The following is a 43,807-nucleotide window of genomic DNA, read 5'->3' on the forward strand; positions in this document are numbered from 1 at the left end:
GAGCTTTGCAACTACGGTGCTATTGCATCATGAAACTGTCTGAACCATTGGTGTAAAATGCAGCGAATAAACGCATAGGTTTAAAGCCTTGTTCACTGCTGGGTAACCCAACACTATCTGAGGTATGGTTTTTTATGCATCTGCATTTTCTGGGTATCTGTGGCACGTTCATGGGTTCCCTCGCGATTCTGGCGCGAGAGATGGGGCATCAGGTCAGTGGTTCGGATCGGCAGGTTTATCCACCGATGAGTGACCAGTTGCAGGCAGCGGGTATTCAGCTGCATGAGGGTTTTGATTATTCACCTGCAGACTTTAAGCCGGATCTGGTGGTGGTGGGTAATGTGATGCGCCGTGGTCTGCCCTGCGTAGAAGCACTGCTTGAATCAGACCTGCCATTTACCTCCGGGCCACAATGGTTGCACGATCATCTGTTGCGTGGCAGTGAACAGCCACCGCGCTGGGTGCTGGCTGTTGCTGGCACCCACGGCAAAACCACCACTGCAAGCCTGCTGGCCTGGTTGCTGGAAGATGCCGGCCTGGCACCGGGTTTTCTGATCGGTGGTGTGCCGGGTAACTTTGGTGTGCCGGCGCGATTGGGTGCCACACCTTTTTTTGTGATAGAAGCGGATGAATATGATACGGCTTTTTTTGACAAGCGCTCCAAGTTTGTCCACTACAGCCCGCGCACCCTGATTCTGAACAACCTTGAATACGATCATGCGGATATTTTCCCTGATCTGGCAGCGATTCAAACCCAGTTTCATCATTTGATGCGGTTATTACCCAGACAGGGGCGAGTGATTTATCCAGCCAGTGATACAGCCCTGAAAGCAGTGCTGGATAAAGGTTGCTGGAGCGAAAAAGAATCCACCACTCTGGATGCAACAGGGAGCGACTGGCGAGCAGAAAAATTGCAGCCGGATGGCTCTGCTTTCAGGGTGTATCTGCAGGATGAATGTCTGGGTGAAGTGCGCTGGTCAATGACTGGAGATCATAACCTGGCTAATGCGCTGGCTGCACTGGCCGCAGCGCGTCATGTCGGTGTGGAGCCACGCAAGGCGCTGGACTCACTGGCAGGTTTTAAAGGTGTAAAGCGCCGGATGGAGTTGCTGGCAGAAGTGCAGGGCGTGAAAATTTATGATGATTTTGCCCATCACCCCACCGCCATTGCCACCACGCTGGAAGGTGCTCGTCCATCCTGCAGCGGACGGTTGCTTGCCGTGATTGAACCAAGATCCAACACCATGAAGCTGGGTACCCTGCGGGATGTGCTGCCACAAAGTGTTGCTGCTGCTGATCAGGTGTTCTGGTATCAGTCGCCCCAGATGGAGTGGTCACCTGATGATCTGAATTGTGGGCAAAACTTCACTGATTTGTTGAAGTTAAAACAGGCACTGATTGACTGGGTGCAACCGGGCGATCAGCTGGTGCTGATGAGTAATGGCAGTTTTGGTGGCCTGCATCAGCAACTGGTACAGGCGCTGCAACATAAGGCTGCAGAAAAGGATGATGTATGAAATCAACCGATCAACGCGTGACTCTGGCGCTGACTGGAGCATCGGGTGTGCAGTATGGTTTGCGTTTGCTGGAATGTTTGCTGGCGCAGGGCTGTGCGGTGGATCTGATGATTTCCAAGGCCGCTCATCTGGTAATAGAAACGGAAAGTGATATCAGCCTGCCTGCCAATGCTGAAAAACTGACGGCCACCTTGCTGCAGCGTTATGAGCACTTGCCGGGACGGGTACAGGCTTATGGGCGGGAAGACTGGTTTGCACCGGCGGCTTCGGGCTCAGGTGCTGCATCCAGTATGGTGATTTGTCCCTGTTCCGCTGGCACCCTGTCGGCTTTGGCAACGGGAGCCAGTAATAATCTGATTGAACGGGCAGGGGATGTGGCTTTAAAAGAGCGGCGTCAGTTGATTCTGGTGACGCGGGAAATGCCGCTGCATCAGGTGCATCTGGAGCATATGCTGACTTTGACCCGGATGGGAGCCGTGATGATGCCCGCCAGCCCCGGATTTTATCATCAGCCCAGGCGGGTGGAGGATCTGGTGGATTTTGTGGTGGCGAGGGTGTTGGATCACCTGGGTCTGGATCAGCAGTTGATTCAGCGCTGGGGTGAATCAGCGCTTTAAATCCGAGTTTTCCAGATTGTCTTCCACGCGTTCACTGAGAGAGTGGTAACAGCTATCACCAATACGCTTCCAGAAGCTTTCAGCAGCTTCAGCGGGTTGTAAAACCAGCGGGGTGATGGTGATATCCAGAGGGCCGGCATCACAAACCAGCTCGCGCAGCAGTTGCTGATAAAGGCGGGCGCGTAGTACAAGTGCACCGTTGATGGTGGTGTTGGGCAGCAATAACAGCAGGGTTTGTTCGTCATAACGGTAGGCTTCATCACCTGCCCGGCAATTCTGACGGTTGATGTGGCTGGCTTCGCGAATAAAACTGTTGGCCGATCTTTGACCCAGCTCTTCCAGTATCTCTGGATACTGATGCAATTCAACCAGCAGTAATGCCAGGGGTTTCTGGGTGGTTCTGGAACGACTGACTTCTGCGTGAATGCGGGTGTACAGATGACGCCCGTTAAAAAATCCAGTGACGAAATCCTGTCCTATCAGTTGTTCCAGTTGTGAGGTTCTGGAGCGGTTATGAATACCATATAACCAGGCTGCACTGGTCAGTAGTAGGTAGTGGGCAATAAAAAGCAGCATTTGTTCGGCGGAGTAGGATTGCAGGCGTAGATTAAGCGCACCGGCCAGTAACAGCAAACTAAAAGCCAGAGAAGTGGAGTTGGGCAGCAGGTAAAAGGCAATCAGCGGATACAGCAGGCCGATAAAATGCCACTGGGCAAAATCAATCAGGCTTTCTGGTTGCAGCAGCAGGAAAACACCAAGGCAGAATAGTGCAATAATCGCTGCGGGATCATGCCTGAATTGGGTTGAGACCTGCCAGCGCCACAAGGCTAGTCCCAGAAAAATGGGTGTCAGCAGTGCAGGCAGTAAAATGGCTTCATAATAACCGGACAGATAAACCTGTGTGGCAAGCAGCGCCAATCCACAACCGATCGCTGCATAGAGTGCTGCGGTGACTTTTCTCAGCTGCTGGCTGAACTCCTTTCTCATGCACTTGCCTCCGCCGCACAGGTAGATCGCAGGTTTTCTTCTGCGCTGAGTTCCTGCATGCAGCGGTGCCCACGAATTGTAAGGTGAGGCAAAGCAGTTTGTAATTGTTTGATCCGGGTATTCAGCTGTTCTGTTGAGGCTAGCGGGATCAGAGCAAAAATTTGATGCTCTTCAGCCAGATACAAACCCTCAAATATAGAAAACTCAACAGCCAGTTGATTACTACTGCTCAGATCAAAAAAAACACCCTGTGGCTGGCAAAGGCAGATCAGACCCAAAAAAGTCTGTTCACGCTGGGCGCGCTCCAGCTCCTTGTGCAAGTCGGCGAGTAGCTGTTGGTAATTCAGCAGTTGGGTGCGCGGATCTCGGTTGAGTTGATCCTGTATTTTTTGCTGACGCAGATGATGCGTAAAGCTGTAAATCGAAGTGAGCAGTATCACCAGCCAGAAAGCAGTGAGAAAAGCAGCACGAAAGGCACCTTCCAGTTGCAGCATCAACAATAGGTTGGCACTGGCTGCAAAGATGACTACAAAACCCAGCCCAATCCGGAAGGGCAGCAGCGCAAAAGCTAAAAAAGGATAAAGAAGATGCAGGCTTAGATAAATTTGTGATTGCAGGTGTTGAGATTCTAATAACAGCAGCAAAGAAAGCAGGGTGTAAAGAGTAAAAACAAAAACGCTGATGCGAAGATGGGTGTGTTTGTTGATGAGCTGGTGTGGGAGAATAAAAAGCGCAACAAGCAATGCACCAGCCAGATACAGGCTGGCAGTCATATGGCTCCCATCATGAAAATGCCAGGCACTGAGCAGCAGAAAAAGACTGCTGGCAAGTAGCTGGCACCAAGTGAGCGTGCGTATGGACTCGAATAGTCCCATAAGCTGGTAAAACCCTAAGTTTAAATTCTCACACCGTTAAGCGGTGCTCCCAGCCTTGGTACGTTGCTGCTGTAAATCTGAGCGTACTGCCAATCCGGCTGACCTGACCATCCCCTGGCGGCGGTATTGTAACACAATGTTAACCCGTAAGGAAACAGGGTTGTAGACAGAATTGATCAAGAGGCTAGGGTAACGCTTTTGCCTTGCGTATAATGTCGGCAGCTTCACAAAACTGAAAAATATTCATCTTTAAAAAGTGGCTTTATGTATTGGATAAAGCTGGATAGATCGATAAAGAGCATAAAAAATGAATATTGCTGAATATATGCAAACTTTGGGGCGTCAAGCACGTGATGCGTCCAGACATCTGGCGCGGGCAGCAACCCGTGTTAAAAATGCCGCACTGCTGGCGACTGCCAATGAGCTGGATGCCAACCGTGATGAGTTGCTGGAGGCCAATGCTGAAGACATGAAGGCCGGTGCAGCACGGCAACTGGATGCGGCACTGTTGGATCGTCTGGAACTAACACCTGCACGTATTGATGCCATGATTGAAGGCTTGCGTCAGGTCGCAGCTCTGCCAGATCCGATTGGTGAAATCACCGATATGAATTTTCGACCCAGCGGCATCCAGGTAGGACGCATGCGAGTGCCACTGGGTGTGATTGGTATCATTTATGAATCCCGCCCCAATGTCACTGCTGAGGCCGCTAGTCTGTGTCTTAAGTCTGGTAATGCTGCGATTCTGCGTGGTGGTTCTGAGGCCATCCGTTCCAATCAGGCGATTGCCCGTTGTCTGATGCAGGGTTTAAAAGCCGCCGGATTGCCGGAAACCGCTGTGCAGGTGGTGGAAACCACCGACCGTGAAGCGGTGGGTCAAATGATTACCCTCAGTGAATATATTGACGTGCTGGTGCCCAGAGGCGGCAAGGGTCTGATTGAGCGCATTTCAGTTGATGCACGCATTCCAGTGATCAAACACCTGGATGGTGTCTGCCATGTTTATCTGGATCAGGACGCTGACCACAACAAGGCGCTGGCTATAGCCATCAATGCCAAAACTCATCGTTATGGCACCTGTAATACCATGGAAACCCTGCTGATCCACGAAAGTCGTGCGGCCAGCCTGTTGCCTGCCTTGGCTGCTGCTTATAAAGACAAGGGTGTGGAGCTGCGCGGTTGTGCCCGCTCCAGACTTTTTGCTGCAGATATGCTGGCTGCCATTGATTCCGACTGGACTACCGAGTATCTGGCTCCGGTGCTGGCGATCAAAATTGTTGATTCGCTGGCTGATGCCATCAGCCATATTAATGTTTATGGTTCTCACCACACGGATGCCATCGTCACGGAAAACTTCACTCGTGCACGGCGGTTTCTGGCAGAGGTTGATTCCAGTTCAGTGATGGTGAACGCATCCACTCGTTTTGCAGATGGGTTTGAATATGGGCTGGGTGCAGAAATTGGCATCTCCACCGACAAAATTCATGCTCGTGGTCCGGTGGGGCTGGAAGGCCTGACCTCGCAGAAATACATCGTGTTGGGTGATGGACACATCCGCCAGTGACCAGCGGGATCACGGCATGAAAAGCTCACTGGTTTTGATGTATGGTGGAACCTTTGATCCGGTGCATCATGGTCATCTGCGCAGTGCGCTGGAGCTGACTCAGGTGTTACCCGTGAGTCGGGTGCATCTGATTGCCTGTCAGCTTCCTCCGCATCGCGATCAGCCGGGTGCCAGTGGGGCTCAGCGTCTTGCTATGTTGCAACTGGCGACTGCCAATGAACCCTTGCTGATTGCTGATGACCGAGAGTTGCAACGCGAAGGACCATCCTGGTCAGCAGATACCCTATTGAGTCTGCGCGAGGAGTATGGCAGCTTACAGCCTTTAGCCATGGTGCTTGGTTGGGATGCTTTTCTGGGTTTGCCTCAATGGTCTCGCCGTGAAAGCCTACTGGAGCTGGCGCACCTGATTGTTGTGGCGCGACCTGGACAGATGCATGAGGCCAGTCCGGAGCTGTTGCAACTATTACAACAACATGAGCTGAAACCCGGTGAACAACTGAATGCCACTCCGGCAGGTCGAATTCTGCGCCTGAGTTTGCCCAGTGCCATGCAGGTATCAGCAACCTACATCCGGCGCTTGCTGGGTCAGCAGGCTTCAGCTCGTTATCTGCTGCCGGACACCGTCATTGAATTTATCCGTACCAACCAGCTGTATCAACCCTGATTGGCTGGTGGCACTCAAAACTCCATGGAGTAACAATGCAGCTTGAAGAAATGAAACAGCGGGTACTAACAGCACTGGATGACCTGAAGGCAAAAGATGTAGTGGTGTTGGATGTTGCCGGTGCAACCAGTGTGACTGATTACATGGTCATTGCCAGTGGTACATCTTCACGGCAGGTTGCTGCCTTGGCTCAACATCTGGTGGATGAAATGAGACAGCAGGGTGTGTCGGTACTGGGTATTGAAGGGAAGGATACTGGTGAGTGGGTGCTGGTGGATCTGGGTGATGTGGTGGTGCATATCATGCAGCCGCAGACCCGAGAGTTTTACGAGTTGGAAAAACTCTGGGGGGCTTTTGCCACCCCCGCAATACATCAGGCCTGAGTTTTGAAAATACGGATTCTGGCAGTAGGCCAAAAAATGCCCAGCTGGGTGGAACAGGGTGTGAGTGAATACACCAAGCGCCTGCCGCCTGATTTTCGGGTGGAATTTGAAGAAATTCCGCTGGGTGCCAGACGGCCAGGCAGTGATCTGAAAAAAGCCCTGGCGCAGGAGTCGGATGCCTTGCTGGCTAGAATTAAAGGCAAAGAAAAAGTCATTGCGCTAGATGTGCTTGGCAAATCCTGGAGCAGCGAAAAACTGGCGGAAGAAGCGGCAGCATGGCGTATGGAAGGACGAGATATTGCACTGTTGATTGGTGGGCCGGATGGTTTGTCGGATGCCTGCCTGCAAAAAGCAGAGCAGCGCTGGTCATTATCCGGCCTGACCTTGCCACATCCACTGGTTCGGGTTTTGCTTGCTGAACAGCTGTATCGAGCCTGGACACTCTTGTCCGGCCATCCCTACCACCGCTGAGATGTCACGATGGAATTTCGTCGCCAGATCAAAGACCCATTAAAGGAAGGTCGGATTTTTCAGTTCCGGGCACGCCTGTTGTTGCTGTTGGCGATGTTGCTGTTGGCTGTATTGCTGGTTCGCATGGCCTACCTGCAGGTGTTTCAATATGACCTGCATGTCAGTCGGTCGGAGCGTAATCGAACCACGGTGGAAGCCATGCCACCCACTCGTGGTCTGATTTATGACCGTCACGGGCAGCTGCTGGCAGAAAACCTTCCTAGCCACAGTTTGACACTGACGCGTGAGCTGGCGGGTGATGTTGGCCTGGTGATTCGGCGCATCTGCCAGATACTGGAGATGGACGAAGCCTGTGAAGCCGCTTTGACTGAACGCAGCCGTCAGCGCCGCCGCCCATTTGAACCAGCACTGCTGGTTGATCAGTTGACGGAAGAACAGATTGCACGAGTTTCGGTCAACCGGCATCTGCTTCCGGGTGTGGAGGTTTCCGCCCAGTTGCTGCGCCATTATCCCGGTGGATTGGCCATGTCTCATGCGTTGGGTTATGTGGGGCGTATCAGTGAAGAAGACATGGAGACACTGGATCGCCGTGCGTACAGTGGCACTCACTATATCGGCAAAACAGGCATTGAACGTTTTTATGAAGACCAGCTGCACGGGCAGGTGGGTTATCGCCGGGTCGAAACCAATGCCCGTGGTCGAGTGATCCGTGTGGTGGATTCCGAACCACCCAGTCCCGGTGTGGATCTAACCTTGCATCTCGATGCAGCCCTGCAGCAGGCGGCTTACCAGCTGCTGCAAAACCACCGTGCCGCGCTGGTTGCCATCGAACCTGCAACAGGGGGCATTCTGGCGCTGGTCAGCACACCCGGATATGACCCTAATGCTTTTATCGGCGCACTGGACTCCCATTCATTTGAGCGGCTGCGCCGGGATACCCAATTGCCTTTGTTTGATCGAGCCAGCCGTGGGCAGTATGCACCGGGTTCCACCATCAAACCTTTTCTGGGTCTTGCTGCACTGGAGCAGGGGACTATCACCCGCGAAACCGAAATTTTTGACCCCGGTTTTTACCAGTTACCCAATGATGATCGTCTTTATCGCAACTGGCGGCGTCAGGGCCATGGGGTGGTTGATCTGAGCCGCTCCATTGCCGTTTCCAACAATACCTTTTTTTATAATCTGGCATTTAATCTGGGGATTGATGAAATTTCTGCTTATATGCAGCAGTTTGGTTTTGGTGAACGAACCGCGCTGGATGTGCATGGTGCACGAGAAGGCTTGATGCCTAGTCGCGAATGGAAACGTGCCACCCAGCGCCAACCCTGGTTTCCGGGCGAAACTCTCAGCACCGGTATTGGCCAGGGGTATTGGTTGACTACACCCTTGCAGTTAGCCACAGCCACGGCGGTACTTGCCAACAAAGGGGAGTGGATTGCACCGCGTTTCCTGCAAAAGTCCGAGCCGGAAAACCGCGTACAACTGCCGCAAATCAGCAAGGACAATATCGAACTAAAGGACCCGGAAAACTGGCCTTACATATTCAAAGGCATGGTTGATGTTATGCATGGCCGGGAAGGAACTGCTCGTGCATCAGGTCAGGGAGCGAGGTATCGAATTGCAGGCAAAACGGGAACAGCTCAGGTTTTCAGTCTCAGTCAGGATGAGGAAAGCCCCAGGGGAGATCTGCCGGAACATCTGCGTGATCATGCCATTTACATGGGGTTTGCGCCGGCTGAAAATCCACAGATTGCTCTGGCGCTGATCATAGAAAATTCCGGGGGTGGCAGCCAGGTTGCGGCACCCGTTGCCCGCCAGATCTTTGACCTGCATCTCACTCCTGAACGTCTGGCTCAACTGGAGAAACCCCATGCCCCGTGATTTTCAGTGGCACCTGCCCGGCGCACAATACCACCTGAAGCGTAAAGAAAACCTGCTGACCCGTATTCATTTGGATGGTTTGCTGTTGCTGGCTCTACTGATGTTGATGGGTGTTGGTCTGCTGGTGTTATACAGTGCCTCCGGTGGCAATATGGATATCACCCTGGCTCAGGGATACCGTTTTGCACTGGCATTACTGGTAATGATAATGGTGGCACAGGTGCCGCCACGTTATATGAAACGCTGGGCGCCTGTCGCTTATGCCATCACATTAATTCTATTGTTGGCGGTGTTGGTACTGGGAACCGATGCCAAGGGTGCACAACGCTGGCTGGTACTGGGGCCAGTGCGTTTTCAGCCATCTGAGCTGATGAAACTGGTGTTGCCTTTAATGCTGGCATCTTATCTGTCCCAGAGGCACCTGCCGCCGGGCTGGAAACATCTGTTTATTGCTGCAGCGCTGCTGGTGGTGCCGGTGCTGCTCATTGCTAACCAGCCAGATCTTGGAACCTCTGTGCTGGTGGCGGCAGCTGGTCTGGTGGTACTGTTTTTGGCGGGTCTGAGCTGGAAACTGATCTTTGCTTTTTTGGCACTGGCTACAGCTGCTCTGCCAGGGCTTTGGTGGATGATGCAGGATTATCAAAAAAACCGCGTGTTAACCTTTTTGAATCCTGAGCGTGATCCGCTGGGAACTGGATGGAATATTATCCAGTCCAAAACAGCTATAGGTTCCGGGGGACTGGAAGGCAAGGGTTGGTTACAGGGCACTCAGTCACGCCTGGAGTTTTTACCGGAGCGGCACACCGATTTTATTATTGCGGTGCTGGCTGAAGAAACTGGTCTGGTGGGTGTCACCCTGCTGTTGTTGCTTTACTTTTTCATCATCTGGAGAGGCATGTTGATTGCCATGTCGGTTGATGGAACTTTCAGTCGCTTGATGGCTTCAGCAGTAATATTAACTTTTTTTGTGTATGTTTTTGTTAACATAGGCATGGTGAGCGGATTATTACCGGTTGTTGGTGTTCCGTTACCGCTTGTTAGCTTTGGAGGCACATCCAGCCTGACGTTAATGGCTGGTTTTGGTATTCTTATGTCGATACATACACAAAAGAGCCTGCTCAATAAGTAACTGGCTCAGGGGGTTCAGATGATCTTGATGCGTTTTATGGGGCTGATGCTACTGAGCCTGTTTGCTTCAACCTTTGCTGTCGCCAGTCTTTATGACCCTGCAAAAAGACAGGATGTTGCTGACTTTATTGAAGAAATGGTACGAGATCAGGGGCTGGAGCGAGATCAGCTACAAAAGCTGTTCAGTGACACACAAAAGCGACAGGATATTCTGGATCTGATAGCGCGTCCTGCCGAGCGGGTGCTGGAGTGGCACGAATACCGTGACATATTTGTCACAACGCAGCGGATCAATGCCGGCAAAAAGTTTATGGAACAATATGCCGATGCTTTGCAACGCGCCGAGCAGGAATATGGTGTATCACCGGAAATTATTACCTCCATTATCGGGGTTGAAACCTTTTATGGTCGTAATAAAGGTCGGCATCGTGTTATTGATGCTTTGGCCACCCTGACTTTTGATTACCCGCCGCGTGCTCCATTTTTCCGCCGTCAGCTGATCGAGTTTCTTAATCTGTCCAACCGTTATGGTTTGAACCCTCGTGTACCGATGGGGTCTTATGCAGGCGCAATGGGCTATCCACAATTCATTCCCACCAGTTATCGTGATTTTGCCGTGGATTTCGATGGTGACGGCTTTGCTGATATCTGGACCAATCCGGTGGATGCCATAGGGTCTGTAGCTAGTTATTTCAAAGCTCACGGCTGGCAATTCGGGCAGCCGGTAGTGATGACAGCACAGCTAAAAAATACCAGTGAACTACCGGAATTACGTATCAACCGATTTAATCTGCAGTCCCTGGCTGATTTGCAAGCTGCAGGTATTGTGCCTGAGAAAAAACTGCCACTGGAAACCAAGGTCTTGCCGATGGCTTTTGCATTAAAGGATGGTGAGTTGCATTTGCTGGGATTACAGAACTTTTACGTGATTACCCGTTATAATCACAGCAGAATGTACGCCCTTGCGGTTACAGAACTTGCCGAGGCTTTACGGAACTAACCCATGCATGCTCGCTCTTTAATGCCCATTTTGTGGTTATTACCTTTTGCTGCGCTGCTCAGTGGCTGCTCTGTGGGTGGTGGCGGTGGGGTTTTTGGTGCCCACAGCCCAGGCAGCGGTGGTGGTTATACCCTGCAGGACAAGATTGTAAGTTCTGGTGGTGGGCGATACACCCAGCGTATTGACAGCAAGCCGGTGAATCCACCTGATGTCTCACGTGTACCTGATGCAGTGCCAATCCCTGAGCCTAAAAGCCGGGGGGGCAACGCACCCATTTATGTGGTGTTTGGGCAGACTTACCGAGTGATGGAGTCCAGTCGGGGATTTACCCAGACAGGGATAGCCTCCTGGTATGGCAGTAAATTTCATGGGCATCAGACCTCCAATGGTGAAATCTACGACATGTACGCCATGACAGCTGCACATACTCGTCTGCCACTGCCGACGTATGTCAGAGTGACCAATCTGGATAATAATCGCCAGGTCATTGTCAGAGTGAATGATCGCGGCCCTTTTGTTGGGAATCGTGTAATAGATTTGTCTTATGCCGCAGCTCATCGACTGGATATGCTAAAAACCGGAACAGCAAGGGTGCGTATTGAAGCCATAGATCCAGTGCAGTGGCAGGCTCAGAATAAACGACGCAGTAATCCATCACCGGTCATGGCATCAACCCGTCAGGCTGATAATGTTTTTCTGCAGGTGGCTGCTCTGGGTAATGCTCAGGCTGCCCAGCGATTACAGCAAAGAGTACAGGACCTGACTCAAGCTCCGGTTCGGGTATTGCAGGATTCAGGCAGTAGCAGCCTCTATCGCGTTCAGGTTGGTCCACTGCAAGGGGCTTCCGTTCAAACTGCCATCCAGCAGCTTGAGGCTACAGATCTTGGGCGTCCCATTTTGGTACGCCAGTAACTTTTGTCATTTATAACGGCTTTAGAAGCTGATAAACATCAACGAGGTTGAACAACCAGATGTCTTTTATTTGTGGTCAAAACCAGCAGAACCAGCGTCAGATCAGGTTATACATTCCATTTTTATTCCTTGTCCTGTTTTTATCCTTGTCTGCCCAGGCACAGGTGATGATACCTGCCCCTCCTCAGATTGCAGCAACGTCTTGGGTGCTGATGGATGCTCATAGTGGAAAAATCATTGCTGAGCACCGAGCTGACGAGCAATTACCCCCTGCCAGCCTAACCAAAATGATGACCAGCTACCTGCTGGAGTATGAAATCAAACGGGGTAATGTACAGTTGGATGACATGGTGCGGGTCAGTGAAAAAGCCTGGCGTATGCCCGGATCGCGGATGTTTATTCAGGAAGGCACTTTTGTATCCATCGAAGACCTGCTAAAAGGCGTCATCATTCAGTCTGGGAATGATGCCTCGGTCGCTGTTGCTGAGTATCTGGCTGGTAGTGAGGCTGCTTTTGCTGACCTGATGAATCAACATGCTCGCTCCATGGGCATGGATAATACCAACTTCAGAAACTCCACTGGCCTGCCGGAAGATAACCACTACAGTTCTGCACGGGATATGGCTATTCTGTCACAGAACAAGATCATTCATTATCCCGATCACTACTCCCTTTATTCCGAGCGTGAGTTCACCTACAACAACATCAGCCAATCCAATCGTAATCGTTTGTTATGGCGCGATTCAACAGTGGATGGATTAAAAACCGGCCATACTAATGAAGCGGGATATTGCCTGGCCGCCTCAGCCGTGCGTAATGACATGCGTCTGATTTCAGTAGTGATGGGTGCACGCAGTGAAGAAGGGCGGGCGCAGGAAAGCCAGAAGCTGCTGAGTTACGGCTTCCGTTATTTTGAAACAGCACGCCTGTATGAACAATATCAGGTGCTGGATAATGCCAGGGTGTGGCAGGGCGTTAGAGATAATATCAAGCTGGGTGTGACCGAAGAAGTGTTTGCCACTATTCCCCGTGGACAGCAGTCAGCATTGCGAGCCGAATTGCAGATCAATGATGTGATCAAAGCCCCTATACGTGCCGGTGACCGGCTTGGTGTTTTAAAGGTTAAGCTGGGTGATGAGCTGATAACAGAGCAACAACTGGTTGCACTGGAAAACCTGGATGAAGCCGGTTTCTTTAAGCGCCTGTGGCATAGCCTGCTGTTGTTTTTCACAGAATTGTTCCGCTGATCGACTGCTGGATTCAGGCTGTACTTGCAGCCTGAACCGGCTATAATTGACAAAATTACTCAGTTTTATGGTGTCGCCATGCAACAAGCTCCAAACAATCCGAATGACAACCCACCCAAAATCGAATTTCCTTGCCACTTTCCCATCAAGGTGATGGGTGAGGCCGCACCGGATTTTAAGGCCTGTGTGCTGGATGTACTGGTGGAATCAGAAACCAGCTACCTGCATGAAACTGTTTCTGTGGTGGACAGCAAAAATGGACGTTTTCAGTCCGTGCGTATCACCATCGAAGCACAAAGTGCAGGGCACCTCTCCAGTTTGCATGAAGCATTAAAGGCAACTGGCCGCGTTCAGATGGTTCTTTGATGTCATCAGAGTCAGCACCTCTGGTGGTGCGATTGCTGGGGCGACAGCCTTATGAACCCCTCTGGCACCAAATGCAGGCCTTCACCAATCAACGTGATGCAACCACCCCGGATGAACTCTGGGTGCTGGAGCATGAACCAGTGTTTACCCAAGGACAGGCTGGTAAAGCGGAGCATCTGCTGAATCCGGGCGATATCCCTGTGGTTAAAGTGGATCGTGGTGGTCAGGTGACCTGGCACGGCCCCGGACAACTGATTATTTACCTGTTGCTGGATGTGCGCCGACTCAGTTATGGCGTGCGGGATCTGGTGAATCTGATTGAAGAAAGCCTGATTGAATACCTGGCATCACTGGGCATTGATGCCCATGCCCGACCGGATGCACCAGGTGTCTACATCCGTGGTGGACAGTGGGATGGTGCCAAAATAGCCGCGCTTGGCCTTAAAATCCGCCGAGGCTGCAGCTTTCACGGTTTAAGCTTTAATATCACTTGTGAGCTGGGTGATTTTCTGCGCATTAACCCCTGTGGTTATGCTGGAATGCGAGTGGTGCGTCTGCTGGATCTGTTGCCCGAAACCCAATTTGAAAAGACACAACAGGATTTACTGAACATTCTTTTACGCCGTCTGGGCGTAACACACGTAACCTATTCGACCACCTTGCAGGAGTTGGCATGAGCGCAAATACCCAGGTAAAAAAAGTAGTACAAGGTGAAAAGCTGCGCGGCGCTGACAAAACGGATCGTATTCCGGTCAAAATTATTCCGACTGAAACCCTGCCAAAAAAACCTGAATGGTTGCGGGTGCGGATGCATGTCTCACCGGAGGTGAACCGCATCAAGGAAACTCTGCGCCGTCATAAGCTGAACACGGTTTGTGAAGAAGCCTCCTGCCCGAATCTGGGTGAGTGTTTTCACGGCGGCACCGCCACTTTTATGATCATGGGTGATATCTGTACCCGTCGTTGTCCCTTCTGTGATGTGGCACATGGTAGACCCAACCCACTCAACGCGGATGAACCTCGCGAAATGGCAGAAGCCATTGCTGAGATGAAACTTAAATACGTAGTTATTACCTCGGTGGATCGGGATGACCTGCGGGATGGTGGTGCAGATCACTTTGCCCAGTGCATCAGTGAACTGCGTCAGCGTATGCCAAAACTGGAAATTGAAGTGTTAGTGCCGGACTTCCGTGGTCGTATGGATGTGGCTGTGGATATTCTGCGTCAGACACCGCCGGATGTGTTTAACCACAATCTTGAAACCGTACCCAGCCTGTACAAAAAAGTACGCCCCGGTGCGGATTACCAGTGGTCACTGGATCTGCTGAAGCGCTACAAAGCAGCTTGCCCGGACGTTAAAACCAAATCCGGCCTGATGCTGGGTGTGGGTGAAACCAATGAGCAGGTGCTGGACGTGATGCGGGATCTGCGTGCCCATGATGTCGACATGCTGACACTGGGACAATACATGCAACCCTCTAAAAACCACCTGCCAATAGACCGCTGGGTGACACCGGATGACTTTGCCTGGTTGGCTGAAGAAGGTTACAAAATGGGCTTTAAACACATCGCATCCGGCCCGTTAGTCAGGTCGTCGTACCATGCAGACAAACAGGCGCATGGCGAAAAAATCAGTTAAGCCGTCTGGGTGTTCAGTCCAGAAAACCGCACCACCAGTTGCAGTAACAGGTCATTCAAGGGTTCACCGGAACCTTTGATGGCCTGATCACACTGGTGTGCCAGTTGCAGCAGCTGGTGAGTGCTGGCTTTGTTCAGATGTTGGGTGGCAGCACGGTAGATGGGTTTGCGTTTATCCCAGATGCGCAGTTGCTGACAAGCGGTATCAAAGGGACGACCGGCATCCAGATGGTGCAGCAGGCTGCTGACCTGGCGGATTTCGCGGGTGAGTGCCCACAGCAGTAGCGGTGCTTCACTGCCTTCACTTTCCAGCCCACGCAACACCTTAACAGCACGGGAGGTTTTGCCTTCCAGGCAAGCATCGGCCAGATCAAACAGACTGTAACGGCTGGCATCTTCGATCAACAGCAGCAGTTTTTCTGCCGTCAGGCGCTCACCCGGTGCTACAAACAAACGCAGCTTTTCAATTTCCTGGGCAGCGGCCAACAGGTTACCTTCAACCTTGTCGGCCAGCAGGCTGGTGGCATCCATATCAGCCTGTACACCGGCACTAGCAAGCCGAGCATTGATCCAGCGAGGTAACTGACTGGTTTCCACCGGCCAAATTTGTACCAGCAAGCCATGTTGTTCCACGGCTTTCATCCAGGCACTTTTTTGCTGTGCTGCATCCAGTTTGTTGCTGATGAACAGCAGGCAGTCATTACCCTGCTCACTCATACGGCATAACTGCTGGATGACTTCACTGCCTTCCTTGCCGGGTTTGCTGCTGCCGAGTCGCACTTCCAGTAGTTTGCTGCCACCAAAGAGTGACAGGCTGGCGGTGGCACCCAGCAGTTGTTTCCACTGGAACTGGGCACCTACATCGTGAACTTCACGTTCTTCCACACCCTGCTGACGTGCACAGGCACGAATCATGTCCGCTGCTTCCTGCATCTGCAAGGGTTCGTCGCCGGTCAGCCAGATGACCTGTGGCAGTTTCTTTTTGAGGGTGTCGGGCAGTTTATTGAACGCGATTTTCATAGGTCAGTGCCTGAGTCTTCAGAGTCAGCTGGCGGATCAGGTCATTTTCCATGCTGCGTAGCAGTTCATTACGTAGACTGTCACGAGCCAGTAGGTTGTCATCACGGGTGTACTGGCGCTGGGTGATAAATACTTCATCACTGAACAGCGGTTCACCCTGTTGATCTCTGGCATCAGCGCTCACCTGCAGGGTTAACTCAAACTCCTCCACCTTACCAAACACCACCTGACGCTCACTGGAACCAAAGTCTCGTAACTCCAGTCTCAGACGACTGGTTGCAGATTGGGTAGTGATCAGTACACCGGATTGTTGCAGCTGGCGGCTTAGGGTAGCCGCCAGATTTCCGGCGCCACCCTGACTGGTGATGTAGAGAGGTTGCAGCTCGGCAGGCAGTTCAATGAACCCGCGCAGGCGAAAACCACAGGCGCTGATCAGTACAACCAGCAGCAGTACCAGACTGATTCTGATCTGTGGTTTCAGCCAGCCACTCATTTAACCGATCACCAGATTGATGAGTTTGCCGGGCACAACAATCACCTTACGCAGTGTTTTGCCTTCCAGATGTTTCTGCACTTTTTCATCAGCCAGTGCCAGTTTCTCAATGGTGGCCTGATCGGCATCCGCAGGCAGTTGCAGCTGAGCACGGGGTTTGCCGTTAATAGAAACACCCATTTCGATGGTGTCACGCGTCAGGGCAGATTCATCCAATTGTGGCCAGGGTGCATCAATGGCTGAGCCGGTATGACCCAGATCCTGCCAGAGTTGGTGGCAGATATGTGGTGTGATGGGTGACAACATCACCACCAGTGCCTGATAAGCTTCACGCGCTACAGCCAGACTGAGTGGATCAACATCATCAAAACGTGACAGCTGATTGGTCAGCTCCATCATGGCAGCAATGGCGGTGTTGAAGGTGACACGGCGAGCCATGTCATCCGTAACCTTGCTGATGGTTTCGTGGGTTTTGCGGCGCAGGTCTTTTTGTTCTTCAGTCAGCTGGTTGAGATCCAGCGTGCCGGGTTGACCAGCCAGCAGATGCTGGTGTACCAGTCGCCACAAACGCTTGAGGTAACGATTGGCACCTTCCACACCAGAATCTGACCATTCCAGCGACTGATCGGGAGGGGAGGCAAACATCATGAACAGACGCACGGTATCCGCACCGTAGAGGTTAATCATCGACTGAGGATCAACACCGTTGTTCTTGGACTTGGCCATTTTTTCCATGCCACCGATCTGCACCGGCTGGCCGTCAGTGATCAGACGGGCGCTGACTGGGCGACCTTTGCTGTCTTTTTCAACTTCGACATCCGCTGGGTTAAACCAGTCTTTGCCACCGTTGGGAGCATCACGGTAGAAGGTTTCTGCAATCACCATGCCTTGAGTCAGCAGGCGCTTGAAGGGTTCATCGGAGTTGACCAGTCCAAAATCACGCATCAGTTTGTGGAAAAAACGCGAATACAACAGGTGCAGGATGGCGTGTTCAATACCACCGATATAAATATCCACCGGCAACCAGTAGTTGGCGCGGTCATCCAGCATGGCTTCGTTGTTGTCGCTGGAGCAGAAACGAGCGTAATACCAGCTGGACTCCATAAAGGTGTCAAAGGTATCGGTTTCACGCTGCCAACCGTTATCCAGCTCGTAGAAGGCCGGCATTTTTTTGATCGGTGAACCACCGGAGGCATCAAACTCTACATCCAGCGGTAAGGCGACGGGCAGGTCTTCATCACGCACCGAACGGGTTTCGCCGTTGGAGCCGTTTTCCACCGGAATCGGAGCGCCCCAGTAGCGCTGACGGGATACACCCCAGTCGCGCAGGCGGAAGTTAATTTTGACCCGACCCTTGCCCTGATTTTGCAGCTCACCAGCGATGGCATTAAAAGCGGCTTCAAACTCCAGTCCGTCATACTGGGCAGAATGCACCAGACGGCCTTTTTCAGTGAAAGCAGCTTGAGTAATGTCACAGGCTTCACCGTTGACTGGCTCAATCACCTGTTCAATGGCAATGTTGTATTTGGTGGCAAATTCCCAGTCGCGCTGGTCGTGCCCCGGAACCGCCATCACGGCACCTGTACCGTATTCCATCAATACAAAGTTGGCAACCCAGACAGGAATTTCACGGCCAGACAAGGGATGTACGGCTTTAAAGCCGGTCGCCATGCCTTTCTTTTCCATCACCGCTAGTTCGGCTTCGGAAGTACCACCCTTGCTGCACTCCACCAGAAAATCAGCCAGTGCCGGGTTGTTTTCAGCAGCGGCTTTGGCCAGCGGATGACCGGCAGCCACAGCAACATAGGTCACACCAAACAGGGTGTCTGGGCGGGTGGTGTAAATTTCCAGACCTTCAGGCATCAGCTCAGCAGCCTGGCCTTTCAGTCCAAAGGTCATTTCCACACCACGGGATTTACCAATCCAGTTGCGTTGCATGGTTTTGACCTGTTCCGGCCATTCCACCTTGTCCAGATCAGCCAATAGTTCTTCAGCATAATCGGTGATTTTCAGGAACCACTGGGGGATTTCTTTGCGCTCCACCAGTGCACCGGAACGCCAGCCGCGTCCATCAATAACCTGCTCGTTGGCCAGTACCGTCTGATCCACCGGATCCCAGTTGACCATGGCATTTTTTTTGTAAACCAGACCCTTGTCGACCAGCTTGCCAAAAAACCACTGTTCCCACTTGTAATAAGAGGCATCACAAGTCGCCAGTTCACGGCTCCAGTCATAAGCAAAACCCAGGGCTTTTAACTGGCCACGCATGTAAGCAATGTTTTCTTTAGTCCACTTGCCCGGTGCCACCTTGTTTTTGATAGCAGCATTTTCTGCGGGCAGGCCAAAAGCATCCCAGCCCATTGGCTGCATGACATTTTTACCCTGCAGGCGCTGGAAACGGCTGATCACGTCGCCGATGGTGTAGTTGCGCACATGCCCCATATGCAGTTTGCCGCTGGGGTAGGGGAACATCGACAGGCAGTAGTATTTTTCGCGGCTGGCATCTTCGATGGCTTTGAAACACTGATTTTTATCCCAGAAACTCTGAGCCTGCTGCTCCAGTACACTGGGTTGATAGTCGGGGATCTGGGTGTCCATTTTGTCTCGATTTGTCAGTTGGATCAGTCAAAAAAGCTAGCCGCTAAGGATACACCAAGCAGCCTGCAAGATGTAGGTGATGCAAGGTTGAAAATGTTATGCTGATTTTTTGTGAACAGGCTTTTTGTGAACAGGCTTTTTGTGATGCATACACCTTCTGTAGAAACCTCACCGCTGGGCAAGGAAACCCGCTACATCAATCAGTATGATCCTGGATTGTTGTATCCCATCCCGCGTCAGGCTGCCCGTGAGCAACTGGGTCTGGTTGCTTCATCCCTGCCTTTTAAGGGTGTGGATATCTGGAATGCTTATGAAGTGTCCTGGCTGAACACACGTGGTAAACCGCTGGTGCGCCTGGCCGAGTTTCGGGTTCCGGCGGACTCTCTAAACATCATTGAGTCAAAATCCTTCAAGCTCTACCTCAACTCTTTTAACCTGACCCGTTTTGATAATGAGGCTGAAGTGGTGGCGCGTCTGCAGAAAGATCTGTCTGGTGCAGCGGCAGCTCCGGTTGAAGTGCGCCTGTACAGTGTGGAGCAGGGTTTACAGCCTCAGCCGCTGGCAGGTTTGTGTATTGATGATCTGGATATTGACGTAAAACACTACACTCCAGAACCCGCCTTGTTGCAGCTGGATTCTGATATGCCCACTGAAGAAACCCTGGTCAGCCATCTGCTGAAATCCAACTGTCCGGTCACCGGTCAACCGGACTGGGCGAGTGTTCAGATCCATTATCGTGGTTCAAAAATAGATCGGGCTGGCCTGCTGGCTTATCTGATTTCTTACCGAGAAAAAGGTGATTTCCACGAGGCTTGTGTAGAGCAGATTTTTTGTGATCTACAGCAGTCTTGTGCCCCGGAGTTTCTGAGTGTGTATGCACGTTATGTGCGTCGTGGTGGTCTGGATATCAACCCGTTTCGCTCTAGTGAAGTGATACAACCCAACAACCTACGTTTGTTGAGGCAATAAACAACATGCCCTTTAGGGCGGGAGGATGTCAACATCTTACACAAAATGCCCATGAATTTACTTCCAAAGCATCATGTTTTCAAAAACAGCCGACTCCTACTATCAAAAAGGTGCTAATCATGGCATCGCCAACTGATAAAGGAGTTTCCCATGTGGATAAAACCTTCCTATACTGACTTGCGTATCGGTTTTGAAGTCACTATGTACTTCTCAAACCGCTAACCGCTGACGGATGCCGGCTGTCAGTCGGCATCCTTATTGATACTGAAAACTGCTGATGAGAAGAATAAATAATGCAGATACAGATACTGGGCTCAGCTGCCGGTGGTGGTTTTCCGCAATGGAATTGCAACTGTGATAATTGCTCCGGTGTGCGTAAAGGGATAATTCAAGCCCACCCCCGAACACAATCTTCAATTGCTGTTAGTGGTGATGGTAAGCAGTGGATACTGTTTAATGCCTCACCGGATATCAGGGCACAGCTAGAAAGCTTCCCCCCTTTACAACCCTCGCGAGGTAAACGGGACACCGGTATTGCTGCGATTGTGCTGATCGATAGCCAGATCGATCATACCACTGGGTTGCTGATGTTGCGTGAAGGTTGTCCACATCAGGTTTGGTGTACAGCGCAGGTTCATGAAGACCTGACAAGTGGTTTTCCGGTTTTTAATATGCTCAGTCACTGGAACGGGGGGCTGGAGCATCACACTATCCCTATCGACTCTCCGGTTAATCGTTTCACTATTCCAGCGGCTCCGACCTTGGAGTTTTTTGCTATCGCGCTGCAGTCAAGTGCTCCACCTTATTCGCCACATCGTAATGATCCCCATGTAGGTGATAACATCGGCGTACTGATACGGGATACACAGAGTGGGCGCTCGTTGTTTTATGCGCCGGGTCTGGGGCAGCACGACAGAGCCTTGCTTGAGGTGATGGCCAGTGCAGACTGTTTGCTGGTGGATGGCACCCTATGGTGTGACGATGAGTTGCTGCTTAGCGGGGTGGGCGACAAGCTGGGTGTGCATATGGGGCATTTGCCGCAGTCAGGCTCTGATGGGATGATAGCGCTGTTGGATGCTTTTCCAAATGCACGCAAGATTCTGATTCACATCAATAATACCAACCCAATTCTGCGTGAAGACTCTGCTGAGCGAGCTGAACTGACTCGCCACGGTATCGAGGTGGCGCATGACGGCATGAGCCTGACGCTTTAAGGAGCCTTCACTATGAGCACAGATACCCTGATCAGTCCCCCTAATGTTAGTACACCAATGACCCCGAAAGCCTTTGAACAGGCATTACGTGCCAAAGGGGCGCTGTACCATATCCACCATCCGTATCATAAAGCGATGTATGAAGGGCGTGCGACACCCGAGCAGGTGCGCGGCTGGGTGGCCAATCGGTATTACTACCAGATCAATATACCGATGAAAGATGCCGCCATTATGGCGAATTGTACGGATCGTGACGTGCGCCGTCACTGGGTGCAGCGGATCCTGGATCATGATGGTTTTGAGGATTCAGAGGGCGGAATAGAAGCCTGGCTGCAGTTGGGTGAGGCGGTCGGTTTGACACAGGAGGAGATCATCTCGCAGGAGCATGTCTTGCCGGGAGTGCGTTTTGCGGTAGATGCTTATGTCAGCTTTGCCCGCCGTGCCACTTGGGAGGAGGCGGCCAGTTCATCGCTAACGGAGCTGTTTGCACCTGAGATACATCAATCGAGACTGGATCGATGGCCGGAGCATTATCCTTGGATTGATCCGAAGGGGTATCAGTACTTTCGTAATCGACTGAGCGAAGCACGCCGGGATGTAGTTCATGGTTTGCAAATCACTCTGGATCATTATCGAACCTTGGCTGAGCAGCAGCGCATGCTGGAGATTCTGCAATTCAAATTGGACGTGCTCTGGAGCATGTTGGATTCGATGAGTCTTGCCTATGAGCTGGAGCGTCCACCCTACCATACCGTGACACAAGAAACGGTGTATCACAGAGGGCTGTTCCGGTGAACGATATCAGAGCATTGAAGCTTAATCCCATGTTTCGTCTTCAGTGGGAGGTCGCACAGGAGGCGTGGGTACTGCTTTATCCAGAAGGGATGGTCAAGCTGAATTCCAGTGCTGCAGCCGTTCTCAGTTATGTTGATGGGCAACGCTTGACAGCTGATATTGTACAGGCTCTGCAGCAGGATTATCCTCAGGCTGAAGGTTTGGCCGATGATGTTGCAGCCTTTTTGCAGGAAGCTCACAAAAATAACTGGGTAATCTATGACTGAGCGATCATCAGCCCATCACCAGCGGCAGCCCCTCTGGCTTTTGGCCGAGTTGACCTATAAATGTCCGTTGCAGTGTCCCTACTGCAGCAACCCGGTTGATTTTTCTGCCGCTGGTGAGGAGTTGAGTACTGAGCAGTGGCTGGACTTGTTTGTTCAGGCGCGTGAGTTAGGGGCGGCACAACTGGGGTTTTCCGGTGGTGAGCCACTGGTGCGCCAAGATCTGGAAGTGTTGATCAAGGGTGCGCGTGATCTGGGCTTTTATACAAATCTGATTACTTCAGGCATAGGGCTGACGGCAGACAGAATTGCAGGCTTTCGCCGCGCCGGGCTGGATCATATACAGGTCAGTTTTCAGGCGTCGGATGAGCAGGTAAACAATATGCTGGCCGGATCGGCCAAAGCTTTTCAGCAGAAGCTGAAGATGGCGCATGAGGTTAAGGCTCAGGGGTATCCGATGGTGCTCAATTTTGTCACTCATCGTCATAATATCGACAACATAGATCGCATCATTGAGCTGTGTGTTGAGCTGGAAGCCGACTATGTCGAATTGGCGACCTGTCAATATTACGGTTGGGCATTAGAGAATAGGGCGGCTCTCTTGCCAAGTCGCGAGCAACTGATCAGGGCAGAAAGGATCACCAATGAATATCGTCAGCGCCTAGAGGGAGAGGGCAAAAGGATTAAACTCATCTTTGTGACGCCTGATTATTATGAAGAGCGTCCGAAGAAGTGCATGAATGGTTGGGGTGAACTGTTTTTAACAGTGACTCCTGACGGTACTGCCTTACCTTGTCACAGTGCACGAATGCTCCCTTTGTCTTTTCCGAATATAAAAGAGCACACACTCAGGGATATCTGGCATCACTCGTCCGGCTTTAATTATTTCCGTGGTGATGACTGGATGAGTGAACCCTGTCGCAGCTGTGTTGAAAAAGAAGATGATCTTGGTGGCTGTCGCTGTCAGGCATATCTGTTAACCGGCGATATGCATGGTGCCGATCCGGTCTGCAGTAAGTCTTCCCATCATGATGTGATCCTCAAAGCACGCACCCAAGCGGAAATAGAGATGAATCAGCCAGAGATGATCTACCGCAATGAGCGCAACTCCAGACTGATTTGCAAGGGTTGAACGGTTTGATATAGCGAGTTCTGATATGAAAAGAACGCTTACAGCGGCAGATGCAGTAGCAGCGACGGTCGAATATGGATCTGTTCAAGCACAAGCAGGGCTCGTTTTCTGGATTGCCTATGAACCATATACGGGCTGTAATCGCCTTTACTGTCTGGATTTTCTACGTCAATCCACTAGATGCCTGACACCTGAAGGGATGAGTGTGCGTAGCAGAGTCCATGAGTATGGTGGTGGGGCCTGGTCAATCATCAGCATGACAGGGGTTGCTTGGGTTAATGATCAGGATCAGCAGATATGGCTGACCGTATGGGATTCCACATCCTCTACGTCACAACAGCCAAATCAGATAGATAGCAGCAGTTATCGGCTGACCTCACAAATGAATATGCGTTTTGCCGATCTGACCTATGATCCCGTTCGTCACTGGTTGCTGGCGGTGGCTGAAATTCATGAAGAAGCTGAATCAGCAAAGGGCGAAGAAGTATGCAATCTTCTGGTTGCTATCTGTCTTAAAAGCGGAAACCTAACGGTTTTGGCAAAGGGAGCGGATTTTTACGCAGCACCCGCCCTTAGTCCTGATGGGCGTTGGCTGGCCTGGGTGGAATGGAAACATCCGGCACAGCCTTGGCTGAATACGTGTGTCCGCCTAGCTGATCTTGATCATCCTGATCAGGAGGCAGCAGTGATGAGATCAACGGATGATCAGGTGGCTTGGCTGCAGCCGCGCTTTTCTCCCGATGCTGAGCTATTGGCTGTAGGTGATATTGATAACTGGTGGAATCTGTTCAAACTCTCTAAGACAGAAGTGCCAAAACCCCTAACGGATACTGTGCAGGCTGAGTTTACCCAAGCTCCGTGGCAGCTTGGATTGTGCAGTTATGGTTGGAGCTCTCATGGCGAACTTCTAGCGATTGTTCAGGCAGGGGGTTATTCGTCGCTGCGGCGTTATCAGGCAGATCTCCAATGCTGGCTAACACTGTCCTTGCCTTTCACTCGTCTGTACAGCCTAGCGTTGTCCGGTGACTATGCCTACATGGTGGCAGAGAGCCCTGAGTGTTTGTCAGGCATCATCATGCTTAATCTGAGCGATAACCGATGGCACTACCTGTGTGGTGGGGCTGAACCAGCTTGTCATGTATCTCTACCGCAGGCGCGTAGCTGCCCGCTGAATGAGGGTGATGAACTGCCATTTTTTTATTACCCGCCTCATTCTGCCTCAATCCCATTGACTACAAATGCAGCTCCACCCTTAATTCTGCTGATTCACGGTGGGCCCACATCCTCTACCGCGCCGGTGTTTAATCCGCGCATTCAATACTGGACTCAGTGTGGGTTTGCCGTGGCTGATCTGAACTATCGTGGCAGCTGTGGTTATGGTCGACGTTATCGACTGATGCTACAGAGTCGCTGGGGAATTGCTGATGTCGAAGATGCCGAGAGTGTGGTCGACTGGCTGGTGAGTCAGGATTTGGCGGATGCACAAGCACTGTTTATCCGTGGGCAAAGTTCTGGTGGTTATACGGTACTGATGGCTCTGCTAAGCAGCCAGCGCTGGTGTGCTGGTGCCAGTCTTTATGGTATCAGTGATTTGCAACGCTTGGCACAGACAACGCATAAATTCGAATCCCGCTATCTAAACTGGTTGATTGGTGATCCTGATGATCAGGAGCTGTTTCGTCAACGCTCACCCTATTATCTGGCCGATGGCTGGCAGACACCGGTGATCTTCTTTCAGGGGAGAAAAGATAAAGTTGTGCCTCCAGAGCAGACGCTGCGCTTGCAGGCACGATTGCAGCAGGCAGGTGTGAGGGTCGAGGCCTGTCTATTTGATGACGAGGGACATGGTTTCAGGCTGGCTTGTAATCAGCAGCAGGTGCTAGAGCAGGAGATGGCTTTTTATCTAAACAGTTTGGAGGCTGCAAAAGGCCAGTTATCAGATAAAAGAAATATCAAAATAAACCAGTCAAACCGAGCGAGCTGCGGGCGCTGATCAGCCATCTGCTGAACAGCGCTGCCACTTGGATCTACTACCTGCACAAAGCACTTCATCGGCGCAGATAATGTGTGAAATCGATATCACTGGCCGTCAGTATGGCCTGCACACGGCTGTGTACTCCGAGCTTTGATAATATAGCAGAGACATGAGCCTTGACCGTGGTTTCAGCGATGTTCAGGTTGTAGGCGATCAGTTTGTTAGAATCACCCTTCACCATCCTTTCCAGAACCAGCAACTGACGTCGGGTCAAGGATAACAACCGCTCAACGGGCATCTCATTCATGTTTCGCCTACGCCGTCCCGGCTCGTTGTTCGGCTGATGCATAATATCTGACGGTAGATAAATATTTCCGTTGAGTATCTGCTGCAGTGCATCTGTCATCTGACCGCGGTGGGAGGACTTGGAAATAAATCCGATCGCGCCGCAGGTAATGGCCTGAAGCACCACCTGTTTATCATCTTCGGCAGATATGATAACAACCGGCGTAGTGGGTGCTTCATTGCGTAATGAAATCAGGCCATTCAGTCCCTGCATGCCAGGCATGTTCAGATCCAACAGGATCAGGTCCAGCTCTTTATCTATACGAGCCAGTTCTAGGGTGGATTCAAGGTTCTCCTTTTCGATGATCTCGGAACCCACAAAATGACTACCGATCACATGAGTGATGGCATCACGGAACAAAGGATGATCATCAGCGATTAGTATTTTATACATTGTTTATCCCTCTTATCGTTATTATCAGGGAATAAAGATCACCACGACGAACAGTGCATCATTACTCACAGGTGCGTCAGGGTATCTCTCCGGTTGCGGTTAATAAGGCATCTGCTGACAAGGGTTCAGGATGGGTTGCCTGCAGGGGTAATCCTGCTTCAAGCCATCCATCACTACCTTCACGGTACCAGTAAAGCTGTGTGTAGCCCCAGGCAGCAGCACGCTTGACCGCATTCCAAGACATCCAGCAATCAGCTGTACAGTAGATTACCACAGGGTGTCCGCGGTTGGCTTCAGTCCACTGATATAGGTGTCCAGCAAAGTATTCTATCCAGTGATCCTCCGTGAACCCCCAGCCAACATTTGGCAGCCAGAAACTGCCCGGAAGCGTTTGGCGAGGGGTTGTGTAGATAAAAATACCATCACGCCAAGTGATCGGCTGCACATCGATCAACAGGGAGCCTGGCTGCGCCTGCACCAAAGATTGAAGCTGCTCGGTGCTGATGCGTACACCACCTTCAGCTGTCTCGGGTGTGGGGCTACGGTAGTGGCTGATACGGTAGCCTTCAGCCGAGAAACGCGGCAGGTTGTCATCGGCTATGGATGGGGCTGACATGAGCAGGATTACTCCACACCCCCAACACACTAACGTGAACGGACAGGTGTTTGAATGATGAGACATGGTTCACGATTCCTCTGCTTGCCTGTCACATTATTACACATGAGTTCTGTCGCTGATTAAATAGTACCATAGACAAAAAAAAGTACCAAAGTTGCATATTCGCCAGGTTAGCAAAAACCGCGTAAACCCTCGCCCAATCGGGCGCTGATATCAGCGGATGACTGCGAAGCAGTCATGGGTTGTTGCTCATATACAGGCATCTTGGCCTGAAATTAAAGGCCAAGAAAGATCTCAAGCCTTCACGCAGATGAAGGTTTTGCGGGGGATGATGATTCAATTCGCTCTGGACGAAAGCCAAGCACGGCAAGAACACAGAAGAAAAAGGTAGTCAGCAGTGTGATGATCAGTGTTGATAAATTGAGTTGCAGATAAAGGGCATGACGTACTAGCTCAACAGCATGGGTGAAGGGGTTAAGCAGGCATACCCAGTACAGCCACTCGCTGCTTTCACGCATCCGCCACAGCGGATAGAGAGCCGATGAGATGAAAAACATCGGGAAAATGACAAAATTCATCACACCGGCAAAGTTTTCCAGATAACGTATCCTAGATGAGAGAAACAGGCCGATTGCACCTAGCAGGATGGAGGTTAACAGCAGGGTTGGCATCACCGTCAGCAAACCTGTGTAAGGTAGGTCAATCCTCATCATCAGGGCGATAGCCAGAAACGCATAAACTTGTAATAGTGAAATCAGCGCAATTGACATCAACTTGCACAGTAGCAGCCAGCTACGCGGCAGCGGGCTCATCAGCAGTACCCGCATACTACCCATCTCCCGGTCATAGACCATCGACAGCGCACTTTGCATACCATTGAACAGCAGAATCATGCACATCAGTCCCGGAAGGATATAAGTTTCATAGGTAATGTAGGTCTGATAGGGGGGGGTGATTGACAGCCCCAGTGCAGCACGAAATCCGGCAGCAAACACCACTAACCACAGGAGTGGGCGCACCAGCGCACTGAAAAAACGCGAGCGCTGTTGAATAAAGCGCTGAAACTCGCGGCGCAGAATACCTTTGAAGCAGATGAACCAAGCGCGAGTATTCATGTTGTTTCCTGCTGTAAACCGGTGATCTTCTCAAATGCGCTACCCAGCTCGAAAGTGCCGCTTTGTTTGCAGATCTCTTTAGCCGAAGCGTTAGCAAGTAGAGAGCCATGATGCAGAATCAACACCTGATCTTCAGTAGATATCTCTTCAATTAGGTGCGTTGTCCAGAGAACCGTCAACTGCTGTTCATGGCATAGATGGCGGACATGCCGGTTCAGGTCAATACGTGCACGAGTATCCAGCCCACTTGTTGCCTCATCCAGCAGCAGAACCGAGGGGCGGTGCAACAACGCTCGTGCTATCTCAACCCGACGGCGGTGACCACCATTGAGCTGTCTGACACGATCATGCAAACGTTCACTGAGTTGCCAGCGTGCCATCTCGGTTTCAGCACGATGCCTAGCTTCCTTCGGTGGTATGCCATGCAGTGCTGCATGGTACTGCAGGTTTTGCAGCACCGTCAGATCAAGGTCCAGCGTGCTTTGCTGAAAGACCACGCCGAGTTGCTGCATCAAAAGGCGAGGCTGGCGTTTCAGATCCACCCGGTTAATGCTGACCTCTCCCTGCTGCAAGCTCAGCAGGCGTGTCAGCAGTGACAGCAGGGTGGTTTTTCCGGCACCATTGGGACCCAGCAGGGCTGTGAAGCTTCCATCAGGCAGGGTGAAATTAAGATCCTTCAATGCCTGACGTGCGCCATAATTGAAACTTAATCCCTTGATCGCAATGCTCATGGTTTTGTCCTGTCAGGGGGCTGCGACCACACCCCAGGGGTAACGTCCCACCTGTAGGGTTTTGATGACCTTAAGTTTTTCTACATCAATGATGGATACATCCCCGCTGACGCCGTTGGTCGAAATAACAAACTTGTCATCCGGTGTTAATCCAACTCCCCAGACACGTCGGCCAACCAGCAGGTAGTCGATCACCTCGTAGGTTTTTGCATTAATGACGGCGACATGGTTGGCAGGGCCAAGAGCAACAAAGGCATAACGTCCATCTCGTGTCAGTTGGATGCCAACCGGTTGAATACGATCAGGGTGAACTCCTTTGATGGCGAAACCTATCTTGTGCACTTCGGAGCGTGATTTCACATCATAAATGGTGACAGTGCCGCCTATCTCTGCGGAAGCCCAGAGTCGCTTCGAATCGTGTGTGAACTCAACATGCCGTGGGCGCTGATCTATCAGCGTGTTATCCACCAGTTCAAGGGTTTCGGTGTCGATCCAGTGCAGCATATTGGTTGTTTCACTGGTGTTGACTGCCCAGCGTCCATCCGGACTGACACCCATACCTTCCGGTTCAATCCCGACCTCGATCTGTGCCAGTACCTGATTGGATTCAACATCAATTACCGATACAATATCGTCATCCTCGTTGGCGATAAACAGCAAGCGGTCATTCGGATGCAGTGCAAACTGCTCAGGATCGTCACCCGAGGGAAGATCCTTGATGAATGCAAATGTCTTGGCATCGTAAACTTCAACACGGTCTGAGTCGCTGGCGCAGACATACAGCTTGCTGTAATCGCTGCTCATCAGAATACCTCGAGGGCGCATACCAACTTCAAAGGTATTAGTTACCTCCCATTTTTTGGTATCAATAACCGAAATAGTGTTGTCGCGCTCATTGGATATAAACACGGTACCGGCAAAAAGTGAGCTGCTGAACAGCAGGGCACTGGATAGGATTCCAAACAGTAGTTTCTTTTTGAGCATGATGTTCTCCCATTTTTTATAGTTGGATTTAATTGACTGAACATTGGCTCTCTGGCTTGTCATAACCAAGAGTGTCAAGATCGGTGATCGGGTGCAGGAAGCCTTCTTGAGGGGATTGGGAAACCAGTGCTCTAGAATGCACCAGCGGTATAGGTTGTTTTAGCTGGCCGCTCCAGCCACGGTATTCCAAGCGCCGACCTTTGAAGCCAGCCAGTTGAAATTTATCGGAGAGAATAAAGGCACGAACTTCAACAGGGTTAATGCTGCGCAGGTTAGTGATCGCTTCGCCAACACTGCGAACACCGGCCCAACTGGCGTAATCCAACTCGTTCATCCAGCGGCCTGCATGTGCCTCAAACCGGCTATGCAGCTGGGCGGCACCCCAAGCCTCTACAGCCTTGTGCCAAGCAACTGGCATCATTCCTTGGGTACCGGCAACCGGGCGAGGAAGCCAAGTATTATAGAGCACATACTCTCCGAAGTGACCCTGCTCATCGGCCACAATGACTACGTCATAATCACTCGCACGGGTAAATATTGGTAACTCCTGCTGTGCTGTGCGGCGTAGATCAGTATCAAAACTCCATGCTTTTTCTTCAATAATTCTGGCTCCGAACCGATTTGCAGCTCTCCTGACGGCAGCGGCATAAGCCCTGTCTTCCGGCTGCTGACCTGTGATTAACAACCATTTGCGCCATCGGCGACTGACCAGCCACTGTGCCATAGCGTCGGTCAGCATGGCGCGGGAGGGGAGGGTATGCAGCAGTCCGGGAATACATTGATCCACACGCAGTGCATCATCCTTGCTGCCAGCGTTGAAAATCAGTGTTTCAGGGCTTAGTGCTGTTTGCAGGCTGCGTAGTTGGTCTGTTGGCAGATTGGCGACAAAAAAACGCACACCCTCCTCATGAAAGCGTATTGCTGCATCAAGAATCTCAGCAGCATCATCACTTTGCAGCGCATCAAGCTGATAACGGTGCTTCAGAAAGCGTCCGGTTGCGCTGTTATCTTTAATAGCGACCTCAGCACCGCGCAACCCTTTATCCTCCGGCTCTGGAAAACTGTTGGACAGCAACGGCCCCGTATCGGCCAGATAACCCAGATAGGCAATACGCACTTTGAGTTCGTCAGCCTGTATCAGTGGGGAAATGCAGCTAGCGACCAGTAGACAGGTTAAGAATGAAGCCTTGTGCAGATATTTTTTTATGGTGCTCATTATTTTACCTGATTTTTTGTGTTGAGGTGATCCTGTATTTTGCCTCAATAATCCTAGCCTAGCCAGTGATGGGTACTTATTGAATGTTAACAAGGTAGTAATTATTTAGTTCTTAAGTATCATTATCAGCCTAAATTGATTCTACTAAGATGGATGGGATACTTTAAAAAAATACAAAAAAAGGTTGTCTTATGTCGTTTATCTTGTCCTGCTCAAGAAGATCTGTATTACTCCTGCCAATTTTGTCTCTGGTCATTCTGCTGTCTCCATCCGCTCAATCAGCAGGTGATCTAACACAGCGTCCAGATCGTCTGCCAGTGCTGACCCTGGGCAAGCTGACCGAAACAGAGTTGTTGGATTACTTTATGGCGCCTACCGAATATCGTTTGGAAACAGGCAAGTCGTATCGTCTGAAAGTTCAGGCATCAGGCCTCAAGGAATATGCTCTGCAGGCACCTGAGTTCTTCAGCAGCATCTACATCCGCAAGGTTGAAGCTGGTGGTGTGGAGATTAAAGGTGTGGGTCTGAGTGAGCTGGAGTTCGAAGAGGAGGGTGAAGCTGAGATCTTTTTTGTACCCATACGAAGTGGTGAATTTTCCTTTTATATAAAAGGCCATGAAAAGCGCGGTATGACAGGTGTGTTTATTGTTGAGTAATTCATTAATGACTCAGGCAGTTTAATGCTGCAATAGCACCGTAGAGTAGCTCCTGGCTGAAAGCAAGGGATCCGGTACTTTAGTGCATGAACAATAGATAAAAATGTTAATTACTTCCGTGAAGTGATCTGGCTAACATTTAACTGTGAGCACTGGATGTATCTATGTTCCGGCTGTATTAGTATCAAATAATAAATCCAAAAATAGGTGATGTTGATGAGTCTACAAATTAAAAACTCCGGATTACTGTCTGTTGCTGCTGTGGCACTTGTGTCCGGCCTTATTGTGTCCGGTCTTGTGTTGGCACACGGCGATGTCACACCACAACCGGTCGAAACCAAGGGCTTGACCCCGCTAGGTGATGACTGGCTGGAAGAGAACCCTTATCAACCTGAGCATAACGAGTATGAGGTTGCAGTCAAAATCGGCGCATCGGCCTATAACCAGAACTGCGCACGCTGTCATGGACTGGAAGCAATATCGGGTGGCATCGCACCGGATCTGCGTGAGATGGAGAATGGCATAGAAGGAGATGAATGGTTTATTTACCGTGTACGCGAAGGTGCTGTACGGGATGGTCGCGTCTATATGCCGCGTATGGCTGATTATATGGATCAGGAAGCAGTTTGGGCAATACGTGCTTGGCTGGAGACTGTGAGCCATGATCGTTAAGTATCGCATCATCAGCTATGTGGTACTGGTGTCGGGGCTGTGCCTTTTGCTGTCAACTCAGTTATCTGCTCGCCCTTTTGATGAGTTGATGGCTTCAGGATATCTGCGGGTGGCGGTGTATCAGGACTTTCCTCCTTACTCATTTATTAGTGAAGCTGGCGAAGCAGCCGGTGTGGATATTGAGATTGCGCAGCATATCGCTGATCAGCTGGACTTGCAGCTAGAACTCTTCTGGATGGTTCCGGATGAGGATCTGGGTGATGATCTGCGCAATTATCTATGGCGCGGGCATGTGCTGGATCATGAGCACAAACATGAACGCTTGTCTGGCAAAAAAGTAGCAGACCTAATGTTGCGAGTGCCCTATGACCGGGCGTTTAACTACGCCCGTGGTTATATTGGACAAGGTGTGTATGCCTATCAAAATGATCTGATCGTTATGATGGCCCCCTACCAGCAGGAGACCTGGAAGCTTGCGCATGATCGTGAGCGTCTTGAGCAGGTACGCACTCTGGCGGTTTTCCAGTATCACCCAGTGGGTGTGGAGATGGAGACAGTGCCTGCCTTCATGCTGACTTCAGCTTTTAATGGCAATCTGCGCCATCAGGTCAAACATTTTCGCTCTCCTCGTCAGACATTTGAGGCAATGACCACGGGGGAAGTGGCGGCCATGCTGGGTATGCGTGCTGAGGTGGAGTGGCTGTTGCAACAGCATGGGGATGATCGTTATCAGATAGCTGAGACCACCTTCCCTGCCATGGGCAAGCCGCACTGGGATATTGGTATCGCTGTGCGAGAAGCGGATCGACAGCTGGGGTATCTGGTTGAAGGCATCATAGAACCGATGGTTCTCAACGGCAAGATGGCTGAAATTTTCAGCCGCTACGGGCTGACCTATCAGAAACCAGCCTTTCATGAATTTTAAGGTTATCAAACTGCTGAGGTGTGTAATGGCGACTCGTTTCTGTTTCAGCCGTCCTCTGTGTGTAGCTCTGATACTTCTGCTGCCGTTGTTGTTGAGTTTATCAACCATCAGCAGCGCAGATAACACCACTAACAGTGTGATGTGGGATTACACTCGCAAGCTGTTCCTTGGTGATGCTACCTATCAGTTTGATGAGCGTATCAAAGTTGAGTTGCCCACCTTTGCCGAAGATTCCATGCAGGTTCCGTTACTGGTGGATGCCAGTGCGCTAGGTCAGGAGGTGGTGCAAATCATTGCCTGGGCCGATTACAACCCAATTCAGCATATTTTCACCTATTACCCGCAGCCAGGCATTGTGCCGTTGGTGGCCTTGCCTTTTAAAGTACAGCAGAGCACTCCGGTACGGGCGGCAGTTCAGTTGGCTTCTGGGGAGTGGCGGGTGGGCACAGGATTTGTTGATGCCGCCGGAGGCGGCTGCACACTTCCCAGTATGACCCGTATGAAGGATGACTGGTTAACCCGACTGGGTGATATCAGTGCTGGGCGCTTTGTACGGCTTGGGTTCTCTCAGGAGCAGATAGAACGTTACCGCTTCAGAGTAATGCATCCCATGGACTCCGGCCTGGTCGCGAATATCCCCAGCTTCTATCTAGAACAGATTGAACTGCGTGATAGTGAGGACAAGATACTGATACACATGTGGTTGTCGCCGGCAGTTTCTGAAAATCCTTTGATCACCTTTGACAGCCAGCTCCGTGATGGAGCCAATACCCTCTTGCTGCGTGATAACGATGGCAATGAGTTTAGACAGGTGTTCTGAGGAGGAATGATGCGATTTTCACACACGTTTTTTCTGACGTTGTCACTGGCGCTTTATTGCACATTTGTAGTGGCGTTGGAGTATCAACTTGAACCCCAGCAAATTGCGCCGAACACCTGGTTGATTACTGGCACTACCGAAGATTTCAGCCGCAGTAATGGTGGCGATATTGTGAATGTGGCTTTTATCACCACCAATGCCGGAGTGGTAGTTCTAGATACCGGGTCATCCCGGCGTTATGGCGAAGCACTGCGGAAGGTCATTGCACAGGTCTCAGATCAGCCTGTCATCAAAGTATTCAACAGTCATCACCACCCGGATCATTTTTTTGGTAATCAGGCATTTGATGAACTGCCAATCTTGGCTCTGCCAGCTACGCAGCGACTGATTGTAGCGCGGGGAGATGGATACGCTGAAAACCTTTATCGCATGGTTGGTGACTGGATGCGAGGCACGGAGGTAAGGGTACCGGATCAAATCATCACGCCTGGCATCATGGAGATTGGCGGACATCGTCTGAGGCTGATGGCTTTTTCCGGCCACAGCGGTGAGGATGCAGATCTGGTGATTCTGGATGAGACCACAGGTGTTCTCTTTGCGTTTGATTTAGTGTTTTACCGTCGCGCCCTTACCACACCCGATACTCCGAGTATTGAAATTTGGCTTGAAGATATCCAGCAGCTCAAGGCTTTGGAGTTCAGTCTGCTGGTTTCGAGCCATGGTGATCCCACCAATGATACCCGTGCATTGGATCAGACAGCCAATTATCTGAGCTGGTTGCATCAGACACTGAAGGAGTCCGCTGTCCTGGGGCTGACCAGTACCGAAGTGATGAATCTACCCATGCCGGAACGTTTTATCGGCATTGATCTGGTTCGCGAGGAGTTGGCACGCAGTGTGTCCCATCTCTATCGCGATTATGAAGAGGCTGCGCTACGTAGTCTTACTACCAATGCACTAGAAATCCTGCACAAGTGATGAATGTTTCCTGATAGAACACAGATCAAGAATGAAACTTCTTATGTGCCTGTCCGGAAAAAAATAACAATAGTGTTCGTAAAAGGTGATAGAAATGAAACGATTCCCTAGTAAATATTTTGCACTGAGCGCGCTGGTAACAGCGATGACTTTTAGTCTGCATGCACAAGCTGTCACGGATAAAGACCTGCTCAACGATCATTTAACTACAGATCGTGTGGTCACGGACGGCATGGGGTTACAAAAACAACGTTATAGCCCGCTAACTCGTCTTAATCCAGAAAACATCAAGGATCTGAGACCTGTCTGGACTTTGTCTTTTGGTGGTGAAAAACAACGCGGTCAGGAAGCTCAACCGATTGTGGTTGATGGTGTGATGTATGTATCAGCCTCCTATTCGCGCGTTTTTGCAATGGACGCCCGTACTGGAGATGAACTCTGGGAATATAATGCGCGCCTGCCGGATGGCATCATGCCCTGTTGTGATGTGATCAACAGAGGTGTTGCTGTATATGGTGATCTGGTGATTTTCGGCACACTGGATGCGCGTCTAGTGGCGCTGAATAAGGATACAGGGCGTGTTGTCTGGCGCAAAACCGTTGCTGATTATCAGGAGGGCTACTCAATTACGGCAGCGCCACTGGTAGTGAATGGCAAGGTGATCACCGGTGTGGCTGGTGGTGAGTTCGGGGTTATTGGCAAGGTCGAGGCTTATGATGCCAAAACTGGCAATCTGATTTGGACCCGCCCTACCCTCGAGGGTCACATGGGTTATATCTGGAAGAATGGCAAGAAAGTCGAAATGGGTATCTCCGGTGGTAAGGCTGGCAAGACCTGGCCCGGTGATCTGTGGAAAACCGGCGGTGCCGCCACCTGGCTGGGTGGTACTTATGATCCGGATACCAACCTGCTATTCTTTGGCGCAGGTAACCCTGCCCCCTGGAACTCACATATGCGTCCAGGTGATAACCTGTATTCTTCCTCACGGTTGGCGATTAACCCAGACACAGGTGAGATCGTCTGGTCTTTCCAGACCACTCCAAATGATGGCTGGGATTATGACGGCGTGAACGAGGTAATCCCCTTCGATTATGAAGATAAAGGTAAGCTGATCAAGGCAGTTGCTACTGCAGATCGCAACGGTTTCTTCTATGTGCTGAATCGTAAAGATGGCAAGTTTATCCGTGGCTTCCCGTTTGTTGACAAGATTACCTGGGCCAGCGGACTGGATAAAAATGGTCGCCCTATTTTTGTACCGGAAAACCGTCCTGGTAATCCTGCAGAAACTAATGAAAGCAAGGGCAAGACTGTGACCACTGCGCCGTCATTCCTAGGAGGCAAAAACTGGATGCCGATGGCCTATAGCAAAGAAACAGGCCTGTTTTATATCCCTTCCAATGAGTGGGAGATGGATATCTGGAACGAAGATGTTTCTTATCGAAAAGGGGCGGCATATCTCGGGGCAGGTTTCACCATCCGACCCATTAATGAAGATTATATTGGTGTGTTGCGTGCTGTTGATCCCCGCACAGGTAAAGAAGTGTGGCGCTATAACAACTACGCTCCGTTATGGGGTGGTGTTATGACAACCAAATCCAACCTAGTGTTTACTGGCAATCCAGAAGGTTATCTGATGGCATTTGATGCGCTCACTGGCGAGATGTTATATCGCTTTAATACCGGCTCTGGCATTGTTGGAACCCCAATCACCTGGGAAATGGATGATGAACAGTATGTGTCCATCGTATCTGGCTGGGGTGGTGCAGTTCCTCTCTGGGGAGGCGAGGTGGCTCAACGAGTGAGTCATTTTAATCAGGGTGGTATGGTCTTTACCTTCAAGCTGCCTAAAGCCTATGAGTAAATTGTCGCTTTTTTTGGACTAAAATCTCATAAGTTTTCCGGGTTGAAGTGATTCAACCCGGTTTTTTTTTGCCCGGCGAAGCCAGCAAACCCAGTCACCTGAAAAGAAGGTGGCGTCCAGCCAGACTGGGCGGAATTGGCTGATCCTGAAACAGCGTTTTTATCTGTTTCCTGATCAGGATGGCAGCATCAGCATCTGCCAGCCCAGCCATAATTGCAGATGCACCGCCAGCAGACTGCCCAGCGCTGGAGAAGGGTCAAATGAGTCGATGTTGCTATGACTTAAAGCGGACAAAAAGGGTATAATCGTCCGAATATCAAAAACCTCAGAAGGACGAAGATGCATGGCTGAAATCGCCAAAGAGATTCATCCGGTCAATATCGAGGACGAGCTGAAACAGTCCTACCTTGACTACGCGATGAGCGTCATTATCGGACGCGCCCTGCCTGATGTTCGTGACGGTTTGAAACCGGTTCACCGGCGTGTGCTTTTTGCCATGCATGAACTGAGCAACGACTGGAACAAACCTTACAAAAAATCGGCTCGTGTTGTTGGTGACGTGATCGGTAAATACCATCCGCATGGTGACTCTGCCGTTTACGACACCATTGTCCGTATGGCACAGCCTTTTTCGCTGCGTTACATGCTGGTGGATGGTCAGGGTAACTTCGGTTCGGTGGATGGTGATTCCGCCGCAGCCATGCGTTATACCGAAATCCGCATGACCAAGATGAGCCACTCGCTGCTGGCTGATCTGGAAAAAGACACGGTGGATTACGTCGACAACTACGACGGCACCGAAAGAATTCCTGAGGTATTACCAACCCGTGTACCCAACCTGCTGGTTAACGGTTCTGCCGGTATTGCCGTGGGTATGGCCACCAACATTCCACCGCATAACCTGGGTGAAGTGGTGGATGGTTGTCTGGCGCTGATTGATGACCCGGAACTGACCATCGAACAACTGATGGATTATATTCCCGGCCCGGATTTCCCCACCGGAGCCATCATTAATGGTAAAGCAGGCATCATTGAAGCCTACCGCACCGGTCGTGGCCGTATTTACATGCGCGCCAAGCATCATTTTGAAACCATTGGCAACCGCGAAGCCATAGTTTTCACCGAGATTCCTTACCAGCTGAACAAGGCTCGCCAGATCGAGAAGATTGCCGAGCTGGTCAAAGAGAAAAAAATCGAAGGCATTGCCGAGCTGCGTGATGAGTCCGACAAGGACGGTATGCGTATCGTGGTTGAGGTGAAAAAAGGTGAGTCAGCGGAAGTGCTGGTGAATAACCTCTTTACCCAGACCTCGCTGCAAAACGTGTTTGGCATCAACATGGTGGCGTTAAGAGACGGTCAGCCAATGCTGCTGAATCTTAAGCAGATGCTGGAAGCCTTTATCCGCCACCGTCAGGAAGTGGTCACCCGCCGCACCGTTTTTGAGCTGCGTAAAGCCAAAGAGCGTGGACACATTCTGGAAGGTCTGGCGATTGCACTGGCGAATATTGATCCGATTATTGAGCGGATCAAAGCATCCCCTTCTCCGGCAGAAGCTAAAGAAGGACTGCTGGCACAGGAATGGGCGCCGGGTAATGTAGTGGAGATGCTGGAACGTGCCGGTGCTACTGCCTGCAAACCGGATGATCTGGATGAACATTTTGGCATGTCGGAACAACAGGATTTTTATCGCCTGTCACCGGTTCAGGCACAAGCCATTCTGGATTTACGCCTGCATCGTCTGACTGGTATGGAGCATGAAAAACTCCTCAGTGAATACCGTGAGCTGCTGGGCAAAATTGCCGAGTTCTTAGCGATTCTGGCTGATCCAGCACTGCTGATGCAGCTGATTCGTGAAGAGCTGACCGCCATCCGTGCAGAATATGCCGATGCCCGTCGCAGTGACATCATTGCCAGCCGTCAGGATTTCTCCATGGAAGACCTGATTGCTGAAGAAGACATGGTGGTGACCATTTCACGCACCGGTTATGCCAAAACCCAACCGCTGAGTGATTATCGCGCCCAGCGCCGGGGTGGTCGTGGCAAGTCGGCCACAGCCATGAAGGATGAAGATGTGATTGAGCACCTGCTGGTGGCCTCAACTCACGCCACCATCCTGCTCTTCTCCACCCGTGGCAAGGTTTATTGGCTGAAGGTTTATGACATCCCGACCGGCAGTCGTGGTTCACGGGGTCGTCCGCTGGTTAATCTGCTGCCGCTGGAAGAAGGTGAAAGCATCACCACCATCCTGCCGGTGACTGATTACCGCGAAGATCACTTTGTGTTCATGGCAACTGCGCGTGGTACGGTCAAAAAAACCAGTCTGGATCAGTTCTCTCGCCCACGCTCCAGCGGTTTGATTGCGCTGGATCTGGATGAAGGGGATCGTCTGGTAGGTGCTGCCATTACTCATGGCACCGATCACGTTATGCTGTTTACCAGTGCTGGCAAAGCCATACGTTTTGAAGAACATCTGGTCCGTGGTATGGGTCGTACCGCTCGGGGTGTGAGGGGTGTACGCCTGCCGGACGGTGCCGAGGTCATCAGCCTGATTATCCCGCGTTCCACCGTGATAGATGCCGAAGCAGATCCGGAAGATGGTGTGGATGATGCTGATATGAGTGATGCCACTGATGTTGCGGAAGAAACCAGCATCAGTAATCTGGTTGCTCCGGTGATTGAAGCGGATCGCCCGATTTATATCCTCACGGCTTCTGAGAACGGTTATGGCAAACGTACCCGCCTGCAGGAATTCCCGCTGCGTGGTCGTGGTGGTCAGGGTGTGATTGCCATGCAATGCAGCACACGTAATGGTGCACTGGTTTCTGCCATTCAGGTCGAAGACGGCGAAGAAATGATGCTGATCACCGATCGTGGCACACTGGTACGCACCCGTGTGGATGAAGTGTCCATCACTTCACGCAACACTCAGGGTGTGACCTTGATTCGCCTGACGGATGAAGAAACCCTGTGTGGCACTGTGCGGGTTCAGGATGTGGGTGAAGACCCAGATGCCGAGCTGGATGCAGCGAGTGGCACTGATGCGAACCCCACCGCTGAGTAATCCTCTCAGTCAGTGACAACAAGGAATCCCGGCCCGGTGCCGGGATTCTGCTTTATAAAAGGTGAACTTGGTAGGTGTTAAAGTTCTGACCTTTTGATATGTTGACTCTTCTGCAGGAGCAGCCGATATGCCGCAGGATTTACATCTGACTCTTTTTACTACAGCTGGCTGCCACTTGTGTGACAAGGCTCTGGCATTGCTGGAGCCCTGGGTGAGTCATCAGCAGACACAACCGGGTATCACACTGGTACTGGTGGATATTGCCGAGGATGATTTACTGATGGCGCGTTACGGGGTGCGCATTCCTGTGGTGGCCAGCCCAGATGGTGCAGAAATCGGCTGGCCTTTTACTGCAGAAGAGTTGGCAGACTGGCTGGAGCAGCGCCCGGCAGCAGGCTAGGCTTCAGTGATCCTGAAACGGCAGTTCACCTTTCATGGTATGGCGGATCGGGCTGGGAATGTCATCGGCCTTGCTGGCTTCCAGCACCTTGCGAAAACCACGACTCTCCTGGATATGTCGCACATCATCCACCAGGATGGCGGCTTCTTCCGGAGAGTTGACCAGGGTGTGTTTTAACCCGCCATACTGGGTGCCGGTCTGCCCCCAAACACGAGTGACCAGCCAGTCACCGAACATGTCCTGATGGACATGGACAAGATAATAATCCTGATCCTTTTCCCAGCGAATGATCAAGTGCAGCCCCCATAAAAAAGTAACAACAATCCAGGAAAAGGATTGTAAACCCTGACGGTGAAAAAACCTATGCGTCTGATTATTGATGAAAACCTGCCCTTTACCCAGGACTTTTTTGGTGACACAGCCGAACTGGTGCATCTGCCCGGTGCCGCTTTTACAGCAGCAGCTGTTAAGGATGCGGATGGCTTGCTGGTGCGCTCGGTCACTCAGGTGAATCAACAACTGCTGCAGGGCAGTCGGGTCGGGTTTGTGGGTACTGCAACCATTGGGGTGGATCATGTAGATCAGCACTGGTTACAGCAGGCAGGTATCCGTTTTGTAAATGCACCGGGTTGTAATGCTGATTCAGTGGTGGATTATGTGATCTCCAGCCTGTTGTGGCTGGCGGCAGAGCAGGGTTTTGTACTGCGTGATCAGTGTATTGGTATTGTGGGAGTGGGTCAGGTGGGTGGGCGACTGGCAAAACGCCTGCAGGCCTATGGTTGCCGAACATTGTTGAATGATCCACCCCGTGTAGCACAAGGTGAAACGGGTTTTGTGGAGTTGCATTCACTGCTTGGTAGTGCAGATATAGTTTGTCTGCATACACCCTTGCATCGGGAGGGTGACTATCCCAGCTGGCATCTGATCGGTGAGCCGGAGCTGGAGTTGTTGCAGGGCAAGGTATTATTGAATGCTGGTCGCGGTGCAGTGGTGGATCAGCAGGCCTTAAAACAGGCTTTAGCAAAGGGTAAAGCACCGCTGCTGCTGCTGGATGTTTTTGAAGGTGAACCCACACTGGATGCTGAATTGATCAACCAGTGCCTGCTGGCCACCCCACATATTGCTGGTTACAGTCTGGAAGGAAAAAGTCGGGGCAGTGAAATGATTTATCAGGCTTGGTGTGATTTTATTGGTCGACCAGCCCGTATTGCTCTAGCGGACTTGTTGCCCGCCTCACCGATTGCACAGCTGCAGCTGGATGCATCCTGTGGGGTGGAGGAAGCTTGCCGTCGTGCTGCTCATTTGTGTTATTCACCGCTGAATGATGGCTGGCGTTTGTTGCAGGCATTAAATACTGGCAGGCCATCCGAGCAGGTATATCAGCTGTTGCGAAAACACTATCCGGTTCGGCGGGAGTTTTCATCGTTGCGGGTCAGTGCTGCAACCCTGGAACAAACCAGCGCCTTGTCGGCGCTGGGATTCACTCTTAAATCCTAACCGATTTAAACCTTAAACTGACGAATGCGGTTATCCAGCTCCTGAGCCAGCTTTTCAAGTTCATGGCTGGCTTCCTGGGTCTGATGGGTAGCAGAAGAGCTGTTTTCGCACAGCTCAACCAGATTAATGACATTACGATTGATTTCGGTAGCCACAGTGGACTGTTGTTCAGCTGCTGAAGCAATCAGATGGTTCATATCACGGATCTGTTCTGCTGCTATGGCAATGGAATCCAGCGCACCTTCGGCCTGATTAGCGGCATCAACGGTAGATTCGGTTTCCTGGATGCTTTCATCCATCACTTTAACTGCCTGCTGTGCGCCGCTTTGCACCAGATTCACCATCCTGTGAATTTCTTCGGTGCTCTGCTGGGTACGGCTGGCCAGTGCGCGCACTTCATCCGCAACCACGGCAAAACCACGACCGGCTTCACCGGCACGAGCGGCTTCGATGGCAGCATTTAATGCCAGCAGATTAGTCTGTTCAGCCACATCCTGAATCACCTTTAACACACCACCAATATTGGTGGAGTCTTCACTGAGTTTATGGATAACACGAGTGGAGGCTTCCACCTGTTCAGCCAGATGCCCAATCGCCTTGCTGGCATGTTGAACACTCTCCCGACCGGCAGTAACCGCTTCATCGGTTTCGGCTGCTGCTTCGGAGGCACGAAGTGCATTGGATGAAACTTCCAGAATGGTTTGGCTCATCTGGCTGATGGCTGTTGCCACCTGATCAGTTTCCTGAGTCTGGCGGTTTTGTGTGCTGTTGCTTTCCTCGGCAACACTAGCCAGCTGGGTTGCTGCACCGGCCAGGCTGTGGGAAATCTGAGTGATGCTGCGAATCATCTCGGCCAGTTGCTGGGACATACCGGTAACTGCACCCATAATGCTGTCTGGGCTGGCTTTATGCTTGTGATGAACCTGAGTGAAATCACCCTGAGCGACCTGATTAACCAGCCTGCGGGCATCCGCCACTTCACCACCCAGCTGCCCCAGTACCCAGCGACGAATGAAGATTGATAGCAACAGAGTAGCCAGCATGCTCGCCAGTGCCAGCAAACCGATCTGACGTGCCAGGCTCCAGAACTGGGCGCTGACATCATCCACATAAATGCCGGAACCCAGCACCCAGTCCCACTCTGCATCACGGGTGACATAAGAGAGTTTGGTAAAGCGCTCTTCCGTGACGCCTCCAGCGGCCAGAGGTTTTGGCCATTGATATTCAACAAAACCTGAGCCGTGTTTCAACACAGTATTGGTAAAAGCCACAAACAGGTTTACGTTATTCAGAGCTTCTGACTGGCTGCCATCCCGATTGCGTGACAGGGTGGCGTAATGAAAACTGGGACGATCAAGAATCTGACCATCCAGTGCTGGTACGGTGGGATGCATGATCATACGGGGGATGGGGCGGGTTAAATCATTCACCCAGACGTATTCCACCTTGTCGTATCTCAGGGTTCGCAAAGCATTTTTTGCCTGCTCCTGAGCATCTGCGCGGCTGAGAGCACCGGATTTTTCCAGCGCCTGGTAATGCCGGACTAATCCATGGGCAAGATCCACCACTGCGACCACACGACTCTCCCGCTCACCAATCATGGTGTTATTCAGGGCGTTTAATGCAACACCCGCCAGCAGGACAAAACCCAGCAGGGCTACTGCCGGTAGGGTCAGCAGTCGCCCTCCGATGGTATTCAGCTTGATCATGCACACAGCTCCACAAAAATGACTGAGCAGTCATTTAGGGTTAATAAAAAAGGAGCTGCTTTAAATCAGCTCCTTTTCAAGGTAGATGTAGCTTACATCAGTATTTACTGCTCAG

44 protein-coding genes are annotated in these 43,807 nt (G+C 51.2%); 30 read left to right on the forward strand and 14 right to left on the reverse strand.

The window, feature by feature from the left end:
- The first annotated feature begins 134 nt into the window (after window positions 1-134).
- Window positions 135-1,517 (forward strand): UDP-N-acetylmuramate:L-alanyl-gamma-D-glutamyl-meso-diaminopimelate ligase, encoded by a 1,383-nt coding sequence (gene mpl, locus IBX50_RS02670; protein WP_292253094.1) that lies wholly within the window; start codon window positions 135-137, stop codon window positions 1,515-1,517.
- Entirely contained in the window at window positions 1,514-2,134 is a 621-nt protein-coding gene (locus IBX50_RS02675) for a flavin prenyltransferase UbiX (protein WP_292253095.1), read from the forward strand. The genes mpl and IBX50_RS02675 overlap by 4 nt, the downstream gene beginning before the upstream one ends.
- Here the strand turns inward: IBX50_RS02675 and IBX50_RS02680 are convergent.
- Together IBX50_RS02680 and IBX50_RS02685 are read right to left on the reverse strand one after the other, a co-directional pair.
- The gene (locus tag IBX50_RS02680) at window positions 2,123-3,121 is read right to left on the reverse strand and encodes a GGDEF domain-containing protein (protein WP_292253096.1); all 999 of its coding nucleotides are present in this window, start codon (window positions 3,119-3,121) and stop codon (window positions 2,123-2,125) included. The genes IBX50_RS02675 and IBX50_RS02680 overlap by 12 nt on opposite strands.
- Window positions 3,118-3,996, reverse strand: coding sequence for a hypothetical protein (locus tag IBX50_RS02685; RefSeq protein ID WP_292253097.1), 879 nt, complete (start codon window positions 3,994-3,996; stop codon window positions 3,118-3,120). The genes IBX50_RS02680 and IBX50_RS02685 overlap by 4 nt, the downstream gene beginning before the upstream one ends.
- Before the next feature lie 307 nt (window positions 3,997-4,303).
- On the opposite strand from IBX50_RS02685, the gene IBX50_RS02690 reads away from it, so the two are divergent.
- The 12 genes from IBX50_RS02690 (at window position 4,304) to lipA (ending at window position 15,251) form a co-directional block, all read left to right on the forward strand.
- Window positions 4,304-5,560 carry a glutamate-5-semialdehyde dehydrogenase gene (locus IBX50_RS02690; RefSeq protein ID WP_292253098.1) on the forward strand — a complete coding sequence of 419 codons (1,257 nt, stop codon included), beginning with the start codon at window positions 4,304-4,306 and terminating at the stop codon, window positions 5,558-5,560.
- 16 nt (window positions 5,561-5,576) lie between these two features.
- Window positions 5,577-6,224, forward strand: a complete 648-nt coding sequence (gene nadD, locus IBX50_RS02695; protein ID WP_292253099.1) for a nicotinate-nucleotide adenylyltransferase — start codon at window positions 5,577-5,579, stop codon at window positions 6,222-6,224.
- A 35-nt stretch (window positions 6,225-6,259) separates the two neighbouring features.
- Window positions 6,260-6,607, forward strand: coding sequence for a ribosome silencing factor (gene rsfS, locus IBX50_RS02700; protein ID WP_292253101.1), 348 nt, complete (start codon window positions 6,260-6,262; stop codon window positions 6,605-6,607).
- Between the two features lie 3 nt (window positions 6,608-6,610).
- Complete coding sequence (rlmH, locus tag IBX50_RS02705; protein WP_292253103.1) at window positions 6,611-7,078, forward strand: 23S rRNA (pseudouridine(1915)-N(3))-methyltransferase RlmH; 468 nt, start codon at window positions 6,611-6,613, stop codon at window positions 7,076-7,078.
- 9 nt (window positions 7,079-7,087) lie between these two features.
- Window positions 7,088-8,959: a penicillin-binding protein 2 gene (gene mrdA / locus IBX50_RS02710; protein WP_292253104.1), complete on the forward strand. Its 1,872-nt coding sequence runs from the start codon at window positions 7,088-7,090 to the stop codon at window positions 8,957-8,959.
- Entirely contained in the window at window positions 8,949-10,088 is a 1,140-nt protein-coding gene (gene rodA, locus IBX50_RS02715; protein WP_292253106.1) for a rod shape-determining protein RodA, read from the forward strand. The genes mrdA and rodA overlap by 11 nt, the downstream gene beginning before the upstream one ends.
- 18 nt (window positions 10,089-10,106) lie before the next feature.
- Window positions 10,107-11,087, forward strand: a complete 981-nt coding sequence (gene mltB / locus IBX50_RS02720; RefSeq protein ID WP_292253107.1) for a lytic murein transglycosylase B — start codon at window positions 10,107-10,109, stop codon at window positions 11,085-11,087.
- A gap of 3 nt (window positions 11,088-11,090) precedes the next feature.
- The gene (locus IBX50_RS02725; RefSeq protein WP_292253108.1) at window positions 11,091-11,999 is read left to right on the forward strand and encodes a septal ring lytic transglycosylase RlpA family protein; all 909 of its coding nucleotides are present in this window, start codon (window positions 11,091-11,093) and stop codon (window positions 11,997-11,999) included.
- A 167-nt stretch (window positions 12,000-12,166) separates the two neighbouring features.
- Complete coding sequence (locus IBX50_RS02730; protein ID WP_292253110.1) at window positions 12,167-13,246, forward strand: D-alanyl-D-alanine carboxypeptidase family protein; 1,080 nt, start codon at window positions 12,167-12,169, stop codon at window positions 13,244-13,246.
- Window positions 13,247-13,324: 78 nt separating this feature from the next.
- Entirely contained in the window at window positions 13,325-13,612 is a 288-nt protein-coding gene (locus tag IBX50_RS02735; protein WP_292253111.1) for a DUF493 domain-containing protein, read from the forward strand.
- On the forward strand, window positions 13,612-14,289 hold the full coding sequence (gene lipB / locus IBX50_RS02740; protein ID WP_292253113.1) for a lipoyl(octanoyl) transferase LipB: 678 nt from the start codon (window positions 13,612-13,614) through the stop codon (window positions 14,287-14,289). The genes IBX50_RS02735 and lipB overlap by 1 nt, the downstream gene beginning before the upstream one ends.
- Entirely contained in the window at window positions 14,286-15,251 is a 966-nt protein-coding gene (gene lipA / locus IBX50_RS02745; RefSeq protein WP_292253115.1) for a lipoyl synthase, read from the forward strand. The genes lipB and lipA overlap by 4 nt, the downstream gene beginning before the upstream one ends.
- Here lipA and holA read toward each other — a convergent pair.
- Genes holA through leuS form a run of 3 tightly spaced genes read right to left on the reverse strand, consistent with a single transcriptional unit; the run spans window position 15,248 to window position 19,361 of the window.
- Window positions 15,248-16,270, reverse strand: a complete 1,023-nt coding sequence (holA, locus tag IBX50_RS02750; RefSeq protein ID WP_292253116.1) for a DNA polymerase III subunit delta — start codon at window positions 16,268-16,270, stop codon at window positions 15,248-15,250. The genes lipA and holA overlap by 4 nt on opposite strands.
- A complete protein-coding gene (gene lptE / locus IBX50_RS02755) occupies window positions 16,251-16,763 on the reverse strand; it encodes an LPS assembly lipoprotein LptE (RefSeq protein ID WP_292253117.1) in 513 nt (170 codons plus the stop codon). Before lptE ends, holA begins: the two co-directional genes overlap by 20 nt.
- Window positions 16,764-19,361: a leucine--tRNA ligase gene (gene leuS, locus IBX50_RS02760; RefSeq protein ID WP_292253118.1), complete on the reverse strand. Its 2,598-nt coding sequence runs from the start codon at window positions 19,359-19,361 to the stop codon at window positions 16,764-16,766.
- 144 nt (window positions 19,362-19,505) lie between these two features.
- Here leuS and queF point away from each other — a divergent pair, with 144 nt between their 5' ends.
- The 7 genes from queF (at window position 19,506) to IBX50_RS02795 (ending at window position 25,727) form a co-directional block, all read left to right on the forward strand.
- Window positions 19,506-20,330: an NADPH-dependent 7-cyano-7-deazaguanine reductase QueF gene (gene queF / locus IBX50_RS02765; RefSeq protein ID WP_292253119.1), complete on the forward strand. Its 825-nt coding sequence runs from the start codon at window positions 19,506-19,508 to the stop codon at window positions 20,328-20,330.
- Window positions 20,331-20,480: 150 nt separating this feature from the next.
- Entirely contained in the window at window positions 20,481-20,552 is a 72-nt protein-coding gene (gene pqqA / locus IBX50_RS02770) for a pyrroloquinoline quinone precursor peptide PqqA (RefSeq protein ID WP_292253151.1), read from the forward strand.
- A gap of 71 nt (window positions 20,553-20,623) precedes the next feature.
- Window positions 20,624-21,544 (forward strand): pyrroloquinoline quinone biosynthesis protein PqqB, encoded by a 921-nt coding sequence (pqqB, locus tag IBX50_RS02775; protein ID WP_292253120.1) that lies wholly within the window; start codon window positions 20,624-20,626, stop codon window positions 21,542-21,544.
- Between the two features lie 12 nt (window positions 21,545-21,556).
- Complete coding sequence (gene pqqC / locus IBX50_RS02780) at window positions 21,557-22,339, forward strand: pyrroloquinoline-quinone synthase PqqC (RefSeq protein WP_292253121.1); 783 nt, start codon at window positions 21,557-21,559, stop codon at window positions 22,337-22,339.
- Window positions 22,336-22,605, forward strand: a complete 270-nt coding sequence (pqqD, locus tag IBX50_RS02785; protein WP_292253122.1) for a pyrroloquinoline quinone biosynthesis peptide chaperone PqqD — start codon at window positions 22,336-22,338, stop codon at window positions 22,603-22,605. The genes pqqC and pqqD overlap by 4 nt, the downstream gene beginning before the upstream one ends.
- Entirely contained in the window at window positions 22,598-23,734 is a 1,137-nt protein-coding gene (gene pqqE, locus IBX50_RS02790) for a pyrroloquinoline quinone biosynthesis protein PqqE (protein WP_292253123.1), read from the forward strand. Before pqqD ends, pqqE begins: the two co-directional genes overlap by 8 nt.
- Before the next feature lie 205 nt (window positions 23,735-23,939).
- Complete coding sequence (locus IBX50_RS02795) at window positions 23,940-25,727, forward strand: prolyl oligopeptidase family serine peptidase (protein WP_292253124.1); 1,788 nt, start codon at window positions 23,940-23,942, stop codon at window positions 25,725-25,727.
- Window positions 25,728-25,782: 55 nt separating this feature from the next.
- Here IBX50_RS02795 and IBX50_RS02800 read toward each other — a convergent pair whose 3' ends face one another.
- From IBX50_RS02800 to IBX50_RS02825, 6 genes are all read right to left on the reverse strand, one after another.
- Window positions 25,783-26,448, reverse strand: coding sequence for a response regulator transcription factor (locus tag IBX50_RS02800; RefSeq protein ID WP_292253125.1), 666 nt, complete (start codon window positions 26,446-26,448; stop codon window positions 25,783-25,785).
- Between the two features lie 76 nt (window positions 26,449-26,524).
- Window positions 26,525-27,064 carry a rhodanese-like domain-containing protein gene (locus tag IBX50_RS02805; protein WP_292253126.1) on the reverse strand — a complete coding sequence of 180 codons (540 nt, stop codon included), beginning with the start codon at window positions 27,062-27,064 and terminating at the stop codon, window positions 26,525-26,527.
- A gap of 305 nt (window positions 27,065-27,369) precedes the next feature.
- Window positions 27,370-28,182 carry an ABC transporter permease gene (locus IBX50_RS02810; RefSeq protein WP_292253127.1) on the reverse strand — a complete coding sequence of 271 codons (813 nt, stop codon included), beginning with the start codon at window positions 28,180-28,182 and terminating at the stop codon, window positions 27,370-27,372.
- Window positions 28,179-28,913, reverse strand: a complete 735-nt coding sequence (locus tag IBX50_RS02815) for an ABC transporter ATP-binding protein (protein WP_292253128.1) — start codon at window positions 28,911-28,913, stop codon at window positions 28,179-28,181. Before IBX50_RS02815 ends, IBX50_RS02810 begins: the two co-directional genes overlap by 4 nt.
- A 12-nt stretch (window positions 28,914-28,925) precedes the next feature.
- Window positions 28,926-29,897 carry a YVTN family beta-propeller repeat protein gene (locus tag IBX50_RS02820; protein ID WP_292253129.1) on the reverse strand — a complete coding sequence of 324 codons (972 nt, stop codon included), beginning with the start codon at window positions 29,895-29,897 and terminating at the stop codon, window positions 28,926-28,928.
- A gap of 28 nt (window positions 29,898-29,925) precedes the next feature.
- A complete protein-coding gene (locus IBX50_RS02825; RefSeq protein WP_292253130.1) occupies window positions 29,926-31,113 on the reverse strand; it encodes an ABC transporter substrate-binding protein in 1,188 nt (395 codons plus the stop codon).
- A gap of 191 nt (window positions 31,114-31,304) precedes the next feature.
- Here IBX50_RS02825 and IBX50_RS02830 point away from each other — a divergent pair, with 191 nt between their 5' ends.
- From IBX50_RS02830 to IBX50_RS02855, 6 genes are all read left to right on the forward strand, one after another.
- Complete coding sequence (locus tag IBX50_RS02830; protein WP_292253131.1) at window positions 31,305-31,769, forward strand: copper-binding protein; 465 nt, start codon at window positions 31,305-31,307, stop codon at window positions 31,767-31,769.
- Window positions 31,770-31,985: 216 nt separating this feature from the next.
- Window positions 31,986-32,441 (forward strand): cytochrome c-550 PedF, encoded by a 456-nt coding sequence (gene pedF, locus IBX50_RS02835; protein WP_292253132.1) that lies wholly within the window; start codon window positions 31,986-31,988, stop codon window positions 32,439-32,441.
- Window positions 32,431-33,366, forward strand: a complete 936-nt coding sequence (locus IBX50_RS02840) for a transporter substrate-binding domain-containing protein (RefSeq protein ID WP_292253134.1) — start codon at window positions 32,431-32,433, stop codon at window positions 33,364-33,366. The genes pedF and IBX50_RS02840 overlap by 11 nt, the downstream gene beginning before the upstream one ends.
- 25 nt (window positions 33,367-33,391) lie before the next feature.
- The gene (locus IBX50_RS02845; protein ID WP_292253135.1) at window positions 33,392-34,186 is read left to right on the forward strand and encodes a quinoprotein dehydrogenase-associated SoxYZ-like carrier; all 795 of its coding nucleotides are present in this window, start codon (window positions 33,392-33,394) and stop codon (window positions 34,184-34,186) included.
- A 9-nt stretch (window positions 34,187-34,195) separates the two neighbouring features.
- Complete coding sequence (locus tag IBX50_RS02850; protein ID WP_292253137.1) at window positions 34,196-35,164, forward strand: quinoprotein relay system zinc metallohydrolase 1; 969 nt, start codon at window positions 34,196-34,198, stop codon at window positions 35,162-35,164.
- A gap of 94 nt (window positions 35,165-35,258) precedes the next feature.
- Window positions 35,259-37,025, forward strand: coding sequence for a PQQ-dependent methanol/ethanol family dehydrogenase (locus IBX50_RS02855; RefSeq protein WP_292253139.1), 1,767 nt, complete (start codon window positions 35,259-35,261; stop codon window positions 37,023-37,025).
- A 174-nt stretch (window positions 37,026-37,199) separates the two neighbouring features.
- Here IBX50_RS02855 and IBX50_RS02860 read toward each other — a convergent pair whose 3' ends face one another.
- Complete coding sequence (locus IBX50_RS02860; RefSeq protein WP_292253141.1) at window positions 37,200-37,370, reverse strand: hypothetical protein; 171 nt, start codon at window positions 37,368-37,370, stop codon at window positions 37,200-37,202.
- Between IBX50_RS02860 and gyrA the strand changes: the two genes are divergently transcribed.
- Together gyrA and IBX50_RS02870 are read left to right on the forward strand one after the other, a co-directional pair.
- Window positions 37,369-40,086, forward strand: coding sequence for a DNA gyrase subunit A (gene gyrA / locus IBX50_RS02865; RefSeq protein WP_292253143.1), 2,718 nt, complete (start codon window positions 37,369-37,371; stop codon window positions 40,084-40,086). The two genes, IBX50_RS02860 and gyrA, sit on opposite strands and share 2 nt — an antisense overlap.
- Before the next feature lie 127 nt (window positions 40,087-40,213).
- A complete protein-coding gene (locus IBX50_RS02870) occupies window positions 40,214-40,486 on the forward strand; it encodes a glutaredoxin family protein (RefSeq protein WP_292253144.1) in 273 nt (90 codons plus the stop codon).
- Window positions 40,487-40,489: 3 nt separating this feature from the next.
- Here IBX50_RS02870 and IBX50_RS02875 read toward each other — a convergent pair whose 3' ends face one another.
- Complete coding sequence (locus IBX50_RS02875; RefSeq protein WP_292253147.1) at window positions 40,490-40,780, reverse strand: WGR domain-containing protein; 291 nt, start codon at window positions 40,778-40,780, stop codon at window positions 40,490-40,492.
- Window positions 40,781-40,849: 69 nt separating this feature from the next.
- Here IBX50_RS02875 and pdxB point away from each other — a divergent pair, with 69 nt between their 5' ends.
- Window positions 40,850-41,983 carry a 4-phosphoerythronate dehydrogenase PdxB gene (pdxB, locus tag IBX50_RS02880; protein ID WP_292253148.1) on the forward strand — a complete coding sequence of 378 codons (1,134 nt, stop codon included), beginning with the start codon at window positions 40,850-40,852 and terminating at the stop codon, window positions 41,981-41,983.
- Window positions 41,984-41,988: 5 nt separating this feature from the next.
- Here pdxB and IBX50_RS02885 read toward each other — a convergent pair whose 3' ends face one another.
- A complete protein-coding gene (locus tag IBX50_RS02885) occupies window positions 41,989-43,692 on the reverse strand; it encodes a methyl-accepting chemotaxis protein (protein WP_292253149.1) in 1,704 nt (567 codons plus the stop codon).
- Window positions 43,693-43,807: the final 115 nt, after the last annotated feature.

The organism is Marinospirillum sp. (assembly GCF_014859565.1).

Coding starts and splice junctions, on each gene's coding strand:
- mpl (WP_292253094.1), top strand. CDS start 135: ATGCATCTGCATTTTCTGGGTATCTGTGGCACGTTCATGGGTTCCCTC.
- IBX50_RS02675 (WP_292253095.1), top strand. CDS start 1,514: ATGAAATCAACCGATCAACGCGTGACTCTGGCGCTGACTGGAGCATCG.
- IBX50_RS02680 (WP_292253096.1), bottom strand. CDS start 3,121: ATGAGAAAGGAGTTCAGCCAGCAGCTGAGAAAAGTCACCGCAGCACTC.
- IBX50_RS02685 (WP_292253097.1), bottom strand. CDS start 3,996: ATGGGACTATTCGAGTCCATACGCACGCTCACTTGGTGCCAGCTACTT.
- IBX50_RS02690 (WP_292253098.1), top strand. CDS start 4,304: ATGAATATTGCTGAATATATGCAAACTTTGGGGCGTCAAGCACGTGAT.
- nadD (WP_292253099.1), top strand. CDS start 5,577: ATGAAAAGCTCACTGGTTTTGATGTATGGTGGAACCTTTGATCCGGTG.
- rsfS (WP_292253101.1), top strand. CDS start 6,260: ATGCAGCTTGAAGAAATGAAACAGCGGGTACTAACAGCACTGGATGAC.
- mrdA (WP_292253104.1), top strand. CDS start 7,088: ATGGAATTTCGTCGCCAGATCAAAGACCCATTAAAGGAAGGTCGGATT.
- rodA (WP_292253106.1), top strand. CDS start 8,949: ATGCCCCGTGATTTTCAGTGGCACCTGCCCGGCGCACAATACCACCTG.
- mltB (WP_292253107.1), top strand. CDS start 10,107: ATGATCTTGATGCGTTTTATGGGGCTGATGCTACTGAGCCTGTTTGCT.
- IBX50_RS02725 (WP_292253108.1), top strand. CDS start 11,091: ATGCATGCTCGCTCTTTAATGCCCATTTTGTGGTTATTACCTTTTGCT.
- IBX50_RS02730 (WP_292253110.1), top strand. CDS start 12,167: ATGATACCTGCCCCTCCTCAGATTGCAGCAACGTCTTGGGTGCTGATG.
- IBX50_RS02735 (WP_292253111.1), top strand. CDS start 13,325: ATGCAACAAGCTCCAAACAATCCGAATGACAACCCACCCAAAATCGAA.
- lipB (WP_292253113.1), top strand. CDS start 13,612: ATGTCATCAGAGTCAGCACCTCTGGTGGTGCGATTGCTGGGGCGACAG.
- lipA (WP_292253115.1), top strand. CDS start 14,286: ATGAGCGCAAATACCCAGGTAAAAAAAGTAGTACAAGGTGAAAAGCTG.
- holA (WP_292253116.1), bottom strand. CDS start 16,270: ATGAAAATCGCGTTCAATAAACTGCCCGACACCCTCAAAAAGAAACTG.
- lptE (WP_292253117.1), bottom strand. CDS start 16,763: ATGAGTGGCTGGCTGAAACCACAGATCAGAATCAGTCTGGTACTGCTG.
- leuS (WP_292253118.1), bottom strand. CDS start 19,361: ATGGACACCCAGATCCCCGACTATCAACCCAGTGTACTGGAGCAGCAG.
- queF (WP_292253119.1), top strand. CDS start 19,506: ATGCATACACCTTCTGTAGAAACCTCACCGCTGGGCAAGGAAACCCGC.
- pqqB (WP_292253120.1), top strand. CDS start 20,624: ATGCAGATACAGATACTGGGCTCAGCTGCCGGTGGTGGTTTTCCGCAA.
- pqqC (WP_292253121.1), top strand. CDS start 21,557: ATGAGCACAGATACCCTGATCAGTCCCCCTAATGTTAGTACACCAATG.
- pqqE (WP_292253123.1), top strand. CDS start 22,598: ATGACTGAGCGATCATCAGCCCATCACCAGCGGCAGCCCCTCTGGCTT.
- IBX50_RS02800 (WP_292253125.1), bottom strand. CDS start 26,448: ATGTATAAAATACTAATCGCTGATGATCATCCTTTGTTCCGTGATGCC.
- IBX50_RS02805 (WP_292253126.1), bottom strand. CDS start 27,064: ATGTCAGCCCCATCCATAGCCGATGACAACCTGCCGCGTTTCTCGGCT.
- IBX50_RS02810 (WP_292253127.1), bottom strand. CDS start 28,182: ATGAATACTCGCGCTTGGTTCATCTGCTTCAAAGGTATTCTGCGCCGC.
- IBX50_RS02815 (WP_292253128.1), bottom strand. CDS start 28,913: ATGAGCATTGCGATCAAGGGATTAAGTTTCAATTATGGCGCACGTCAG.
- IBX50_RS02820 (WP_292253129.1), bottom strand. CDS start 29,897: ATGCTCAAAAAGAAACTACTGTTTGGAATCCTATCCAGTGCCCTGCTG.
- IBX50_RS02825 (WP_292253130.1), bottom strand. CDS start 31,113: ATGAGCACCATAAAAAAATATCTGCACAAGGCTTCATTCTTAACCTGT.
- IBX50_RS02830 (WP_292253131.1), top strand. CDS start 31,305: ATGTCGTTTATCTTGTCCTGCTCAAGAAGATCTGTATTACTCCTGCCA.
- pedF (WP_292253132.1), top strand. CDS start 31,986: ATGAGTCTACAAATTAAAAACTCCGGATTACTGTCTGTTGCTGCTGTG.
- IBX50_RS02840 (WP_292253134.1), top strand. CDS start 32,431: ATGATCGTTAAGTATCGCATCATCAGCTATGTGGTACTGGTGTCGGGG.
- IBX50_RS02845 (WP_292253135.1), top strand. CDS start 33,392: ATGGCGACTCGTTTCTGTTTCAGCCGTCCTCTGTGTGTAGCTCTGATA.
- IBX50_RS02850 (WP_292253137.1), top strand. CDS start 34,196: ATGCGATTTTCACACACGTTTTTTCTGACGTTGTCACTGGCGCTTTAT.
- IBX50_RS02855 (WP_292253139.1), top strand. CDS start 35,259: ATGAAACGATTCCCTAGTAAATATTTTGCACTGAGCGCGCTGGTAACA.
- gyrA (WP_292253143.1), top strand. CDS start 37,369: ATGGCTGAAATCGCCAAAGAGATTCATCCGGTCAATATCGAGGACGAG.
- IBX50_RS02860 (WP_292253141.1), bottom strand. CDS start 37,370: ATGCATCTTCGTCCTTCTGAGGTTTTTGATATTCGGACGATTATACCC.
- IBX50_RS02870 (WP_292253144.1), top strand. CDS start 40,214: ATGCCGCAGGATTTACATCTGACTCTTTTTACTACAGCTGGCTGCCAC.
- pdxB (WP_292253148.1), top strand. CDS start 40,850: ATGCGTCTGATTATTGATGAAAACCTGCCCTTTACCCAGGACTTTTTT.
- IBX50_RS02885 (WP_292253149.1), bottom strand. CDS start 43,692: ATGATCAAGCTGAATACCATCGGAGGGCGACTGCTGACCCTACCGGCA.